The organism is Pseudomonas sp. TWP3-2 (assembly GCF_049897765.1).
Lineage (GTDB): Bacteria > Pseudomonadota > Gammaproteobacteria > Pseudomonadales > Pseudomonadaceae > Aquipseudomonas.
On sequence record NZ_JAFCWW010000004.1, the window covers coordinates 57672 to 113870 of the forward strand.

The following is a 56199-nucleotide window of genomic DNA, read 5'->3' on the forward strand; positions in this document are numbered from 1 at the left end:
CCATCATGGATCGCCTCGATCGGCGTGATGCGGGTGATGCCTGCCGCAATCAGCGTGCGCGACAATTCGGCAGATTCTTGCTCGGCGCAGATCAGTGCACAGCTTTGCAGGACATTGCGCCAGGGCAGCAGAGTGCCGCAGATGAGTGCCCGCGGCAGCGGTTTGAGCAGCAAGGTGCGAAACAGCGGCGAGGGCTCTAGTTGCCGGTCGTGCGCCCAGATCACCCGCCATCCCGCTGCGTGCCAGACCTGGCCGGCGGTCCCGGCGAAACTCCGGGCAAGGTTGGCCAGGGCAGTGCGGGTGGTGATTTCCGAGGCTTCCTGAAGCGTAGGCAGCAGGGCCGGCCATTGCGCGGCGCGGCGCTCGAAAGCAGCGGCCAGGCCCGCGCCGATTGCGCGCAATACAGCCTCGTCGTCGCTGTCCACCAACAGCCACTGCGGGCTGGAACAGGCTTGCTGATCGAGGCGGCAAACTTCATCCACCACGCCATCCAACACCTGTGGCGCGACTGCGTCCGGCGTCAGATACGCGCAACTGATGCGGTGCCCCCAGTCAATCCAGCGACAGCCCGCCGGAATTTGCTGGCGTATCGCTTGCAGCGCCGACTCGCCACCCCATGCCGATACGCCGTTGGCCATTTTGCACAGTTCGGCGATTTGGTTCGTGGTGGTCGGCAGCACGGCGATGTGGCCGGCCAATTGGCCGCTGGGGTCGCACTGCAGCAGGGCGTGGAGCAGTTGCGCGGTCAGACCCCGATCACTGCTGCTGGGCCGCAGCCAGTTGATATTGCCCGCCAGCAGACCCTCGACCACCGCGCAGAATGCCAGCAGCGGGGCATTGCCCGGTGTGATATGCACCACCAGTCCCAAAGGACTCCAGCGTTCGAAGCGCGACTGCCGATAGTCGATTCGCCGCAATGACTCGGGATGCTCTCCCAGCTCGCGTCGAAGCTTGCGCAGCAGTGCTTGCGGCTGGCAGAACTCGATCAGTGCCAGACGTTGTTCCGGATCCAGGGGCAGTGCGGTTTCTGCTGTCTGTAGTCGCGCAGCGAAGGCGGTGACTGCCGTGATCACGGTCGTACTGTTTAGCTCGCTACTCAAATGCTGCGGCAGTTCAAGGTGCAGCTGCTCGAGTACAGACTCGAGGTTGCAATCGTCGTGCAGTTGGCCGTTGATAAGGTACATATCAGTGTCTCCCCAGCAGTTCGGATGCCGCCATCGCGCAACTTCTGCCCGCCGTGGTCGCGGCGCGGCCATGCAGTTCGAACCAGTCGCCAGTCAGGCCGCAACCGCAACTTTCGCCCGGGTACAGAGTGGCGAGATCGCTCATGACTACTGCATGTGCGGGACTGGATGAAATGTACGGTGAAACAAAACTCAGCAAACCCGGCTGGCCGTAGGGCAGGACAGCCGCGTCGTATGGACTGCGCACAAACACCTTTGCATACACCGGCACATGAAAATGATGGTTGGCACATTCGACATAAGGCACCGGGTGCTCGACCGCGCCGTAACCGTCACGGCAGCGGGCCAGATCCATGCCCAGTTGTTGGTGCATCCGCTGGTACAACTGCTGACGGGGAATCTCTTGCGCGGCACGGTCTTTCCAGCCGCCGCCAAACAACGCCAGTGAATCAGGCGCCAGTTGCAGGTCCGCCACCCCGGTGGCGCGCATGCGTTGCAGCACCTGCCAGAGGAACGCCGGGAAGCCGATGATCCGCACCGGCAAGCCTTGAGCAGCGAATGCCTGCAACGCTGCGATCACCCCGAAACCATCGAATTCATGCCCGCTGGCGGTGCGCCGCAGTGCATAAACCACCTGATTGACCGGCGCGAATCGACATAGAAACTGGTCCGTGTAAGAGGTGCCCAAAGTGATGTCGCCTTCCGGTTCATAGCTCAGCAGCAAGTAGTTGCACGGTGTCTGCGGGGTATCCCAGCCGTAATGATCGAAGATCCGCTGCACCATGTACTGCGCCGCCCGCAGACTGCGCTCGTCGTAGCGCATTCTGCTCTGCTGGCCGCTGGTGCCGGACGAGGTAAGCTCCAGCGCGTCGCGGCCGGCGGTGCTGAGCACTTGTTGTTGCTTGAAAAAGTTGGCATAGATCGGCGGTAATCGCGACCAGTCATCGAGGCCGTCGAGATCCTGCACGGCGAGCCCATTGGCCTTCAGCCAGTGCACATAACCCGGTGTGTGCTGGCTGTGAAACCGGCAGATTTCGGCCATCGCCTGGTCAAACAAACCTTCCGGCACGGAATCCGGGCAATAGGGATGCGGCAACGCACACAGCGCGTCGCTATGGGGGAGTTGAGTCATGGGAGTCCTTATTGTTATTCGGTAGATGCGATGGGCGGGGAAGTTTTCTGTAGAAAACGGTAAAGCAGCGGCAGGCTCGACAGGCCGCTGAATGCGGCGTACAGCGCAAAGGATTCGAGGCCGGTTGCGCCGCCAATGACTGCAATCAGCGAACCGCCAAGCCCCATCACGGCAATCGAAATCATGCCGACTGCGGCGGAGACCAAACCCTTGCTGTCATCACTGGAAAACAACGCCAGGCGGTACAGTGCGGCGTTGCTCATTCCCAGCCCCACGGCATACACCGCAAGACCGCTGATCAGCAGTCCGAGGGATGTGCCGAACAGTGCGCTGCCGAGCAAGAGCAACAAGCCAAGGCAGAACGGCCACAAGGCCAGGCGAATCAAATGCGCCAGTTCGCGTGAAGCCAGTAAACGGTCAAGGATCAGATTGCCGCAGATAACTGCCGAGAAAATCGGGATTTGCCACAGGCCATATTCCAGCGTGGACAAGCCCAGCAGTTGCACCAGCAACAGCGGCGCAAGTCCGATCCAGGCTATCAGCGGCAAACTCATCAGACCGAGGGCAAGGCACGCGCCGAGGAATTGGCGGTTGCGCAACAGCGCCAGGTACCGTCGACGCAACGCCTGCCCGGAAAACCGCATCGGTGCCTGCTGCCCGCCATCGCGGCGCATGACGCCGATGGTTTCCGGCATGCAGGCGTAGAGGCACAGCCAGACTGTCGCTGCGGCAAGGCCCAAGCCGAGAAACAGTCCACGCCAGCTCAGCCATTGGAGTAACAGAGTGCCGAGCAGAGGGCCGAGCAGTGGCGACAGTAGGGTGACGTTGCCGAGCAGGGCCATCAGGCGCACGGCATCTGCCTCGCTGAACACTTCCTGAAGCGCCGGATAGCTGACCGCCACGACGAATCCGATGCCCATGCCCTGCACCAGTCGTAGTGTGTTGAACACTGCGATGCCGGGTGCAGCGATCGCGGCTGCACAGGACACCGCGAAGAGTGCGCAGCCGATCAACAGCAGCGGACGCCGGCCGAAATGATCGGACAGTGGACCGATCAGCCATTGCAGGCACACGCCGCCGATCAGGTAAAGGTTGAAGGCGTTGGGGATATGCGCGGGGTCGGCCGCAAATTCTGCAGTGACCGTGAGCATGGCAGGCATGATCACGTCGCTGGCCATATAAGTCAGCAACTCGAACAAGGTGATGGCCAGGCAAAAGCCGAGCGTTTGTAACGGCGGGATAGTGATCAGTGTCCTTTGCATACGCTTCCATGTCGTTTGATTGGGAGCACAAAGGGTAGGGGCGCAGGTGCGGATTTTCCTACGCTGCAGGTACGACAAAAAATGTCTTCAGTTTGCCTGGTGTTGCAATGTACATAAGTCGCACGCAGGTGGGCGAATGGGACTACAGGCCGGGGATGATGGAGCCACAAACCCTGCCCACATTCATGCAGGCAGAGCTTGAGGTGCTAAACATTTTTTTGCAGTTGCTGCCGGATTTAACCCCGCATGAAGCCAAAGCTCTTCGTCGGCTGTAACATGAGACCCGTTTGCGGCGGCGCATCCCCGTAACACGGTAAGCGCATGGCGTGCATGCCGATACAAACCGGATACATTTCCAAGCTTCAGGAGCCTGTAATGACCAACTCGCAACGCTTGAAATATTCGATTCTGATTGCCCTGACGGTACTGGCGATCATGCTCGGCCTGTCCTGGCTGCAAAACGCCGGCAAAATCACTGAGCAGATGTTTCAGTACGTCGCCATCGGCGTGGCGGTAATCGTGGTAGTAATCAATGGCGTGATGCGCCGCAAGGTCAAGCCTTGACGGCGCCTGTCGCAGGCATCAATCGCTGTTGAGTACCGCGGCAGCCTGCGGGTGCAGGCTGTAGCTCTTGTCGGCATTGAAGGTGATCACGCCTTCGGCGCACAGGCGCTTGAGTACTTCGCGCACGCTGAGAAACGACAGCGGAATGTCCAGCTCGAGCAACTGGGTATGCACCCCGCGCACGCCCAGACGACGCTCGTCCTCGGCGGCGACCAGCAAGGCATCGAGGACTTTCAGCCGGATCAGGCTGGTGCGCAGGCCGAAACTCTTGAGCAGCACACGAATGCGCTCATTACCATGACGTTCGACCCGATGTTTGAAAACGCTGGCGCTGGAACCCATTGAAGCCCCTTGCGGCGCCTGGCTACCGTCCGTTGGTAGGTGTGGGGTGTACATGCGATTACTCCTTTCAGAGCCTGCTCAGGAAAAGTTTTTTGGTTGCTCTCTGGGTATAAGACGAATCAGCTCGCAAAATCATGAACGGCAACATGTAGAAAATTTGTCGCCGATTCGTCGTTTCTCCGTAATCACGGCGCAAAACCCCGGGCCTGGGGGCTAAATTTTTTTTTCCGGCTTCGTTTCTTGGGAAGGCTCATGGCGCGTGGACGCGTGGGTGTTTTCAGAACGGATCCGGCGTGCCCTCGTACTTGAGCACAACACGCCCTTCGGCATTCTTCATCAGGAGCGAGCGTGATCAATACCAGACAGTTAACCGGCGTGGCCGTAGCCGGCATGTTTCTAGGACTGAGTCTGTCCGCACAGGCGTTCAGCCCGTCCACCGAGACCGGCGCGGATATCCGCCGGACAGCGTTCGGCGTCCCGCATATCCGCGCTGAAAACGAACGCGGCCTCGGCTTTGGCATCGGCTATGCCTACGCGCAGGACAACCTTTGCCTGCTGGCCAACGAGATCGTCACCGTCAACGGCGAACGTTCACGCTACTTCGGGCCAGAGCAGTTGACCGTTGAAGAACGCGAAAACCGTGTCAGCGACGTTTTTTTCACCTGGCTCAACACCCCGCAAGCGGTGCAGGCCTTCTGGCAGGCGCAGCCTGTCGAGGTGCGTGATCTGGTGGAAGGTTATGCCGCCGGTTACAACCGCTATCTCGCCGAACGCCGTCAGCAGGGACTGCCGCAGCAATGTCAGGGCGAGTGGGTACGCGACATCGCCGCCGAAGATCTGGTCAAGCTGACCCGGCGGCTGCTGGTCGAAGGCGGTGTCGGCCAGTTCGCCGAAGCACTGGCAGGTGCAACGCCACCGCAGGCGACCGCTCAGGTTCAAAACCACACTCGTTCCTATGAACTGGCTGATGCGCGCATGCAACGCTTTGCACTGGACCGGGGCAGCAACGCGGTGGCTGTGGGCAGCGAGCGCTCGTTCAACGGCCGCGGCATGTTGCTGGCCAACCCGCACTTTCCCTGGGTCGGTGGCATGCGCTTCTATCAGATGCACCTGACCATTCCCGGCAAGCTCGATGTGATGGGTGCGGCGTTGCCGGGGTTGCCGATGATCAACATCGGGTTCAACCAGCATGTTGCCTGGACGCATACGGTTGACTCGTCCAAGCATTTCACCTTGTATCGTTTGCAACTTGATCCGAAGGATCCAACGCATTATCTGCTCGACGGCAAATCCCTGCCGTTGACCAAGCAAACCGTGACGGTGCAGGTCAAACAGCCCGACGGCCAGCTCGTGCCGGTGGCGCGTGATATCTACAGCTCACAGTTCGGCCCGATCGTGCAGTGGCCGGGCAAACTCGACTGGGACAAGCAATACGCCTACAGCCTGCGCGACGCCAACCTCGACAACGACCGCGTGCTCAAACAGTGGTACTCGATGAACCGCGCCGCCAATCTCAAGGATTTGCAGGATTCGGTACACAAGATTCAGGGCATTCCGTGGGTCAACACCCTGGCAGTGGATGATCAGGGCCAGACGTTGTACATGAACCTGTCGGTGGTGCCGAACGTCAGCGCCGACAAACTGGCCAAGTGCAGCGATCCGCGTATTGGCCTGGAGATGATCGTGCTCGACGGCTCCAATAGCGCCTGTGCCTGGGACATCGATCCGCAAGCGGCGCAGAAAGGCATCTACGCCTCCAGCCAGTTGCCGCAGCTGCTGCGTAAAGATTTCGTGCAGCACTCCAACGACTCGGCCTGGCTGGCCAACCCGGCGCAGCCGTTGACCGGATTTTCGCCGCTGATCAGCCAGGAAGGCCAGCCGCTGGGCTTGCGTTCACGTTTTGCACTGGATCGACTGGGTGTCTTGAGCAAACACGGCGCTGTGTCGGTTAAAGACCTGCAACACATGGTCATGGACGATCAGGTGTACCTCGCGACTCAGGTGGTGCCGGATCTGCTCAAGTTCTGCGCCGGTGATCTGGGCGCGGATGCGCCTGCGGTAAAACCGGTGTGTGTGAGCCTCAAGAATTGGGACGGTCGGGCCAACCTGGATTCGGGAATCGGGCTGATGCACTTCCACAGCATCATGCAGACGTTGCAGCAATCCCCTGATGTCTGGCGCGTGGCGTTTGATCCGAAGGATGCGCAACACACCCCGCGCGGGCTGGCGGTCGAAAAACCTGAAGTGGCCAAAGCCGTGCGCGAAGCGATGCTGGCGTCAGTCGCTTCGAGCGAAAAAACGGGCTTGAAACCTACGACCCGTTGGGGGGATGTGCAAGTGGTCAGCAGCGGCGGCCAGCAAACGCCGATTCATGGCGGTCCGGGTACGCTGGGGATCTACAACGCGATCCAGAGCGTGCCGCGCGAAGATGGCAAACTCGAAGTGGTCAGTGGCACCAGTTATCTGCAAGTGGTGACGTTCGACAAGGATGGGCCGCACGCTCAGGGCCTGTTGGCGTTTTCGCTGTCGAGCGATCCGGCATCAAAATACTCGCGCGATCAGACCGAAGCGTTCTCGAACAAGCAGTGGAGCGTACTGCCCTTCACTGAACAGCAGATCAAGGCTGATCCGCAGTATCAGGTGCAGTCCGTGCGCGAAGCGTCAGACGTAGCGGGGAAGGTGGTCAGTCAGTAACGGTTAGACCAGCTGCGCAAGAAGGCCGCCTCCCTCTCGGGACGCGGCCTTCAGCTTTTTGGCGGTTGTTGCGGCATTGAATTGATCACCGGGTTGCCTTCCTTGTTGCGCGTCAGATAGACCGGCAACACGCGTGGCAAAGAGCTCACCAGGCTGTTGAGTTCCTTGACGTTGTAGATCCCACCCACGCGGATATTGCCCACGCTGCTTTCGCCAAGCATCAGCGGCTTGTCCAGATAGCGGTTGATCAGCGGCAGCGCCTCGCTCAGCGCCAGGTTATCCAGTACCAGCTTGCCGTTACGCCAGGCCAATGAGCTGTCATTGGCGTAGGTCTGGCTGATTTGCGGCATGTAGTCGCCAGGCTTGTAGCGAGCCTGCATCGATGGCCCGAGGCGCAGACCATCGCCGGACAACTGCGAATTGCTGGCCACCAGCACCGAACCTTCGACCAGGTTGACCTTGACCTGATCTTCGTACAGCCAGACGTTGAAACGTGTGCCGGTGACCCGAATCCGGCCTTCGCCGGCCTTGACGATGAACGGATGGCTCATGTCGTGGCTGACTTCGAAGAACGCTTCACCCTTTTTCAGGGTGACCCGGCGCTCATCCTTGTAGTTGCTGAAGGTCAGCTCGGTATTAAGGTTAAGCTCGACCTGGCTGCCGTCGCCGAGCGTTACGTGACGGACATTATCAGTGGCGGCGAAATGCTCGAAGCTGTTGGGCAGCCAGCCAAGATTCCATCCCGCGAATGCGCCGAGCGGCAATGCCAGCGCACAGACCGAAGCTGCCAACGCGTAATGGCGCCAGGATTTCAGCGGTTTGCCGATTGGCGCGACCAGCGCAGACTCCGGGCGCGGCAAGTGCTCGGCGACTTGCCAGATTTCCAGCATGGCTTCGTACTCGAATGCGTGCAGCGGATGCGCAGCAAACCACTGTTCGAAGGCGTGGCGCTCTTGAGCACTGCAATCGACGGCATGCATACGCATACACCAATGCGCGGCGGCATCGGTAATGGCATCGTATTCGGCTTCCGAGAGGGTGTCTTGGGTCATTGACTCATCCTGATTTCGCGCATTCTACCCTTCAGCGGAGTCTGCCGAGAACATCACTCATGGCAATTACCCATCAAAGTGGAACTTATTTTTCACTCAGGCGCCCAAAAACCAGGACGTCCTGTTACCACTATCCACAAATGGAGTGAAAAAATGATCAAAAGAACTTTGGCTGCCGTGGTTGCTACTGCCAGTCTGTTGAGTGCCGGTGTCGCGCTGGCCGACCGCCCGGGCGCCGGCTGGATCACCATCGAAAAAGCCATCGAAATCGTCAAGACCAAGGCCGGTTATGTTGAGGTCTACGAGATTGAAGCCGACAACAACGGCTATTGGAAAGGCGAGGGGCGCAAAGCTGACGGCGTGGTCTACGAGTTCCGCATCGACGGCGCCTCCGGCAATGTACTGCGCGATCAGAAAGACTGATTCAGCGCATCACCAGCAAAATGCGCAGGTATTGCACCTGCGCATTTTTTTTGCCTGTATCAAGGTGTCGGCACTGTATCCAGTTGCCGGCCGACTTCGCAGATCAACCGCGCGATGGAATCGGCATTGCGCAAGATGACGTCGATGCGCACGTCCGGTGACTGTCGATCGAGGAAGGCATTGCGCGCCTCGTTCATGGTCTTGCTGTTGGTCAGTTTCAGTATGTCGCTGCTCATGTGTTTTACATCCGGAACGCTTTCGAAGCTGATCCAGTCCTTGACCTTGGTGTTCCACTGCGCAAACAACTGTGCACGCGGCGTTGCCAGAGACAAGGCCATTTTCTGCGCGTCCTGCAAATCGATCTTCATATTCGAGCCGTTGCGGGTTGCGCTCGAAATGAGGTCAGCAAAGGGCTCGCGTGCCCTGACCGTGGCAATGTCCCAGGCTTTGCTGAACTGATGGGCAAACTCGTGGATCAAGGTTGCAGCTTGTGCATGGCCGTCTATATCGAACCAGCGCGCAGTGACATTTGCGTAGTCATGCAATTGCTGGTCAAAAAAATGTTGGGTGAAATGCACTTTTTTCTGTTGGTCGCCATCCAGCACGAAGGCAATCACGTCATGCATATATCGGGTCGAGCCGACGATAAAGCGCTTGGTGTTGAGCAGTTCATCATTGGGGTCCACCAACGCGTTGCAAAGCGGCTCGATGGTGTTTTTGATCTTGACCAGAATCGGTGCGGTGATTTGCGGCACGTCAAACAGATCCATGAGAAAACGGTTGACTCGCCCTTCAGAGACAGCGATGTCGAGGATGGCCAGGTTGTGCAGGCAGTTGAACGCATAGTACCGCGCGAGATCGACCGCATGCCCCAGCACTCTGGCCTTTTCCGGAAAGCGTTGGTTGATTTCTTCCATTCCCTCGGCTTCGATATTCAACATGGTCCGGCGCACGGTTGAGTAGGTGCTGCGGTTGACCATTTTCGAGATGGCTTTGCCGTAATGCACGGTTTGCCCCGCCGTGACCTGCACCATGCGCGAGCCGCTCTTGACCAGCATCGGGCCGCGTTTGTCATCGTGCGCCAGTTGCCAGCCCTCGCTACTGCTGACCACCCCATAGACCTTGCCATCAACCTCCGCGTAATTGCGGTTGTTCGAGGTCTGGCGGTAAACCGCATCGGTGGCACTGTGCTTCAGATCCTTGAGTGCGACGTCGGTGACTTCGAAAGATTGCAGCGCAGTGCGTTGCGGCGCGGTTGATTCAATCTGCGCCAGGTTCGGGGCAAGGGGTGTCTGGGTCTCGTCAACGGTTGCTTCAGCCAGCCCGGAATCGGCAGACAATTCCGGCAGCAGGCCCACCAGCACCATTTGCGCCGCGCCTTCGATGAACGACTTCAGTGCGCGTTTCCAGTGATGGTTCTGCAGCGCCTCGGCGGAGTCTTTGAATTCGTCGTAGGCCTGCCAGAGAAAACGGAAATACGCGAGTTTGCCCTGGAGCATCTCCGAGGATTGTCTGATTTCATCGCTGAACAGGACTTTGGCGGTCTCCCAGTCAAATTGCCCGTCGCTGTGCTTCTGCGCCCCGAGCATCTGCGTCAACAACCCGAGATTGTCCTGATACAGCTGCTCGAGCAGATTGCCACCGATCGCAACATTGGCCAGTTTGATCTCGCTGGTCTGACCGAGTGTGGCGGTGAGCAAGTTGCGAAACACTGCTTGCTGCGCTTCGGGCAAGCGCCGCAGCAGCAGGTTTTGCAGAAATCCGCTGGTGTTGAGCGCGCTGATCAATGTCTGTTCATCGGCGAATTCATGGAAAGCCTGCTCGGTATAGGGCGCATAAAGTATCAATGGACCCTTGTGCCCGGCACCGGGAGCAAACACATACAAACCCAGTGCGCTGACCGCCTGCGCACCGACGGTTTTCACCAGCGCCAGCGGACAGGCAATCGCGTGGGCACCCGCCACGGCGGCACGGGCGATGGCGTCGGGCATGTCGAGTACCTGACGGATGAAACTGAACGCGGTATCAGACAAATGTTGCTGCAGTTTCAGGGCATGCGCATGTTGCAGCAGTTGCCACGGCAACTGACGGAAGAAGCGCTGTTTGCGCGCAAGGCCGTCGACAGTGCCGACCGACAACGCATCGGTGACTTTTTTGCCAAAGGTTGCGGGTATTGCCAGCGACAACAGCAGCTGCGTAACCGCACTCTGATCCAGCCCGGCCGGCAAGGCGTCGGTGGTTTTGGAGGCCACTTTGAACCCCGTCCCTTGGGCGATGTTAATGTGATTGAGCGCGAACTCCACCAGCGTGCGGGCCGGCCCGGCCAATGCCAGGTTGGGGGTGATTTCGATGTGGTGCGGGTTCAGTTGACTGCCGGGGAAGCGGTTGTCGAGCAGCGTTTGCAACGCTTGTTCGACATGCCCGACCAGCGACGGAACGCCGCTCAGGTAATCCTTGGCGTCGACGACACTTTGTTGCCACTGCTCAAGAAGCTCGACGTGCAGCTTTTGCTCGGCGACTGGCGCCATGCCCAGCCATGCGGGATAAGTCTGCTGCGTGGCGATGGCCCGGGCATGTTCGGTGGAGCGCTTGAGGTTAGTGTGCAACGGCACGTCGCGCAGTAAGGCCAGGGCTGCGTTGCGCTTGACTGTATCGGTGACGCGCTTGCGCAATTGTTCGCAGCGACCGAGAAAGTGCTCGATGGTCGATTGCATGCGGTTGTGCAGTACGTTGTGTTCGATGAATTGAAATTCGCCCAAGGTGTAGCGCTGATGGGGCAGATGCTGCGCGGGCATAAGGTTTTCCAGCAGTGACAAACGTTGCACGCTGTGCAGCAAGCGCCGGTCAAGCATGCGCTGGGCGACCGCCACGGTGGCAAACACCTCCAGACCCAGCGCGGGCGTCCATAGCACCGCGCGCCCGGAGTGTTGCACGTCGAGGCCGCCGCGCTCGGTCATCAGCAGGCAATGAGCGAGTGGCAGCAAGCTCTGTTGGCCGACGGATTTGAGCGTGAGCGCATAGGCATCCGGGCGAAAGCCATCCAGCGCCGGGCGCAATGCGCGGCTCGGCTGATCGGCATTGATGACCGTGTTGACGATCGCCTGCACTGAGGCCGCAAGAGTGCCGCTCAGCGCGCGAAGCCGGGCTTCAGCGTTTACCCCGACAGACCAGGCATGCGCCAGATCCGCGCGCATCTGTTCGAGAAATGGCCGCTGGACATCCATGGTCGCCATGGGTTGCGTCTTGAGCATTTCCTCCAGCGGGCCTTCAAGGCTGGCGAAGGTCTTGATCGCGGCGAGGGCCTTGTCCGCCAGCACCAACGACGGCTGCTGATTGCCGGACAACACCGGATGGGTGCTCCAGCGTCCTGCGCTGTCGAGTCCGAGCAAGCGCTGATGAATCATCGAGCGAATGTCCAGACTCTTGTCGAACAGCGCCTGCAGGTTGACGTGGCCATCGCTGTGGCGAAATACCTGCAAGGCGTAGTCGATGTTCTGGCGTTGCTTGGTGATGATCAATTCAAAAAGCATTTTGAAGGTTGCGCCGGCCATGCGCTCGCCGGATACCTGCGGCTCGTGGAAACCGATAAAACGCTTACGCTCCTCCAGACCGAGCAGGCCATATAGCTCCTCTTCGTGCCCCTTGGCCATGAACTTGCTCTGCAGCGTCTGTTTCAGATCCTGGTAATCGTTGAGCAGTTGCAGGCCCTGCGCCGGCGTGTACAGATAGGCATTGGCGCCGCTGATCAACAATGAACCGGCGAGTTCGACGTAGTTGGCCGGGTGCTCCCACAGCCGCACGGTTTCCGTCAGGGGCCGATGCGGGCCATCGGCCATCGGTCTGATCAGTTGATGCAGCGCATCGAACTGCGCCGGCTCAAGAATGCCGGTCTCGCGTTTGCCCATCCATTCGGCGCAGGCCTGATCCTGCAGCACCTGGGCGAAGAAATCCCGTCGCGGCGAACCGTCGGCAGACGGGGCGTCCCAGTAACGCTCCAACTGCCGAAACAACAGTGCCGGCAATTTGCTTGACGCACTTTTGACGGCGTCCTCCCATTGCTCCTGATCTTTTTCCGCCGCTTGCCGGGCGGGATTGGCGAACTCGCGCAGCGCGGCGCCCGGCCAGCGTTGGTGGCGATAATGCAGCAACACCGCGTCGCTCAGGCTCATTGATTCGAGCCAATGTTTGTCCGTCGCCCCGGCGGCGTCGCCGACCGTGTAAAAACTGACGCGCGTTCGGCTCTGCTGCAAGGCCCCGAAGTGCGCTTTAAGCAGTTCATCCAATACGCTGTCCAACAGCGCAGTGAGGGCAGGCAGTTGCTTGAGTTCCTCGCGCATCGCTTGTGCATTCAGCAGTTGGCCTTGGCGGATGGCCGAGGTCTGATCTTCGAATACATCACCCTCTATGGTACTGAACGTCAGTGAAAGGCTGTCTGCGTCCAGCAGGCGTTTGCGCTGGGCCATGGCCAGAAACGCGAGCAGATTGTCCTGATCGTCGGCGTCGTTCAGGCGTTGTTCGAGCTGCAGTTTGAGGCTCGCACGGTCGGCGTATTTCTTGATGCCGTCGTACGGTGTGTAGAGGATCAGGCCTTTGTCGCCTGGTGTTTCGCCGAGGACAAACGCGCCAGGCAGGGGCAGGGGAATCTGGTCGCCGAAGTTGAGCATGATGCGCTCGGCGTGCATCGCCGGAGTCTGTTCGCTGCGCAGGGTGGCGGAGCTGAGTTTGGCGTGAGCCAGCCACTTGAAATCCTGTTCCGACAGGTCGTGGGTTAGCCCCAGTTCGCGCCACAGGCCGGGGGAGTTGAAGGCTTCGGGGAATAACAACGGTTTGCTCGGTGCTGACATGGTCGAGTCTCGCAGGGGGCACGTTCGCACGCACCGTGGGTCGAGGCTCAAGGCTAGAACCGGCGATGACCGCGCAGGTGGTAGATAGATATTGCGGGGTTGACAGGCCACGGGCCGCACGTGATTAATCCCCTCGCGGCTTGCTCGTTCGCTGTTGTTCCCTCCAATAATTATTCTGGAGCTTCAGATGTCTGCGCCACACGATCATGCGAATTCGTCGACGCTTTCCCTCGACGAGCTGACCCGATTGCTCGAAAAAATCTTCACCCGGCACGGCACCTCTGCCGAAGTCGCGCGTACTTTGGCCGCGAACTGCGCCAATGCTGAGCGCGACGGTGCCCACAGCCACGGGGTGTTCCGGATTCCCGGTTATGTCTCGACCCTCGACAGCGGCTGGGTCAATGGCCAGGCAGTGCCCAAGGTCGAGGACGTTGCCTCGGGATTTGTCAGCGTCGACGCCGATAACGGTTTTGCCCAGCCGGCATTGGCGGCGGCGCGTGGGTTGCTGGTGGAGAAGGCGCGCAGTGCCGGGATCGCGGTGCTGGCGATCCGCAACTCCCACCACTTTGCCGCGCTGTGGCCGGACATCGAGCCGTTCGCCGATGAAGGGCTGGTGGCGCTGAGCGTGGTCAACAGCATGACCTGCGTGGTGCCGCATGGCGCCGACCGGCCGCTGTTCGGCACCAACCCGATTGCCTTTGCTGCACCGCGTGCCGTTGGCGCACCGATTGTCTTCGATCTGGCCACCAGCGCCATCGCCCACGGTGACGTGCAGATCGCTGCGCGCAAAGGCGAGAAGCTGCCGGCCGGCATGGGCGTCGACAGTCTCGGCCAGCCGACCTGCGATCCGAAAGCCATTCTCGAGGGCGGCGCGCTGCTGCCGTTTGGCGGGCACAAGGGCTCGGCGTTATCGATGATGGTCGAGTTGTTGGCAGCGGCACTGACCGGTGGCAATTTCTCGTTCGAATTTGACTGGTCGCAGCATCCAGGCGCCAAGACGCCGTGGACCGGACAATTGCTGATCGTCATCGATCCGGACAAAACCGCCGGACAAAGTTTTGCCGAACGCAGTCAGGAACTGGTCAGGCAGATGCATGGGGTAGGGCTCAAGCGCTTGCCGGGTGATCGGCGGCATTTGCAGCGGGCGAAATCGTTGGCCGAAGGAATCGTGCTGGATGCGCAGACATTGGCGCAACTGCGTGGACTGGCCGGGATATAAGGGATCGCGGATATGAAAAAGGCGAGCCAACCGGCTCGCCTTTTTTATTCGTGCGTTACTCAGCGACGGCCAAGCAACAAACCGACCACCAGACCAAAACCGGCCGAGATCGCCACGGTTTGCCATGGATGCCCGCCGATATAGCTTTCTGTGGCTTCCACCACCGGTTTGGTGCGTTCGCGCACGCTGGACACCGAATCCAGCGCCTGCTGCAATTTCAGGGCAACTTGCCCACGCAGCGACTCCGCTTCTTCGCCAACCAGTGAGGCGCTGCTCTTGAGCAGTTTTTCCGACTCTTCGATCAGAGCCTGAAGTTCGCTGAAGGCCTGATCCTTGATTTGGTCTTGAGCGGCTTGCGTGGCGGTTTTCCGGGCCATTGGGTGACTCCTTGCAGTTGAATGGACAGTGAACAATGGAGTGTTTGGCGGTGCAAAAAGTTGCAGCGATTTTGTGCCTGAAAGAAAAACCAGCGCGGGAGATTTCCGTTCAGCGTGTAAGATGTCGCCATTTTACGCAGCAGGTATTTCCCCATGAGTTTCAATCTGGCCGACAAATCCCTCGCCGAGCGCGCCGCGCTGGAAGACGAGAAATCCCGTCTGTTCGAACTCTGGCAGAACAATCTGGGCAAAGCCAAAGGCGAAGCTGCTCGCTTGTTCGGTGAGCGCGCCAAGCGCAAGGGCAAGTGGTCGGAGTGGGTGCGGGCCGAACTGGACGGCATGTCGCCGCCGGAATTCGCCAACATGGTGCGCAGTGAAGTCAATCGCCTGATGGCTGCGAGCAAGTAACGCGCTGTCAGTCTCTGACGAAACAGGCGGCAATCGCCTCGCGTACTTTCAGTAGCACCGGGTCGATCTGCGTGCTGGTGCGCCAACCCAGTTCGATCGGGTAACGCGGCAGGGCCAGCGGGCAGGGCAGTAAGGCCAGCCCGCTCATCGACGCAATGGCCTGTGCCGCGTGTGCCGGGATGGTGGCGACGGCCGCGCTGCCCTTGAGCAGATGCGGCAACGCCGCGAAGTGCGTGGTCGAGGCGCACACCCGGCGGCTCAGACCCAGCGTCGCCAGGCCTTCGTCGGTGATGCCAATGAAGCCGCCGGACGACACCAGAATGTGCTCGCGAGCCACGAACTCTTGCAGACTGATCTGCTGCTGGCCAGGCGCAAGGCTCGCCGGATCCATCAGACACGCGTAACCCCCTTCACCCAGCACCTGACGACTGAGCAGGCGTTCAGCGAACCCGCCGGCGGTGATCGCCAGATCGATGCTGCGCTCCATCAAAGCCTCGGCGACGATCTGACTGTGAGTCTGACGAAAGATCAGTCGCAGCTTCGGTGCGCGAACTGCGATTTCCTCAATCAGGTGCCGCCCGTAGGCAATCTCGAAATCATCCGACAATCCCACGCTGACCGAGCGCCCCTCGAAATGATCGGCCGCTGGATCAACCATCGCCAGGCTCTGCCGACATTTGTTCAGCGCCTCGCTGACCACCGGTTTCAACTGATTGGCCTTGAGCGTCGGCGCCAGGCCGCGCCCGGTGCGCACAAACAATTGATCGCCATACACCTCGCGCAAGCGGCGCAACGCCGCGCTGACGGCCGATTGCGTAACACCGAGCCTGAGCGCGGCGCGACTGGCGCTGGATTCTTCGTGCAGGGCTTCAAAGACTTTCAGCAGGTTGAGATCGATATTGGCGATATTCATTTGGTTCATATCATTCAGCAGTGAATCGGGCTTTCTCGATGATCGCGTGCGGCCGGAGAATGGGCAACCCTGAAGCTTACGGAGTAAGAGTAATGCCCAAATCTATCGTTGCAGCCCTGCAAATCGGCGCCTTGCCCGGTGGCAAGGGGGAAACCCTGGAACAGATTCTCAGTTGGGAGGCGGCGATCAGCGAATCCGGGGCGGCGTTGGTAGTGATGCCAGAAGCGTTGCTCGGCGGTTACCCGAAAGGTGAGACATTCGGCACGCAACTCGGCTACCGCTTGCCTGAAGGACGCGAGGCTTATGCGCGCTACTTCGCCAACGCCATCGATGTGCCCGGCGCCGAAACCGAAGCGCTGGCCGGACTGTCCGCACGGACTGGCGCCAATCTGGTGATCGGCGTGATCGAACGCGCCGGCAGCACCTTGCATTGCACCGCGCTATATTTCGATGCGCAACATGGATTGATTGGCAAGCACCGCAAATTGATGCCAACCGGCACCGAGCGGCTGATCTGGGGCAAGGGCGACGGCTCGACGCTGCCGGTGTTCGACTCTCAGGTCGGTAAGCTCGGCGCAGTGATCTGCTGGGAAAACATGATGCCGCTGCTGCGCACGGCGATGTACGCCAAGGGCATCGAGGTCTGGTGTGCGCCTACGGTTGATGAGCGCGAAATGTGGCAGGTGAGCATGCGCCACATTGCCCATGAAGGACGCTGCTTTGTGGTCAGCGCCTGTCAGGTGCAGGCTTCGCCTGAGGAATTGGGGGTGCAGATTGCCAACTGGCCACAGGATCGCCCGCTGATTGCCGGCGGCAGCGTGATCGTCGGGCCGATGGGCGACATTCTCGCAGGGCCATTACGCGGTGAGGCCGGGTTACTGACTGCTGAAATCGACACCGACGAACTGATCCGCGCCCGCTACGACTACGACGTGGTCGGCCACTATGCGCGGCCGGACGTGTTCGAACTCAGCGTCGACGAGCGCGCGAAACCGGGCGTGCGTTTCAACATTTAACTCTGGGAAAACTGTGTAGGAGCTGTCGAGTGCAACGAGGCTGCGATCTTTTGATCTTTTTTTTACAAGCAAAATCAAAAGATCGCAGCCTTCGGCAGCTCCTACAGGGGGCGGTGATCACATTCGGGAAACAGTCACTGCCGTTGCAACCATTCATCCCGAGTGATTTCCCAGATTTCATTCGGCAATCGCCCGCTGACGAAGTCGCCGTCATCACTGCGAACCATGCGCATGCCGGCACGCTCGGACAGTTTGCGCGAGCCGATGTTTGGCGCAGCTTTGGGCACGCGCATTAGCGGCCGTTCGAGCGTTTCGAACCAGTAGCGCGTCACCGCCGCAGCGGCTTCGGTCATCAAACCCTGACCTTGCCACGCAGGCGCCAGCCAGAACCCACGGTTGTTATCCGGCGCGTCCATCAGGCTGACATTGCCGATCATTTGCCCGGGGGCGGATTTCAGGCGAATCGACCAGTGCCACTCCGTGCCGGCAGCAATTGCCGGCAGCGCGATATCGCGCAGGTAGGTGAGGGCGCCGTTTTCCGGATACGGCCAAGGCACGAAGGCGTTCAGATAACGCACCACTTCCCAGTGTGGAAATTGCTGCTGGACAGCGTCGGCATCCGCCAACACGAGTGGACGCAGAATCAGCCGTTCGGTGTACAACGTGGGTGTCTCGTCCATAAGCCTGCGGCCTCCATTCCTTTGCGTATTAAACGACGCAGGCTAACGCATTTTTACCAAGTGGCCGCAGTGGCTTTGGGCAAACTCAGCTTGCCGGTATCGACAAAACGCATGGTGCCGAACAACCCGCCCGCGAGTTTGCCGCGCAGCACGTAGGGCAGGTTGTCGAGGGTTTGTGTCTGGCTCAGGCCGAGGGTCTGGCGCAGGACCGAGAATGCCGAGATGCTCACCGGCACGCTGACCACGGTTTCCGAGAAACGCGGGATGGAACCGCTCTGATCGCTCACACCCGATGCCAGCGAATGACCGTTGACGTCCAGGTCCAGAGCGATGCCGTTGTAATCAATGGCGGTGTCGTTGGGGTTCTGCACCCGCAGCTTGATCGCGAAGCGCACTTCCAGCTCCTGACTCGGCAGCGGTTCGAGGCCGACCACGTTGATGTTCACCGGGTCGCGGTTGGGGAACAGCGCACAGGCGCTGAGGGACAGCATGAGCAGGGACAGGATGACGGCGTGCAAGCGGCGCATAAACAGTCTCTCGACAAAAAAGGGCTGAACCGTTGCCGGCTCAGCCCTTTGTGTCAGGGGCGGAGAGTCAGCGGCTCAACTGTGCGACCGCTTCAGCGTTCGCGGGTTCAGCCTGGGCGGGGTTTTCCATCACTTGCAGGATAGAAGCTTCCGGGTCGAAGTCGTCTTCTTCCAGCTCGATAAATTCTTCCGGCAGGAAAATATTCAGCAGGATGGCGCACAACGCACCGACGGTGATCGGCGATTCGAAGATGTTGCGCAGCGCTTGCGGCAGATCGCGCAGCACTTCCGGCACCGCGGCGATGCCCAGGCCCATGCCCAGCGAGATCGCCACGATCAGCATGTTACGCCGATGCAGGCCAGCCTCGGCGAGGATCTTGATGCCGGCCACGGCGACGGTGCCGAACATCACCAGCTCTGCGCCACCGAGCACCGGTTTTGGCATCAGTTGCAGCACCGCGCCGATCATCGGGAACAGCCCGAGCAGCACCAGCAGACCGGCAATGAAAAACGCCACGTAACGACTGGCCACACCGGTCAGTTGAATCACGCCGTTGTTCTGCGCGAAGGTCACCATCGGCATGCTGTTGAACACAGCGGCCATTGCCGAATTCAGGCCATCGGCGAGCAGCCCGGATTTGATCCGGCGGATGTACAGCGGACCTTTGACCGGCTGACGCGAGATCATCGAGTTGGCGGTCAGGTCGCCTGCGGCTTCCAGCGGCGACACGAGGAAAATCACCGCCACCGGGATGAACGCCACCCAGTCGAAATTGAAGCCGTACTTGAACGGCACCGGCACGCTGAACAGCGGCACCTCGGGCATGTTGGCGAAATCGACCACGCCCATCAGCCACGCGACCACATAGCCGAAAGTCAGGCCGATAACGATGGCGCCGAGACGCAGGAATGGCACATCAACCCGGTTCAACACCACGATGGTGCCAAGCACCAGTGCCGCCAGAAACAGATGGCTGGAGGCACCCAGATCCGCCACGCCGAAACCGCCGGCAATGTCGGTCATCGCCACTTTGATCAGCGACAGGCCCATCAGCGTGATGATGGTGCCGGTGACCACCGGGGTGATGAGCATGCGCAGTTTGCCGATGAACTGGCTGAGCACCACTTCGATGAACGCGGCGAAAAAGCACACGCCGAAGATCGTCGAGAGGATTTCATCGGTGCCGCCACCACGCGCCTTGACCATGAAACCGGCGCTGAGAATCACGCTGATAAACGAGAAACTGGTGCCTTGCAGACACAGCAAACCTGAGCCTACCGGCCCGAAACGCCGAGCCTGGACGAAGGTGCCGAGGCCGGAGACGAACAGCGCCATGCTGATCAGGTAGGGGATTTCGCTTTGCAGGCCGAGGGCGCCGCCCATGATCAGGGTCGGGGTGATGATGCCGACGAAGCTCGCCAACACGTGCTGCAGCGCGGCAAACACGGTCGCGGTGAGGTGCGGACGGTCGTCGAGGCCGTAGATCAAATCGTTGTTGCGCAAGGCTTTTTCAGAGACGGTCATGGTGGTTTGCGTGCCGCGAAGCGGGGCCGGGTCAGAAAATGGAGGCGCAGGATGCCGGAACAGGACGGCGAGGGCAACGCATTAAAACTGCCTGAAAGGTCAGCTTTTGCGGGCTGGAACGGGTTAATCAAACATTGCGGGCTTACCGCAGACCTGTGGCGAGGGAGCTTGCTCCCGCTCGGCTGCGCAGCAGTCGCCTTGGCTTGTCAGTCAAATTAGAGGGCCGCTTCGCAGCCCAGCGGGAGCAAGCTCCCTCGCCACAGGGGTTGTGTTGAATCAGGTAAATGCGTTGAGCAAATCTTCTTCGAATGCCTTCTGCGCATCCCCCGGCACTTGCGTCCGGTGCCGGGCCAGGTGAAACGCCACTTCAAAGCTCAATTCCCCCTCGCGCACCGAGCGCAACAAACCCTTGTCCTGCCAACTGCGCGCAAAGTGGCTCGGCAGATAACCCACATGCTTGCCCGATAAAATGAACGCCAGTGTGCCTTCAACCTGTTCCGAACGCGCCGAACTGGCCTTGCCTTGAAACGGCTCGTCACTGCGTAAAAACCGGTACGGATGATCAACCGGGTCACAGGCCTGCAACGCCGCGTCATCCGGTGCGTCGTCGGTAAACAGCGGATGTCCGGCGGCGCAGTACAAATGCTGGGTTTCGCTGAACAATTGGTGATAGTCGAACGCATTTTGCACTTGGGAAAAATAACCGATCGCCAAGTCCAGCCGCCGCTGCAGCAGCAACCGCTCCATCTCACCGGGCATCGCACTGATCAACTCGATGCGCACTGACTCATCGCGCTCACGAAAGCGCCGGATCGCCTCGGCCACTCGTTGCAGCACCGATTGATCAAGCGCTTCCGACAGCCCCAGCCGTACCTCACCAATCAAACGCCCGGCGACGCCGTTGGATTGATGGCGAAAAGTCTCGATCGATTCGAACAACGCCCGCGCCGCGATCAGCAGTTGCTCGCCTTTGGCGGTCAGGCTAAACCCGCCCTTGCCCCGGTTGCACACCCGATAACCGAGGCGGGTTTCCAGTTTGGCCATCTGCTGGCTGATGCTCGACTGGCTCAGGCCCAGCTCTCCTTGCGCAGCGCTGAACCCCTTGGATTCGACCACGCCGATAAACAGGCGCAGCAATTGCAGATCGACATCGTGGAGTTGGCCGAGCATCACATTACCTATCGATAAAGTCAGGTTAACAAACTTGATATTTCGAGAATGTATCCGACGGCGCACTGTGCATCCACTTCCTCCGGTCAGGTGCTGGTCATGGCTCCCGTGCCGCTCAACAGTCTGGACTTGCTGTTTAAGCCCGACGTACGCGAGCGGCTGTACGCCGACCGCAGCATGAGCCTCAAGGATCTGCGTCAGCGCACCCGCCTGTGGACCACTTTCCGTAGCCGCCAATAACACAGGAGCACACCGATGGACGTGCCAATGCAAAACGATCAGGCCATGACCCGCGACAGTCTCTACGGCACCGCCGCCGAAAGCACCTACGCTGGCATCACCAGTTTCATGCGCCGCCGTTACAGTCGCGATTTGCGCGGCGTGGATGTGGCGGTCAGCGGCGTACCGTTCGACACCGCCACCAGCAACCGTCCCGGCGCACGTTTCGGGCCGCGCGGGATTCGCGCGGCATCCACCGGGATCGCCTGGGAACGCCACTGGCCGTGGACGTTCGATCCGTTCGATCATCTGGCGGTGATCGATTTCGGCGACTGCGATTTCGATTACGGCTCGCCGCACAGCATCCCCGAAAGCATCGAGGCGCACGCCGAGCATATTCTGAGTTCCGGCAGCGCCATGCTCACGTTCGGCGGCGATCACTTCATCAGCTATCCGCTGCTCAAGGCGCATGCGCGCAAACATGGCAAGTTGTCGCTGATCCACTTCGACGCGCACAGCGACACTTGGCCGGACGAGGCGGGCAAGCGGGTCGATCACGGCACCATGTTCTGGCACGCGGCGCGTGAAGGTCTGGTGGATCCGGCGCGCTCGGTGCAGATCGGTTTGCGCACCACCAATGACGATCATCAGGGCTTTCAGGTGCTGGATGCGCGGCAAGTGCATCGCCAGGGTTGCGCGGCGATTGTCGAAGCGATTCGTGCGCGAGTCGGCGATAACCCGGTGTACCTGACGTTCGATATCGATTGTCTTGATCCAGCTTTTGCGCCCGGCACCGGAACGCCGGTATGCGGCGGCTTGAGCACGGTGCAGGCGCTGGAAATCCTCGGCGGCTTGCGCGGGATCAATCTGGTGGGCATGGACGTGGTGGAAGTCGCACCGGCTTACGACCATGCGGATATCACCTCATTGGCGGCAGCGACCTTGGCCATGGAAATGCTCTGCCTGTACGCCGCCAGACACAAAGTCGACGTCTGAGGCATACTCTGGCGCATGACTTTTGACTCCCCCCTAAGCGCCTGGCAACACGCCATCGACCAGAAAGGCTTCGTCCAGGACGAAGCTCAGGAACATGCAGTCTGGGCGCTGCAAAAATGCCATGAAGCCTTGCACGCCGGTGCCCGTTCGGTCACCGGCGTTTACTTGTGGGGCCCGGTCGGGCGCGGCAAGACCTGGCTGATGGATCAGTTCTATCAGAGCCTGCGTGTGCCGGCGCGGCGTCAGCACTTTCATCACTTCATGGGCTGGGTGCATCAGCGCTCGTTCCAGTTGACCGGGATTGCCGATCCGCTGCGCGCGCTCGCCCGCGAGCTGGCGGCAGAAGTGCGCGTGCTGTGCTTCGATGAGTTGTTCGTCAATGACATCGGCGACGCGATCATCCTCGGCCGACTGTTTCAGGTGATGTTCGACCAAGGCGTGGTGGTGGTCTGCACTTCCAATCTGCCGCCGGATCAGCTGTATGCCGACGGCTTCAACCGTGACCGCTTCGTCCCGGCGATTGCCGCGATTGAAAAGCACATGCAAGTGGTCGCGGTGAACGGCGCCGAGGATCATCGGCTGCATCCGGGTGTGATCGAACAGCGCTACTGGGTGGCGACACCGGGCGCGGGCAGTGCGCTGGAGCCGATATTCCAGACGCTCACGGCGGGGCAAACCTCGAGTGCCGAACCGGTGCCGGTCGGCTACCGTTCCCTGAACGTGGTGCGCGCCAGTGACGCGGTGCTGTGGTGCCGTTACGCCGACCTGTGCGAGCAACCGTTCGCCGCCATGGACTTCATCGCGCTGTGCGACCGTTACCGGACTATTCTGTTGAGCGAGTTGCCCAACCTGAGTGCGCAGAAACGCGAAGGGCGCATCGCTCGGGGCACCGAGGATGGCGCTGAACGGGTAGTGGCTGGCGACCGCGAACTGCCGCAATTGTCGGTTCACGATGACGGCGTACGCCGGTTTATCGCGCTGGTCGACGAGTGTTACGACCGCAAGGTGCCGCTGTACATCGAAGCCCAGGTGCCGATGGACGCGTTGTACACCGAGGGTTATCTGGAATTCCCGTTCCGCCGCACCCTCAGCCGTTTGCAGGAGATGCAGCTGCAACGTTTCGCCGAAGACTGAAAGCAAGGAGGGCGCCACATGCCGCAGCCACTGTCGCATCATCTGCTGACCATGGCCTACCAGAACGCCTGGGCCAATCATCGACTGGCCAAGGCGTGGAATCAGCTCAGTGACGTGGAACTGGCAGCGCCCAGAGTCAGCTTCTTCCCGAGCATCCGCCTGACGCTCAATCACATCCTCACCTGCGACTGGTTCTACGTCGACGCGCTGGAACGCGAGTTGCGCGGCGACGAACCACATCCCGATTGCTATGTGTTTTTCAACATTGACGAGCCGTTTACCGAAGCCGCGGCGCTACAAAGTGAACAGGCCCACGTCGACCGCCGATTGATCGCCTATTGCGAACAGATGCGCGACAGCGAGCTGCCACGCCTGGTCACCATCGCGCGCGACACGCCGCAACACGACAGCCGTTTGCGCATGCTCTCGCATCTGTTCGAGCATCAGCTGCACCATCGCGGCCAGGTGCACGCGATGCTTAGCGGCACCTCGGTCAAACCGCCGCAACTGGATGAGTTTTTCTGTGTCGGCGAGGCTGCACTGCGTGCCGAGGATTTCGCTGAATTGGGCTGGACTGAAGAATTGGTCTGGGGCCACTGACAAACGGTCGTCAGGCGCGGTAAGGTCTGTCGGCCTATCAGCGCGTATCGAGCGCGCCGGGGCCCATGCGTTAGAGGTTGGAAATGGATTCCGCTGAGATACTCGTGTTGCAAGCCAGTTACACCAATCCAGTGCATGCCGAAGCCATCGGCGTGGTGCTCAATCATTACGCTGAAGACCCGTTTGGCGGCGGTCATTCGCTGGCGCCTGAGCTGCTGCAACGGCTGCCGGAGGAGCTGGCCAAGCGGCCGCATGCCTTCAGTGTTCTGGCATTCGTCGGTGGTGAGCCGGCGGGGCTGGTGAACTGTTTCGAAGGGTTTTCGACGTTTGCCTGCAAGCCGCTGGTCAACGTGCATGACCTGGCCGTAGTGAGCAAGTTTCGCGGCTTGGGACTGAGTCAGAAGATGCTGGAAAAAGTCGAAGAGATCGCCCGCCAACGCGGCTGCTGCAAGATCACTCTGGAAGTGCTCGAAGGTAACGCCGTGGCTCAGGGTTCTTATGCCAAGTTCGGCTTTGCGGCGGGCATGTTCGACCCGGAGCACGGGCGCATGCTGTTCTGGATCAAGAATCTGCAGGCATAAAAAAGGCGCCCCAGAAGGGCGCCAAACTGTCATCTCCGAGGCCAGAGCGGAGCCATCGAAGGTTCATCGGTAAAGCGTTTCAATCAGGTCGGTAGGACTCGGTCACTTGGGCGGTCTGGTCGTCCGGAACCCGTAGCTCACTGGCTCTGCTGTCAGTCTGGGTTTGCGCGGAATGGACCGGGAAGTTTTCCCAGTGATGTCGCATGCGCTCGGCGCCGCCTTCAGCGAAAGCGCTGGCCGATGCGAGGGTGAGTAGACCGGCAAGGATTGCAGTCGTGGTTTTCATGGTGCCTCCTACGAAAAAATGTCGGAGCCTTTCGTCCATGAATCAAGGTCTCGGGGCGCAGTGTCCGCCGAGGGCATTAACTCGGGGTTAATGCCCGTTCAGTGTAGGTTTTACTGATTGTTTCCTACGGAAACCGGACGAACGCCGCGCGCGCAGGGCGAGGCGAGGCGAGGCTTAGAGCTTCCAGTCGAGACTCAGCGTGACGGTGCGCGGATCGCCCCAGAACACGCCGTTGTAGAAGCCGACGTTGTCGTAGTACTTCTTGTCGAACAGGTTGTCGACGTTCAGCGAAGCCGACAGGTGTTTGTCGAATTCATACCGCGACATCAGCTTGACCACGGTGTAGGCGTCCTGACTGATGCGCGCGCGTTCGGTGATGATCCGCCCGTTGGCGCCACGCCCGACCGGGCGGCTGGAATTGCCGTAGACGTCACTTTGCCAATTCACCGCGCCGCCTACCGTCAGTGCGCGCCAGTTGCCCGGCAGGCGATAAGCCGTGGACAGACGCAGCATGTTCAGCGGCTGATTGGTGTTGCTGCGCTGTTTCTCGCCGTTGGCCGAGTGGGTGTAGGTGTACCCGGCAGTCATGTTCCAGCCGTCGAGCACTTCGCCGGAGACTTCGGCTTCGAAGCCGTTGACCTTGTTGCCCTTGCCACCGGATTTGTAGAACTCCTCGCCCGTCACCGGGTCCGGCGCCACCGAGTCGTCGACTTCGGCGACGTTGTCCTGCTTGCTCCAGAACACCGCTGTTGACAGATTCAGACGCTCCTCCAGCAGGCTGCCCTTGAGACCCACTTCATAGTTGCTGCCGACAATGGGATCGAGGTATTTGCGACTGGCGTCTCGCTGCTCCTGAGGATTGAAAATGTCGGTGTAGCTGACATACGCGGTGTACTCGGGCGTCAGGTCATAAAGCAGACCGGCGTAAGGCGTCCACATGTCGTTGTGTTGCTGGCGGGTGGTTTCGACGCCGCTCAGTTGCAGGTTGGCGTTGTAGCTGTTGTCGGTTTTCGAGCCTTCCCAGCTGCCGTAACGGCTGCCGAGCACCGCGTGCAGGTCATCGGTGAAACTCAGGCGCGTCGCCAGATAGCCGGCCTTCTGCCGCGTGCTGGCTTTGGAGCCGGTCAGGCCCGTGACCGTATCCGGAAATTTGGCGATGTCGCCCATGTATTTCCAGTCGCGAATCTGACCGTAACCCGCCGGCACCGGCCCATCGACGGTGTACGGAGAGTTCTCGCGGCGCTCGGCTTCACCGTAGCCGAACATCAATTCGTGCTCACGACCGAACAGCGAGTAGGGACCGGCCAGATTGAAGTCGTAAGCCTTCATGCTTTGATCGCCGATCATGTGGCCCATGTAGGCGCTCATGCCGCTGCGGTCAGCTTCGGGGAAACCGCCACCGCCGTAGTAGGTCTTGCCGTCGCTGTCGCTTTTGCGATGGGTGTACGCGGCTTTCAGATGCCAGCCAGCGGCCAGTTGCTGATCCAGCGTGGCGAATGCGGTTTTGTCGCGCAGCGGCCAGGAACTCCAGGACGTGGCCATGTTGGTCGAGCGGCCCAGGCCAGCCTTGCCACCCTCGGCATTCCAGTACGGAATCGTGCCCCACGCGGTGCCCTGCACCTGTTTGTCCTGATAGTCGTAACCCACCGCCAACACTGTGCTGTCGGTCAAATCGGCTTCGAGAATCCCGTAACCGACCTCGCGCTGCTGCGCATAGTGGTCGCGAATCGACTTGCTGTCGCGATAGGCCAGCACACTGCGCCCGCGCAACCGACCGTCGAACGCCAGTGGCCCGCCGACGTCCACGTAGCTGTAGTAATCGTCGTAACTGCCGCCGCTGGCTCCGGCCAGCGCCTGCAACTGGGCAGTGGGGCGCTTGCGCACCATGTTGATGGTGGCCGACGGATCACCCGCGCCAGTGGTCAGGCCGGTCGCGCCGCGGACCACTTCGATGCGGTCGTAGATGATCGTGTCGGAGTCAGATTTCATGCGGCTGAAGGTATTGAGCATGCCATCGATCTGGAAGTTGTCGATCTCGTAACCCCGTGATGAATAGCTCACGCGATCCGAATCCAGATGCTGGACGACGATGCCGGTGGTCTGGCTCATGGCCTCGGACAATGTCCCGAGTTTGAAATCGTCCATCTGCTGGCGCGTGACCACAGACACCGACTGCGGGGTTTCCTTGATCGACAGGTTCAGCCGCGTTGCGCTGTTCATGGCGCCGGTGGTGTAGGCGTCGGTGTTTTCGGTGGTGGTGCCAAGCCCTTGGGCGGTGACGCTGGTGGACGCCAGTTCCAGCGCCGGGGCCGCTGGCTCCTGGCGTTTTTCGGCGTCGGTTTCAGCCAGCAACTCAGGGCTCAGCGCAGCGCTGCACAGGCCGAGGGTCAGGGTCATGGAACGGGTGATGGGCGCGAACATCGCAGCCGACTCCTTGTCTTCGAGGGAAAAATTCCGTTTGTTCAAAGACGAAGCGTATGGATGCGATTTAGTATCAAACGAGAAATATTGTTATTTCTGTGTGTCGCGCAAGCGTAAAAAAAGGCCGTTTCCGGCCTCTTTTTGAGTTACTGCTGAACCACCGAAGTGGTCGCTTCAGCAGGCGGTTTAGGCTTCATCAAGCTGAAGTCGATCAACGGCCGCTGCTGACGCTCATAGGGGTTGCCGATCATCAACGGACGTGGCTTGAAGCTGTCGCTGACCAGGCTTTTGCTGTGGTCCAGTTCATCGAAACTCAAACCGGCCATGTCCGCCCAGGTGTGAATCAGATGCGAGCTGCTGTACGGTCGGCTCAGGTCGCCAGCGAAGCTCCAGTCATGGTTTTCGCGCCATTTCGGCGAGGCCCAGGCCATGAACGGAATGGTGTACATCGGCGCGGTCGGTTTGTTTTCGTTACGGCCCAGCGTGTTATGGCCGACCGAATCGAACACGTCTTCACCGTGATCGGAGAGGTACAACAGGAAACCGTTCGGATCGGACTTGGCGTAATCCTTGATCAGGCTCGACACCACGAAGTCGTTGTACAACACGGCATTGTCGTAGCTGTTGTAAGTCGGCACTTGATCGTCACGCACACCGGCCGGCACACCCTGGCGATCCTTGAACTTGTCGAAGCTCGGCGGATAGCGGTACTGGTAGCTCATGTGCGTACCGAGCAAATGCACGACGATCAGTTTGCGCTCGGCCGGATCGGTCAGGGCCTTGTTGAACGGCTCGATCACATCGCCGTCGTACTGCGCGGCGTTCTGATTGCGGTTGTTGTTCAGATACACCTGCTCGTCGGCCTGTTCGGAGAAGGTCGTGAGCATGGTGTTGCGCTTGGTCATGGTCTGCTGGTTGGTGATCCAGAAGGTCTTGTAACCCGCCTGTTTCATCATGCTCACCAGCGACGGCGTCGACAGGTACAGATCGGGATTTTCTTCGTCAGCGAAGGTCAGCACCTGTTGCAGCGCTTCGATCGTATACGGGCGCGGGGTGATGACGTTATCGAACACCGACAACTGATCCTTGAGCTTGTCCAGCTCAGGAGTGGTGTTACGCGGATAGCCATAAAGGCTCATGCGCTGACGGTTGGTCGATTCGCCGATCACCAGCACCAGCGTCGCAGGCTGATTGGCGCCGGCGTCCTTGAGGTTGTGCAGCGGCGGGATCTTGCTCGCGCTGTGCAACATGCCCTGCATGTCGGCCAGCGTGTCGAGGTAGCGGTGGTAGGCCACGGCCATCTGCCACGGCACGGCGGGCTCGATGCGGGTTTCGAACTTCTCGAAACCGCCGGCGAGGCTGCCGGTGCGCATGGTTTGCTTGATCAGCGGATAACCGACCACAGCCAGCAGAATTGCCATCGCGGCGACAAACGCTTGACCACGGGGCAGGTACACCGGGCGCAGGCGGGTCCACAGGAAATACGCGAATGCAGTGTGCGCGAGGAACGCCGGAATCATCCACCAGGCGAAGTACTGAGTCATGTATTCGCCAGCTTCGGAGATGTTCGACTCGAACATGATGAAGATGACGCTTTGCGAAAATTCCTGCTGATAGATAAAGAAGTAGCCGAGGCTGGCCATGGAGCAGGCCCACAACACCACACCGATCACTGCCGCCATCAGGCGCGTGCGTTTCGGGAACAGCAGCATCGGCGCGAGCCAGACGGCGCTCATCACGAACGCCTGACGGAAACCGGTGAACCCTGAGGTGCCGGTCAACTGGATCAGTAGCTGGGTGATGCCGGAGAAGTACCAGAAGAACACGAACAGCCAGAGAAACCCGGCCCAGTCGAAACCCGTCGCAGTCGTTTTGCTGCGTTTGAACAATGCCATTCAGCACTCCAGCTCAATCGTCACACCTACCGCCGGACGCGTCCGGAAAACCAGAGCATGAAGCCGACGAACGAAGGCCGAGCGCATACGCCCGGCCAGAATGCGCCAGAGTATCGAAAAGCGAGTGTGAAAACTTTGTTAGTTGTCGAAAATTGCCAAGCGTGCAGCATGTCGGGAACAGCGTCGGCGGTTCCCGAAGCGGGCGGGGAGATCAGGCGTGTGGCGCGCGCTGTACGCGCGGCAAGGGCTGCGGTTGCGCGCCTTGGGTCAGCTGGCGCAGTTGCGCAAGTTCGTGCTTGAGTTGATCGCGTTCATCTTTCAACTGACGCAATTCATCGCGACGGATGGTGACGTACAGAGTTTGTGGCTGGATTGCTGTGTGTACTGTGCCCATTGCTCACCTCGCAAATGGATTGTCTCAACTGTAGATCAGCCCCGATTTCGGGTGCTGACATACTATCGGCCACGATTTTGATTTCTTTTGCCCATGAATGGAACTTTTTTATTTCTCATGGTCGGTGTGTCTTCGGCACGATTCCCGACGTTATCTGTCTGGATCGGGCACAATGCCCGGAAACTTCACCCCAGTGCTCTGGACTAACCTCCATTAGTCGCGTTGGGCTATAACCTTTGACACACTTTTATTTGTAGTAAGGAGCATCAGCACATGCAACTCGGGATTATTGGACTGGGCCGCATGGGCGGCAATATTGCACGGCGTCTGATGCTCAACGGTCATTCCACCGTTGTGTTCGACCGCAATACCGCCTTTGTCGAGACCCTGGCCGCCGAGGGCGCCACCGGCGTCGCTGATCTACCCGGCCTGATCGCCGGCCTGGCCAAACCGCGTGCGGTGTGGGTCATGCTGCCGGCCGGCGCGCCGACCGAAGACACCATCGAAACCCTGAGCAATCTGCTTGAAGCCGGCGACACCATCATCGACGGCGGCAACACCAACTATAAGGACGACATCCGTCGCGCGAAAACCCTGGCCGAGAAGGGCCTGCACTACATCGACGTCGGCACCTCCGGCGGTGTCTGGGGCCTCGAGCGCGGTTACTGCATGATGATCGGCGGCGATGCCGAGACCGTGCAGCGTCTGGATCCGCTGTTCGCCGCGCTGGCTCCGGGCATGGGCGACATTCCGCGCACCAAGGACCGCAAGTCCGATGACCAGCGCGCCGAGCACGGCTACATCCACGCCGGCCCGGCCGGTGCCGGGCACTTCGTCAAGATGATCCACAACGGCATCGAGTACGGCATGATGGCCGCCTTCGCCGAAGGCTTCGACATCCTCAAGACCAAGTCCAGCGAGCGCTTGCCGGAAGATCAGCGTTTCGACCTGAACGTGGCCGACATCGCCGAAGTCTGGCGTCGTGGCAGCGTGGTTTCGTCGTGGTTGCTCGACCTGACCGCTGACGCGCTGGCCAGCGATCCGAAACTCGACGGTTTCTCAGGTTCGGTAGCCGACAGCGGCGAAGGTCAATGGACTATTGAAGCGGCGATGGAGCAAGCGGTGCCGGTTCCGGTGCTGTCGAACTCGCTGTTCTCCCGCTACCGCTCGCGTGGCCAAGGCACCTTTGGCGACAAGATTCTCTCGGCCCAGCGCTTTGGCTTCGGCGGCCATGTGGAGACACCAAAAAAATGACCCACACGATCCGCAGGAAATCCAAGGCAGACCCCGCGCCACCGACCACGCTGTTTCTGTTCGGCGCCCACGGTGATCTGGTCAAGCGCTTGCTCATGCCGGCGCTGTACAACCTGAGTCGCGACGGCCTGCTCGACGATGGCCTGCGGATCATCGGCGTTGACCACAACGCTATTACCGATGAAGCGTTCGCGCAAAAGCTCGAAGACTTCATCCGTACCGAAGCGGCGGCGAAGGTCGGCAAGGGCGATCAGATTCTTGATCCGGCCTTGTGGGCCAAGCTCGCCAAAGGCATCAGCTACGTTCAGGGCGACTTTCTGGACGACAGCACTTATTCAGCGCTGGCGGCGAAAATCGCCGACAGCGGCACCGGCAATGCGGTGTTCTACCTGGCCACCGCGCCACGGTTCTTCAGCGAAGTGGTGCGCCGTCTCGGCAGCGCCGGTCTGCTCGAAGAAACCCCCGAAGCGTTCCGCAGGGTAGTGATCGAAAAACCGTTCGGCTCCGACTTGCAGACGGCGGAAGCGTTGAACGCCTGCCTGCTCAAAGTCATGTCGGAGAAGCAGATCTACCGGATCGATCACTATCTGGGCAAGGAAACCGTGCAGAACATTCTGGTCAGCCGGTTCTCCAACAGCCTGTTCGAAGCGTTCTGGAACAATCACTACATCGACCACGTACAAATCACCGCCGCCGAAACCGTCGGCGTCGAAACCCGTGGCAGTTTTTACGAACACACCGGTGCTCTGCGTGACATGGTGCCCAATCACCTGTTCCAGTTGCTGGCGATGGTCGCGATGGAACCGCCGGCCGCATTCGGCGCCGATGCAGTACGCGGCGAGAAGGCCAAAGTGGTCGGCGCGATCCGCCCATGGACCACCGAAGAAGCGCGCGCCAACTCGGTGCGCGGTCAGTACAGCGCCGGTGAAGTCGGCGGCAAATCTCTGCCCGGTTATCGCGAAGAAACCAACGTGTCTCCCGACAGCACCACGGAAACCTACGTCGCACTGAAAGTCATGATCGACAACTGGCGCTGGGTCGGCGTGCCGTTCTACCTGCGCACCGGCAAGCGCATGAGCGTGCGTGATACCGAGATCGTCATCTGCTTCAAACCGGCGCCGTATGCGCAGTTCCGCGATACCGAGGTCGATGAGCTGCAACCGACCTACCTGCGCATTCAGATCCAGCCCAACGAAGGCATGTGGTTCGACCTGTTGGCCAAACGGCCGGGGCCGGCACTGAACATGGCCAACATCGAACTGGGTTTCGCCTACAAGGATTTCTTCGAAATGCAGCCGTCGACCGGCTACGAAACCTTGATCTACGACTGCCTGACCGGTGATCAGACGCTGTTCCAGCGCGCCGACAACATTGAGAACGGCTGGCGCGCAGTGCAGCCGTTCCTCGATGCCTGGCAGCAGGATGCGAGCGTGCAGACCTACGCCGCCGGTGACGATGGCCCGCAAGCCGCCGATGAACTGCTGACTCGCGATGGTCGCGTCTGGCATGGTCTCGGATGAGCGAACCGATCCGTTTTCTGCTCAGCGACATGGACGGCACGCTGTTGCTGCCCGATCACAGCCTCAGCCAGCGCACGATTGATGCGGTGCGTTCGTTGCGTGAGGCGGGCGTGTTGTTCAGCCTCGCCACCGGGCGTCCACCGAAAGCCATGCTGCAGCAGATCGAAGCCTTGGGCGTTGATCTGCCGACGGCGGCGTTCAACGGCGGGACCATCGTCAATCCGGATGGCAGTCTGTTAGCCGCTCATTATTTGCCGGCGACCGCAGCGCTGACCGCATTGGCGCTGTTCGCCGATAAACCTGAGGTGGAAATCTGGGTATTCAGCGGCGGCGACTGGCTGCTGAAAGATCCGCACGGGCCGATGGTGCCGCGCGAGCAGCACGGTCTCGGTTATCCGCCGGTGGTGGTCGACAGCTTCGAGCCGTACCTTGAGCGCATCGACAAGATCGTTGCGACCAGCAACAACACCGATCTGCTGATCGAACTAGAGGCGCAGCTATTGCCCAAAGTCGAAGGCCAGGCGCAGGTGTCGCGTTCGCAACCGGTTTATCTGGATGTGACGGCACTGGAAGCGAACAAGGGCAGCGCACTGGCGACCATTGCCAGACATCTCGGCATCCCGCTGGCGCAGACTGCAGCGATTGGTGATGGCGGCAACGACCCGGCAATGTTCCATTGCGCCGGGCTGTCGATTGCCATGGGCCAGGCAGAGGACACGGTCAAGCGTCAGGCCGATGTGGTCACTGGCTCCAATACCGAAGACGGCGTGGCGCAAGCGATCGAGAAATACATCCTCCCGCGCTGACACCACACAAAACCATTGTGGGAGCCGGGTATATCTGCAAGAGATTGGTCGGCTCGGAGGCCGCCATCGCTGGCAAGCCAGCTCCCACAGGGTTGAGGTCCACCCGAAAACCGCACTTCGCTTCTAACCACTCAACACAATGAGCGTTAGCTCGAGTACCGCTCTTGATCTCGAGCGCCCGTCGGCAGGCTGAGTGGAGGGAGTGATCCGGGGTGGGAGCGCAGCGACCGTTCGACGAAGTCGAACACATCGAGAGGAGGTGCAGCGCAGCAAACCGGAGGCGATGCCCCCGGATCGGTCCCGGAGCGAAGGAACCCGAGCCACAGCGAGGGCCGAACGTCAGGGTAAAGCCTTTTGGGTTACCTTTTCGGCGTTTGGAAAAGGTGACCCGCCGTCAGGGCGGAACCCTAAGCAGCCATCACAGCTAGCTCCCAAAGCTGTATCGGGTGTATCTACAGCCAGTAACTCACGCCATACCAGCCCAGCAACCCCATCACCACGGTGTACGGCAACGCCATCCACACCATGCGCCCGTAAGACAAGCGCACCAGCGGCGCAATCGCCGACGTCAGCAGAAACAGAAACGCCGCCTGACCATTCGGTGTGGCCACGCTCGGCAAGTTGGTGCCGGTGTTGATCGCAATCGCCAGCGTTTCGAAGTGCTCGCGGCTCATGTGGCCAGACACAAATGCCTGTTTGACTTCGGTGATGTAAATCGTCGCAACGAAGACGTTGTCGCTGATCGCCGATAGCAACCCGTTGGCAATGAACAGCATCCCCGGTTGCTGATCCGCCGGCAGCGCCAACACCCACTGGATCAACGGCACGAACAGTTGTTGATCGTGGATCACTGCCACCACCGCAAAAAACACCACCAGCAGCGAGGTAAACGGCATGGCGTCCTTGAACGCATTGCCGAGGCGATGCTCGTCGGTGATCCCGGTAAACGCCGTGATCAACACAATCACCATCAGCCCGATCAATCCGACTTCAGCGACGTGAAGCGCAAGCCCGACAATCAGGATCAGCGCCGCCAGACCCTGCACCACCAGAGCAGCACGTTGGCGTGGGGTGCGTTCGGCGTTGTCTTCAGCGGCGTAGTTGGCCAGCACGCTGCGCACGTTGTCCGGCAGCAAGGTGCCGTAACCGAACCAGCGCAGTTTCTCCAGCAGCACGCAGGTGATCAGACCGGCGACGAGCACCGGCAGCGAGACCGGCGCAACTTTCAGAAAAAATTCGGCGAAGTGCCAACCCATTTCATGGCCGATCAGCAGGTTTTGCGGCTCACCGACCAGGGTGCACACACCGCCGAGCGCTGTGCCGACCGCGCCGTGCATCAACAGGCTGCGCAGGAAGGCGCGGAATTGCTCAAGGTCTGCATGATGCAACTTCGGCAGGTGCTGATCGTCGCTGAATTCGCTGTCCTGACGCGGGTCGTTGCCGGACGCCACGCGGTGGTACACCGAGTAGAAGCCGACCGCTGCGCTGATGATCACGGCGGTGACGGTCAGTGCATCGAGAAATGCCGAGAGAAACGCCGATAGAAAGCAGAACATCAGCGCCAGCAGCGCTTTCGAGCGCACGCCGAGCAACAAGCGCGAGAACAGAAACAGCAGCAGGTCCTTCATGAAGTAAATGCCGGCGACCATGAACATCAGCAGCAGGATCACCGGGAAGTTGTGCTGCAACTCTTCGTACAGGGCTTGCGGCGTGGTCATTTTCAGCAGCAGCGCTTCGATCAGCAGCAGGCCGCCGGGCATCAGCGGGTAGCACTTGAGCGCCATCGCCAGGGTGAAAATGAACTCGATCACCAGCAGCCAGCCGGCGGCGACCGGGCCGGCGGTCCACATCACCAGCGCATTGAGGATCAGAAACCCGACGATGCACGCCTTGTACCAGCGCGGCGAGTGCCCGAGAAAGTTGTGCGCGAAGGCCTGGGCCATTGAACCGGACATCGGCTGCTCCTTGTTTTAAGAAGCGCGCAAGTTGCCGTAAGCGCCGCGGAAGATCAAGTGTGGGAAGTTTCTGATTATTGATTCAGATATCGCGCTACGACGGCCCGGTACTTTCCATCAAGCGAGTAACCGCCAACCAGAATCCCGCCTGATGCCTGCACAGCCAGCGAAGTGGCGGTATCCAGACTGCGGCCCAGGCGCGTGCGTAACCAGCCACGGGCCTCGGCGAACTGCGGATCCAGCCGGCCATTGGGCAAATATCGCGCGACAACAAAATCAGCCTCGACACCGCCGATAGTTGCGCCCACAGTGACGATGCGACCATCACCCATGCGTTGCGCGGCGGTCCATTGGCAGCCGCTGGGGCCGATGTCCAGCAGGTGCGGCTGACCATTGTTATGGTGCAAATCGGGGCGGCCGTTAGTGTGAACGGCCAGCGCCATACAGCGAATCGGATCCCGGCTGCTGCCAAAGCACTGCAGATGCCCGGCAGATTCCACTACTTGACTGACTTGAGCACTTTGACCGTTGGCTTTAAACGCCATGAAGCCGTCCACGGCAAAACGTTGATCAAGTTGCCCATCAGGCAGATAGCGCGCTAACAGACCTTGTTGCGGAAAGTCGATAGAACCTGCCACCACAATCCGCCCGTCGTTTTGCAGGGTCAGGCTGCCGAGCCAGGTATTGAGCAATAGATGGCGAATCATCACGAAGCCGCGGCCGTTGAAGGCTGGATCAAGTTGGCCATCCGCTGTCAGGCGAATCAGCATGCCGACCTGGTCGGAAAAATCGTAATGATGGTTGGCGATCAATAAAACCCGACCGTCATTCTGAACCGCGCAATCGCACGCTTCGGCACCGGGAACGCCCGGTGGCAACCACGGATCGCGAGACCCCATGGACAGGTCGCCGGGCAGGCGGACGATTTGCACGCCATTGTCGCCAAAACTTGTATCCGGCCGGCCGCAAGCGTCGAACATGGCGAGGGCGGGCAGGGTGCGCCGGTCGTTTTGGTAGTGCAGGCCCACCAACAGAATGCGTCCGTCGGGCAGCACCTGGACTTTGCCACCGGTGGCTTCGAAGCCTGGGGCAAACTGGTCGATCACACTGCCGTGCACGCCGAAGCTCAAGTCCGCCGAACCATCCTCTAACAGGCGCGCCAGACCAAAATGGCTGCCGTCAGCCATTGCGACTTTGGCGGCTACCAGCACTCGCCCTTGTGCATCCAGGGCCAGGCCTTGCGTCATGCTCGATGTGCTGTCGGCAAAATACACCTGAGCCAGGCCATGGTTGGCAAAGTCCGGGTCAAGTTGTCCGCTGTCGGTGGCGAGTGTCGGTAGCGCAAAGGCGTTCCGGGATGGCATGCATGCTTCTCCTTGCAAGTTGACCTGCGCCCGGGGCCGGGCGGGTAACTGCATGAGCGAAACATTCAACCTCTGAATCAGCGCCAGTACAACTGACAGAAATAACAGGTGGAGGGTCGCACTGTGCCAGAACAGTGTCTTTTGGAACCAGTTGCAAGCCTGCCAAGTACTTCGTCGATAAAAGCACTGGCGCAAGTTGTACAACGTGCGGCGGGGTATAGGTTTTTTCTAACGGGCAATAAAAAAGCGGATGACTCGAAAGTCATCCGCTTTGGTTTGAATCAATGTGGCATCGACCACGATTGCAGCAAGTAACCGTCTTCGCTCAGTTCGGCGCGAGCCTGTTGCAACAGCAGTTCAAGCTGAGCCGGATCGGAGTAAGCGCTGCTCGGGATTTGCGTACGGCCGATGTGCGAGTTAGTCCGGTCGATAACGGTCAGGCTTAGTTCGCCGTTGCCGTCTTGTGGCGCCCAAGCCACGCATTGGTAGGGTTTGAACGCGTGGTTGGCAATCAAAAGAGCTTCGTTGATACGGAGCGGGGCGGTCATGGGATCTTCTCTCTAATAGTGCCCAATCAAGTGATGTGCCGTCGGTTGGGCTTACCGTTCGGCTGGTTACTTGTACTGATGCACGCAACCCGGTGATGGGTCACACAAGATTCGAAGAAATTTGTTTTTTCTTTCACGCCCTCAGCTTTAAGACAGCTATTGAAAGGCTGGTGAAAGATTCAAGTCGATAGCTAACTAATAAACCCGCTGCTTATAACTGCTTGAGTTGTACGCCTATAAGCAATCGATACAAGGCGCCGTCAAATTCTTGCTAATGTTACAGCCAGGTCTGCCAAATGACTGTTTTTACAATCATTTCTTTTAATTTGGCGCCAAGGAACAGTCATGAGCGAAGCGCCTGCGTTACGACGTTTATTGGTGGTCGATCCGTGTGACGACTGTCATCGACTATTGCCCGGATTGCGCGCGGCAGGCTGGGATGTCGACAGTTGTACGCTGGAACATGCCGGCGACCGAAGTTGCGACGTCGGCCTGCTGCGTTTGCAGCCTTTTCACCTTGAACGGCCCGAAGCTGTCAAAGAACTCATCAGTCGCAGCGGCACCGAGTGGATAGCCGTGCTCAATCAGGAAGTGCTGCGGCTGCAAAATGTCGGCGATTTCGTCTGCGAGTGGTTTTTCGATTTTCATACCTTGCCGTTTGACGTGTCGCGGGTACAGGTCACCCTCGGCCGCGCATTCGGCATGGCGCGCCTGCGCGGGCAGGGCACGATTCATATTGATCAGCCAGAACACGAGTTGCTCGGTGACAGCAAACCGATCCGCGAGCTGCGCAAACTGCTGAGCAAACTGGCGCCGACCGAGTCGCCGGTGTTGATCCGTGGCGAAAGCGGCACCGGTAAAGAACTGGTGGCGCGCACGCTGCATCGGCAGTCGCAGCGCCACAGCAAGCCGTTCGTGGCGATCAACTGCGGGGCAATTCCGGAACATCTGATCCAGTCCGAGCTGTTTGGCCATGAAAAAGGCGCCTTCACCGGTGCGCATCAGCGCAAGGTCGGGCGAATAGAAGCGGCCAACGGTGGCACGCTGTTTCTCGATGAAATTGGTGATCTACCGTTGGAACTGCAAGCCAATCTGCTGCGCTTCCTCCAGGAAAAACATATTGAGCGCGTGGGCGGCAGTCAGCCGATTCCGGTGGATGTACGGGTGTTGGCCGCGACTCACGTCGACCTCGAAGCGGCAATCGAGAAGAAACGCTTTCGCGAAGACTTGTACTACCGCCTCAACGTCCTGCAAGTGGTCACCGCGCCATTGCGCGAACGGCATGGCGATTTGTCGATGCTGGCCAACCATTTTTCCCACTTCTACAGCCACGAAACCGGTCGCCGGCCGCGCAGCTTCAGTGAAGATGCGTTGATCGCCATGGGTAAACATGACTGGCCGGGCAACGTGCGAGAGTTGGCTAACCGCGTGCGGCGTGGCCTGGTGCTGGCCGAAGGTCGGCAGATCGAGGCGCGCGATCTTGGGTTGATCAGTCAGCATTCGATCGCTGCGCCGATGGGCACGCTAGAGGATTACAAAACCCGTGCGGAACGTCAGGCGCTGTGTGATGTGTTGAATCGGCACAGTGACAATCTGAGTGTGGCGGCGAAAGTGCTCGGGGTTTCACGGCCGACGTTTTATCGGTTGTTGCATAAGCATCAGATTCGTTAATTACCCTAAGCAAAAAAGACAGCCCCGCAAACGCGGGGCTTTTGCTTTACGTCAGAAGTAATACGGGAATTTCAAACTGAAGGAAAAGTCCGGCGCATCGTCGGTCATGCCAATCGACAAGTTCGGCACGATGGTCAGGTTGTCGGTGGCAGCAACGGTCATGCCGATGTTGAAATAACCGGCGTTGGCATCACTGGAGACCACAGACTCCCAATCCCCGCCATCCTGTTTCAGCTTGCTTTTGCGTTGCACCAGATCAGACACCGAGAACGACATACTCATTTTCTCGTTCAGTGCGAAGGCTACGCCAGCGCCGATCTGGAAGCTGTCGCCAATGCGCACCTTGCCAGGGTTTTTCTGGTTGACGGTCGAGCTGATGTCGTCGAACGATTCCTCGAGGTTGTGGGTGTAGGACAAACTGCCAAACAGCACAGCCGGGTCGAACGTCTTGACCAGCGAGATGCCCGGTGTGATCGACCAGACACCGTTGCCGGTTGGCAGTGTGTCAGGCACGAACAGGTTGGAGTTGGCATCGGTCTGGCGCAGCTTGATTCCGAACGGGTCCTTGCCGGTAGGGGCTTTGACCCGCAATGTGACTACCGCATCCGGAGTGTTGACCGACTCGTCGAGGAACTTGTAAGCCACCCCGAAGTTGACGTCGCCAATGGTTGGATCCTTGGTGACGGTTTCTTCCGTGGTCACACCTGCCGCGCCCTGATTGCCACCGCCCGACTGGTAAGTCGATTCGCGATACACGACCGGCACGTTCAGATCGAACTGCCAGCGGTTATCGAAGTTGTAGCGGCCCGTGAGATCGAGGGTCCAGGTGTCGGCCTTGATCCGGTCGAGGTTGATGTTGCCGAGAAAGATCGAGTCCAGCGCGAGGAAGCCGTTGAGGATCAGTTGGCGAGTGTCGTAGCGCGAGTAAGTCACGCCGGTTTCGACACTGAACTTGCCGCCACCGAAGAAGCCGCTGGCCTCGTCGTACAGGTTGGACACGCTCTGCGCCGGCTGCGAATCATCGGCCAGGGACTGACCGTAAGATGCGCCACTGCCTCCCGCCGCGCCCCCCGACGCTGCGGCAGCCCCCGTCCCGGTGGCTACGCGATTGCCTTTCATGTCGGATGGCGACTTGGCCAGACGTTTTGGTGGCGGGGAAGCGGGCTGATCTTCGACCTGACGGACCCGTTGTTCGAGTACCGCCAGGGCTTTCTGTTGTGATTCGTATCGTTGCTTAAGCTCCAGAAGCTCCTGTTTCAAAGCCTCTACATCGGCATTAGGTGCCGCTTGCAGCATGGCGGCCGGCAGTAGAGTGCTCAAACATACAGCGGCGCGCAGTGATACTGATCGATACATGAATAAGCCGTCCCTTTAAGCCCAATGATCGAGACTCAGCGTAGTTCAATATCCAATACTGCGTAGTGCTCTGAGTTGGGTCAGGTTGCAGTCCAGTGCACCGGCACTCATGCCGTTGTTATTCAACACGACGTTGAGTTGAGTCAGGTTGTTGACCACGTTGGCACTACCGAGCAGACGGGTATTTTGCAGCAAACCGCCCTGAGCGACCTGTTGCAGCGCTGTACCCTGATTGCCCGAGGCTTGAATGGCCATTTGTACACCACCGTTGGTGGCCGACACCGCCACATTGCCGGCGGCGTTGCTGCCGGTGATGGTCTGCCCGGCCATCAAGGCCTGGCCCTGGGTTGGCATCAAAGCGGGCGCCTGCGCGGCTTCCTTGACGTTGATCGCGACGTTGTTGGCGGCCGTGTTGCCATCACCCGCGGCGCGTACGCTTTGCGTTATGCCCTGGGAACTGTTGAGCCCGGCACCACCAATGACTTCGCCAGTCCCCAGTTGCGGGGTGCTGCCGTTGCCGTGTTCTTTGATGGTCTGGACGTAGAATTCAGGTTTGACTGATGCTGCCTGTAGTTGCATCGAGGTGGCTGCCCCGATCAGATCGCCACTGGCGTTGCGCCAGGTACTGCTCATGACAATGCCGAAGCTGATGATCCGCCCCGGCATGACATATCGACCACGCAGCTCGGCCAGCTCCTGGTCCTTGATTTCGATGGGCTTGAATCCTGCATTGGCATAGCCTGACGCACTCGCTGCCAGGCAGGCGGCGGCCAGCCAGTATGAGGTTTTCATTTGCTGCTCCCGGGACATCCAGTCCCACTCTTTATAATCGGCGATTAAAAGAAGTCGCTCTGTATGAACCCGAAATCCATCAATTCAGCATCTTTGACAGGGTTGAAGCCATCCAGCTTGTTTTTCGCGGTCAGCGGTAGCGGAGGGCTGCGCAAGGCATTCGCCTTGTCATATCCGGGGCCGACGATGGCGAACACAATACCGTTCCAACCTTTGACAAAATCATCGTGCTTGTAGCGTTTATGGCCCAGAACCGGGTCTCCGATGTAAACCCAATCCTTGTCAGCACGCTGCAAAACCACGAAATGCTTGTAGCCGCGAATTTCCATCAGTACCACCACCGGAATCGTTACTGAATCGAGCTTCTCCGGCGGAATCCTGTAGCCCCTGGCGCGCATGCCGATGCTTTCTATATAGCGCTTCATGTCGAGCATGGAAAAACCCTGAGTACGAACAAGGTCCTGGTCAGCGTTGACCAGCATGCCTTTGATGATGTGCTCCTCATCGACGTCGAGCCAATAAGCCTGGCGTAATACCGTAGCCAGTGCAGCGGCGCCGCAACTGAAATCGGTTTTTTGTTGGACTATGTCGGCAAACTTGCGCTCACGCAGGCTTTGCACATCCTTGTAGACCAGCACACCACCCGGCAGGGCAGCGACCGGCATCTGTGCAGCCTGACTCAGGCCAGACAGACAAAGCAGGGCGATAAGGGCAGTTTTACGCATGATCGATACGCCTTTGCGGACTGAGGAAAAGCCCCGTTTCCGGGGCTTTCGTTTCGATCGCGATTACATGCAGGCTTTGCAACCTGCGGCGATGGACAGCGAGTTGCTTTGTTGGTTGCCCACACCCGCCGAGACGTTGGCTCCGCCGTTGCCGGAGAAGTTGTTCTGCGAGTTGGTCATGTTGGCGTTGTTGACGACAGGTGCTTTCCAGCCATCTTTGGTCAGCACTTGCTGAGTGGTCACGCCAGCGAGGCCAAAGGTACCCACGGCTTCGAACTTGGCTTTCTGGTCATCGTTGCCGCCGTGGCCGCCGCCACGGTTGCCATAACCGCCGTGATGGTCATCGTCTTCGATGGTTGCAGTGCCTTTGGCTTTGAACACGCCAGCCGCTGCATAAGTGCCGGTGAGGGTATCGGTTTTGTAGGTACGTACGCCTTTGTTGTCGACAACCAGGCCAGTGGAGGACTGGTTGGCAGCAGCAGCGGCAGACGCGACGCGACCACCCGATACAGCGATTGCCAGGTTGTTTTTCTGTTGGTTGAAGTTGCCGGCAGACACGTTGATCCCGATGTTGCCGGAACCGTTATTGCCAGCGTTGTTGAGTGTTGCAGTATTGGTAGTCGACGAGTTTTTCACATAGTTGTTGTTGTTGACTTGAGTCGCACTCGAGACAGCAACAGCAGTGCCGAAGATGAAGCTTTCGTCGGCGGTAGCCAGGGCTGCAGCGTTGTCTTGCTGGATGCCGTCGCCGGCTGCCACGTTGGCGCCCATGTTGCCGTTGGAGCTGTTGAGCGAGTCACTGGCATTGGCGGTGTTTTTGGTGCCTTGGTTGTTCACCTCGTTGCCGTCGCTGTTTTGCTCGTCGAGCACAGCGGCGCCAGCACCCGCGGTAATTTGCAGAAGTTGTTCCAGGGTAGGGCCTTTCGGACCATGCCCATTACCATGACCGTGATCATCATCACGACCGCCTGCCTGTGCTGCGATTGCCATCACTGCTGCAAGTGCGAAAACCAGTGGTTTGAGAGCCATTGTAGGTTTCATGGTGTTTCTCCGTGCTTATTAGTTGGTTAAGTGTTGGTACTTTCTAATTGCACTGCTTTTTATATGGGTCAGTCTGCGACCCGGATGCTCAGGGTGTTAGCCATACGGTTCCCCACCCCGGCACTCTGGTTCACCTGAATCACCCCTCGGCTGCCGGTGAAGGCCTGATCACTTGTCGTGACCTGGCGACTGCCGGTTGGGGTGCCAGTTGCTCCTGAGCTCGGTAACAACGCCACGTTCTGTTGCGACAGGGCGCTATCGTCAATGCTCTGCGGGCCGGCACTGATGCTGACGCGCGTTACATTGGCCATCTGGTTGTTGGCACCGGCGCCCTGGTTCACGCCCAGGATCCCGTTGCCATTACTGAAAGAGGTGCCACCGATGGTTGAACTGGCGTTCATCGAGCGGTCGGCGGGTGTGTCGATCTTCTGAATCACGCGGGTGCTGGCGTTTGACTCAGTGCCAATGGCGATCGCCTTGACGTTGGCCTGCTGCATCTGGTCGCCAGCGGCCTGGTTGACGTTGAAATTGCCTTTGTACTGGACGCCGGAATTCTGGATGTCTGCCTGGTTGATCGAGGATGGATCGGCCATTGCGCTGGTGCAGCCGAGCAAGGCAAGCAGGAGCAGAGAACGAGTCATCTTATTGGCCTCCAGCCATGCGGGTCAGCGGGGCCAGGCCAGTGCTCATGGCCCGGTTCACGGTATTCGAGATCGAACCCCCGGCACCGCCGCCAGTGCCGGTTCTCATGCCGGGCAAACCGTTGGTGTTGGTCAGGGTGTTCATGCCGGGCAGATTGGAACTTGGCGTATTGATGTTGCCGCGGATGGAGGACCCGCTGGCGACGCCGGCAAAATCACCGTCATTGAGTTCGGTACTGTTCAACGTCGAGTTGATGCGCGCCGAAGGGTTGGCATTGACGGTGGTGGGATAGGGATCTTTGCCGCCATTGCGGCCAATCGGGATCGGTTGCACGTCACGATTGAGTACGATCACGCCATTGCCTTCGGCCTGAACGTTGAAACTGATAAAAGGGCTGGCGGCTGATCCGATCAGCACGAGGCAAGTAAAGGCTTTTTGAATATTCCCCACGGCGGCAATTCCTTCTTCAGTGGGCTGGGCCTGTTCAGCGTTGTGAAGGAGAGAGCGAAAGCTGTGCCGCTTTTTGAAATTGCTGTGAATTCAAAGGCTTGAGTTGCGTTGCCGCGCTGCTGATACAGAAACTGTTTCAACCGTGAAACACGCACCCGGCGCGGCAACCGCCGATTGGCATTGCAAAGCTCTGGCACAAGGGTTTACGCGCAGGTGTTTCATCTGCGTAACAAGTCCCGTGACAAACTGATGAAGGGCGTTGAGACGGGCACTTTGCACCCGCAGATGTGTTTCAGGAATGGACACTTGTGCCCCAAAGCAGGGGAAAACAGGGGCATAGACACCCCCGCAGAATGGGTCAGCCTCCCAGCAGCTCGGCCACGGCAGCGCAAGCCTGGCGGCGACGCTCGAGCCAATCTCCCTGAATTATCAGCAGGGGTTGCTGATGCAATTGCAGCCAGGAGCGGGTGGCGTCAAAGAATGCCCTGCGCTCGCTCAGTTGCGGCTGGCAGCGCTGACCATCATCGGTCCAGTCGATCTGCTCCGGCGAGAGCAACAGATGCAGATCGTAATGACGACTGAGCAACTCTGGCTCCAGCCATGCCGGGCAGTCGCCGAAGAGTGTCTGGCTCCACAGAATATTGCTCAGTAGATGCGTGTCGAGGATCAGCAGCGGCGGTTGTTGCGCGCGCGCCTGATCTTCCCACTGCAACTGGCCACGGGCGATCTCCGGAATATCCCCTAAACAAGTGTCACGCGGATTCTGCTCGATGAACCAGCGCACGTACTCGTCCACCCGCAGGCCGCCGAATTGTTCTTGCAGCGCCGCTGCCAGCCAGCTCTTGCCGGTGGATTCCGGGCCGGTGAGGACAACGACTTTCATGCGCGCAACGCCGGATCGGCACGCCATTCGCGCCAGCCTTGCACCGCGATCAGGGTGAACAGTGCATACAGCGCAGCAGTCAGGTACAGCCCTTTATAGAGGAACAGCCCGACGAAAATCACATCGAGCACGAACCACAGCGCCCAGCATTGCAGGCGTTTGTGTGCCATCCAGAATTGCGCAACCAGGCTGAAACCGGTCAGCGCCGCATCCAGCCACGGCTGCGCAGCGTCGGTCCAGTGGGCCATGCTTGCGCCCAGCGCCAGACTGCCGACGGCACCGATAGCCAGGCCTTTGACAATCGACTGGGGGGCGAGTCGGCTCACCTGGCGCCCGTCATGCATCGAGCCGGCGCGGGTCCATTGCCACCAGCCGTAGACCTGCAGGGCGGCGTAGATGACCTGCAACAACATGTCCGAATACAGCTTCACCTCAAAGAACACCCAGCTGTAAAGCAGCACCATGACCAGCCCGATCGGCCAGCACCAAGGATTCTGTTTGACCGTCAGCCAGACCGCGATCACCCCGAGGGCGGCAGCAAACAGTTCAAGCCCGGACATGCGAGATCCTTGGAGGAAATAGAGGAGGGCGCGGATTGTACCGAAAAACCTGCGGAGGTCAGCATTCCACGCCATAACTGTGGTTTGCCACAAATCCTGTGGGAGCTGCGGTGCGACGATTCGACTTGCCAGCGATTGCTTCGGCATAGCCAGCATTTTTGGTGAATGACACACCGCAATCGCTGGCAAGCCAGCTCCCACAGGGGAGAGAAATTACACGCGGAACTGGCGCAGGAGGCTGTTCAACTGTTCGCTCAACTGGCCCAACCGCGCACTGGCCACGCTCGACTGCTCCGCCGCCAGCGCCGTGCTGTGTGACAGTCCGGCAGCCTGAGTAACGTTCTGGTTGATGTCCTCCACCACATGCGCCTGTTGCAGCGTGGCACTGGCAATCGAAGCATTCAGGCCGTTGAGGTTACGCAGTGCCTGACCAATTGCATTCAGGCTCGCACCGGCCAGCCCCGCCTGTTCGATGGTCAGTTGCGAGGCTTTGCTGCTGTCGCCGATCACCTTCACAGCCGCTTCCGAGTGATTCTGCAAACGTTCGATCATCGTCTGGATTTCAGCCGTCGATTTCTGCGTACGCTGCGCCAGCAAACGCACCTCGTCAGCCACCACCGCAAAACCGCGACCTTGTTCACCGGCCCGCGCGGCTTCGATCGCCGCGTTGAGCGCCAGAAGGTTGGTCTGTTCGGCAATCGAGCGGATCACTTCCAGCACGCTGCCGATCTGCGTGCTTTCAGCCGCCAGGGTGCGAATCACTTCAACCGCTTGGTCGATAGTCCCCGAAAGCTTGTCGATCTGTTGCAGGCTGCCGTCGATATTGATCTGGCCCTGCTGCGCCTGTGCCTCGGCGTCGCGCATTTCGCTGGCGGCGTGTTCGGCGTTTTTCGCCACGTCCTGCACGCCGTAGGTGACTTCGTTGATGGCGGTGGCCACCAGTTCCATCTGCTGTGACTGTTGCTGGCTGCGCTGTTGCGCTTGAGTCGCATCGTTGCCCAGTTCGCTGGACGACTGGCCGAGTGCGCTGGCGGATTTCTGCAAGTCGCCGATGACCCCGCGCAACTTGGCGGTGAAGGCATTGAAGTGATGCGCCAGTTGCGTGACTTCGTCCTGGCCGTGGGTGTCGAGACTGCGCGTCAGGTCGCTTTCACCACTGGCGATGTTGGCCATGGCGTTTACGGTTTCCTGCAACGGGCGCACGATACTGCGCGCAATCAGGACCACCAGCAGCACCATGATCAGCGCAATCACCAGGCCCGCGACTGACGCTTTGATCACCTGGCCCTGGAACTCGGCCTGTACGTCATCGACATACACTCCGGAGCCGAGCACCCAACCCCACGGCTCGAACAGTTTCACGTAAGAAGTCTTGGCTACAGGCTCACTGGCGCCGGGCTTCGGCCAACGGTAGTCAACCATGCCAGCGCCTTTGGCCTTGGCGATCGCGACCATTTCGTTGAACACCGCAAAGCCGTCCGGATCGCGGATCGCCGAAAGGTTCTGGCCTTCAAGTTTCGGATTGGTCGGGTGCATGACCATCACGGGCGTGAGGTCGTTGATCCAGAAATAGTCGTTCTGGTCATAGCGCAAGCCGCGAATGGCGGTCAGCGCCTGTTTCTGCGCGGCTTCACGGGTCAGGCTGCCGGCGGTTTCCAGGCCTTGGTAATAGTTCAGCAAACCGCTGACCGTCTGCACCACATGCTGGGTTTTCTGGGCTTTGGCGTGATAGAGGTCGTCGTGAATCTGCTTGAGCATCAACACGCCCAAGGTCAACAACATCACCACGGCCACTATCAAGATGAGCCACAAGCGTCGGCTGATCGACACACTGCGCAAGCTGTTCATAACGCTGTCACTCCGATTTCTTTTTCTTGTAATAACTCACCGCCAGCATCCAACCACGTTTTGTGTGACCGGGCATACGCGACTCAAGTCGTACAGCGCACCAGCGCTGATACGGCGTGTCTGTTAGGATTTCGGCCCCGCGCGGAAAAACCTGAGTCGAGATTGATTTTTCACGCAATTTTGACTGTTTTGCAGCGATCCTCTGCGCCGGGAAAACGCTACAGAAACAGCCAGCTACGCTGGACGCAGTGAACAGTTGGAAAAATATTATCGGGGCATGCCAGCGGGTATCGCTTCTTGGGGGATTGATGGATCTTTGGACGGCCTTGCAGGCACTGATTCTTGGAGTTGTAGAGGGGCTGACGGAGTTTTTGCCCATTTCCAGTACCGGACACCAGATCATCGTTGCCGACTTGCTCAACTTCGGTGGCGAGCGGGCCATGGCGTTCAACATCATTATTCAGCTCGGCGCGATCCTCGCGGTGGTCTGGGAGTTTCGTCGCAAGATTCTTGATGTGGTCGTCGGTTTACCGACTCAGCCGAGTGCGCGCAAATTCACCGCCAACCTGCTGATCGCGTTTCTACCGGCGGTGGTGTTGGGGGTGATCTTTGCCGACCTGATCCACGAATACCTGTTCAACCCGATCACCGTGGCTGCAGCGCTGGTGATCGGCGGCATCATCATGTTGTGGGCCGAACAGCGCCAGCACGAGGTGCACGCTGAAACTGTCGACGAAATTCACTGGACCGACGCCTTGAAGATCGGCTTCGCCCAATGCCTGGCGATGATTCCCGGCACCTCGCGCTCCGGCTCGACGATTATTGGCGGTCTGTTGTTTGGCTTGTCACGCAAGACCGCCACCGAGTTTTCGTTCTTCCTGGCCATGCCGACCATGGTTGGCGCGGCGGTGTACTCGGGATATAAGTATCGCGACCTGTTCGTGCCGGCGGATTTTCCGGTGTTCGCGATTGGCTTCGTCACAGCGTTTATCTTCGCGATGATCGCGGTACGCGGTTTGCTCAAGTTCATCGCCAGCCACAGTTATGCGGCGTTTGCCTGGTATCGGATCGTGTTTGGACTGGTGATTCTGGCGACCTGGCAGTTTGGCTGGGTTGACTGGTCGGCAGCCAAGCCATGAATGATGCCCGCTCACGCCGCCCGGATCAGCGTTCATCGGGGAGCAACATTCAGTACCTGAAGTTGAAACTGCTGGTGTTGCTGATCGTCTGCGCGTTGCCACTGTTTGGCGCCGCGTCGATGTGGCTGGACGGGATCTCGCGGGTAGCGCTGACGGCCTATGCGGTGGTCAGCGTGCTGGCGTTTTTCCTGTATTGGGCGGACAAACACAAGGCCCGTACTGGCGCTTGGCGCATCCCGGAAAATGTCCTGCACGCAGTGGAACTGGCCGGCGGCTGGCCCGGCGCATTGATCGCCCAGCAAGTGTTCCGGCACAAGACGCGCAAGGTGTCGTTTCAAGTGCTGTTCTGGCTGATCGTGGTGTTGCATCAGGTGTTCTGGATTGATCAGTTGTTCATCGGTTCGACGCTTTCGGCGATATTCTAAAGCAGCAGTCCGACCTGAGTTTTCTTCGGCAGTTTGCCCACCACCAGTTGATGCGAGCGCTGCAACAGCCCTTGCAATTCCTCGGCGCCCAGCGGGTAGGGCGGGTGCATGATGATCCACTGCGCCCGCGCCAGATACGGCGCCGGGTGAATGCCCGGACGGTCGCAATGGCCGAGAAACAAATCCTTGTCGACCTTGAATGCCAGTGAATCGCCGCGCAGCCCCTGCAAGGCGAACATCTTGTTGCCGGCAATCGAAAACACCCGCACGCCGCCCCATTTGTAATCCTCGCGTGCGCCGGGCAATGCCAGGCAGAATTCGGCAACATCCGTTTCGCTCATCTTTGCTTTTTTCATAGCAGCCGCTCCCCGCAGGCATTGAACGATTCGACCAAGTGGTCGATCCACGCGCGCACCGCTGGCATCACCCCGCGCCGATGCGGATACACCGCTTGCAGCCAGCCACCGGGCAATGACCACTCGGGCAACAAGCGCACCAGCGTGCCGCTTTCCAGTTCGGCTTCGCAATACATCATCGGCAATAACGTGAAACCCTGACCCGCCAGCACGCAAGCCTTGCGCACCACAAAATCGTCAATGCCCAACCGGGCTTCCAGCGCCAGATCGCAGCTTTTGTCGTTCTGATCGATCAGGCGCACATGCACCAGGCGATCAGGTTCCAGCGCGCCGAGCACCGGCAGACTTTTCAGATCCTGCGGATGATGGATTTGTGCATCCTGAATAAACGAGGGGCTGGCGACCACCACCATTTGTGCCTGACGCAACCGCCGGGTGACCAGCATCGGGTCTTCATCGCCGTGTTCGCGCACGCGCAGCGCGACGTCGATACCTTCGTTGATCAGGTCCACCCGGCGATTGAGCAGGATGACCTCAAGCTGCACCTGCGGGAATTTGTCGAGGAAACTGCTGATCACCAACGGCAACATCTCATGCGCCAGCCCGGTCGGGCACGACACGCGCAAGCGCCCACGCGGTTCGCTGGACATACTCGCCACCGCTTCATCGGCCATTTCCGCTTCCAGCAACATCGCCTGGCAATGGCGCAGATAACGTTCGCCGACCGCCGTCAGTTTCAATTGTCGGGTCGTGCGTTGCAGCAAACGGGCGCCGAGGCGCTCTTCGAGTTCGGCAATTCGCCGTGACAGCCGCGACTTGGGGATGCCGAGCAAGCGGCCGGCGGCAGCGAATCCACCGGCCTCGACCACTTTGGCGAAATAGTAGAGATCATTGAGGTCTTGCATGGGGAAATCCAACTGTTCTATCAGTGGGACAAACTATCGCATTGTCGGCGGCTAATCGAGTATTGGTTTCGTCTGTAGGATTGTCTCCATTGCGTCGACCACGACGATCCTTACAGGAGATTCCTCATGAAACTGTTGCATATCGATTCGAGCATTCTGGGCGACAACTCGGCTTCCCGTCAGTTGAGCAGCGAAGTGGTCAAAGCCTGGCAGGTTGCTGAACCAAGCGCTGTGGTTACCTACCGTGACCTGGCCGCCGACGCCATCAGTCACTTCTCGTCGACCACCCTGGTAGCTGCCGGCACCACCGCCGAACTGCGCAACGCCGCACAACAGCACGAAGCCGAGCTGAGCACTTCGACGCTGGCCGAATTCATCGCTGCCGACTCCATCGTCGTCGCCGCGCCAATGTACAACTTCACCGTGCCAACCCAGCTCAAAGCCTGGATTGACCGCATCGCCGTTGCCGGCCAGACGTTCCGTTACACCGACGCTGGCCCGGAAGGCCTGTGCGGTGGCAAGAAAGTGGTGATCGTGTCGACCGCCGGCGGCATCCACGCCGGTCAGGCTTCGGGCGTTGCTCACGAGGAGTATCTGAAACTGCTGTTCGGCTTCCTCGGCATCACCGACATCGAAATCGTGCGTGCCGAAGGCTTGGCGTATGGTGATGAAGTGCGTAACAACGCACTGACCGCTGCCCACACGCAGATCAGCGAACAACTGTTCGCCGCGGCGTAAGGCCTGCGTAAAGAACAGCCTCCGTTCAGGCAATTCCCAAAAAACTCTGTATTCTGGTTCCGCAAGGGCCGAATACGGAGTTTTTTGTTTCTGGCTGTTACATAATCTGGCCCGGGTTATGCAATTAATGTTCTGACGATCTTCGGAACCAACAGGGTGGGCCATCCCATGATGCGTCTTTGTGCAACGTTACTGATTTGCCTGCTTGGCAGCCTGAATTCAGTGCACGCTGCGCCAGGCGTACACCCGCGCTGGAGCGTCGGTTATCACGAGATGACTTTCCTCGATCCGCTGGATCTGCAACCGATGCGCGCCATCGCGTTTTATCCTTCCAGCGACCGCGAACACCAGAGCCTGCTTGAGGGCTATTCGGTCGAGGCTGGTGAAGACACCAGGATCGCCATCGGGCGCTTTCCAATGCTCATGCTCTCGCACGGCAACACCGGCACACCGCTGGCGCTGCATGACCTCGCCACCTCGCTGGCGCGTAAAGGCTTTGTCGTAGTGGCAGTAATTCATCCCGGCGACAACTCCAAAGATCACAGCCGACTTGGCACTCTGAGCAATCTGTACGGGCGGCCAATTCAGATTTCCGAAGCGATTACCGCCACGTTGGGTGACCGCATGCTCGCGCCGTTTGTGAACGCCGATCAGGTCGGTGTAATTGGCTACTCGGCCGGCGGCGAAACCGCGTTGATTCTCTCGGGCGCGCAGCCGGATCTGGATCGCCTGCGCCGCTACTGCGAAGAACGTCCGGACGACCGCGATGCCTGCAACACCAAGGGCGAGTTGATTGTCGACCGCGATGACCTGCAACCGGTGGCCGATCCACGCGTGCATGCGTTGCTGCTGATGGCGCCACTGAGCCTGAAATTCGGCCGGCATACCCTGGCCGATGTGCATGTGCCGGTGCTGCTCTATAGCGGCGACGGCGACAAACTGGTGGCCTTCGACAAAAACGCTGCAGCTCTTGCGCGCAAATTGCCGACCGCGCCGGACTTCAAGCTGTTGGCCGGGGCAGGGCACTTTGTGTTCATGGCGCCGTGCAATGAAGCGCAAATCCTCGCCATGCCGGCGCTGTGTACCGATGCCGACGGAGTCGACCGCGAGGACATCCATCGCAATCTGATTTCCGAAGCCGGGCGCTTCTTCTCGCATGCGCTGGGCGCGCCAACCCGCGCCGGCATGCAGACCGCGGATCAATAAAAGCGGCAGATCAATCCCTTGAATGCAAAAAGCCCGGTCACATGGACCGGGCTTTCAACTTGCAGCTAAAGGCTTGTACCGCCCTTAGAACACTACGCCCTGGCTACGCAGGTAGTCATCGTAGGTGCCGCTGAAGTCGGTCACGCCGGTCGGGCTCAGCTCGATGATTCGAGTGGCCAGGGACGACACGAACTCACGGTCGTGGCTGACGAAGATCAGCGTGCCCGGGTAGTTTTCCAGCGCCAGGTTCAGCGCTTCGATGGATTCCATGTCCAAGTGGTTGGTCGGTTCGTCCATGATCAGCACGTTCGGCCGTTGCAGGATCAGCTTGCCAAACAGCATGCGACCTTGCTCACCACCGGAAATCACTTTGACCGACTTGAGGATCTCGTCGTTGGAGAACAGCATCCGGCCCAAAGTACCGCGAATCATCTGTTCGCCCTGAGTCCACTGACCCATCCAGTCGAACAGCGTCATGTCGTCTTCGAAGTCGTGGGCGTGATCCTGGGCGTAGTAGCCCAGTTCGGCGGCGTCGGTCCACTTGATGCTGCCGGCGTCCGGGGTCAGTTCGTTGACCAGGGTACGCAGCAGAGTGGTCTTGCCGATACCGTTCGGGCCGATGATCGCCACGCGCTCGCCAGCTTCAACCTGGAAGCTGAAATCTTTGAACAACGGCTTGCCGTCGAAGCCTTTGGCCATTTTTTCGACCATGACGGCCTGGCGGTGCAGCTTCTTGTTCTGATCGAAGCGGATGAACGGGCTGACACGACTCGAAGGCTTGACCTCGGCCAGCTGGATCTTGTCGATCGCCTTGGCGCGGGAGGTTGCCTGCTTGGCTTTCGAGGCGTTGGCCGAGAAGCGGCTGACGAACGATTGCAGCTCGGAGATCTGCGCTTTCTTCTTGGCGTTGTCCGACAGCAATTGCTCGCGGGACTGGGTCGCCACGGTCATGTACTCGTCGTAGTTGCCCGGGAACAGGCGCAGCTCGCCGTAGTCCAGGTCAGCCATGTGGGTGCACACGCTGTTCAGGAAGTGACGGTCGTGAGAGATGATGATCATCAGGCTGGAGCGCTGGGTCAGAATGTTTTCCAGCCAGCGGATAGTGTTGATGTCCAGGTGGTTGGTCGGTTCGTCGAGCAACAGCACTTCCGGATCGGAGAACAGCGCCTGCGCGAGCAATACGCGCAGTTTCCAGCCCGGCGACACTTCGCTCATCGGGCCGAAGTGTTGCTCGATGCCGATACCCAGGCCCAGCAACAGCTCGCCGGCACGGGATTCAGCGGTGTAGCCGTCCATTTCAGCGAATTCTGTTTCCAGCTCGGCGACGGCCATGCCGTCTGCTTCGCTCATTTCCGGCAGCGAGTAGATGCGGTCGCGCTCGGCTTTAACCTTCCACAGCTCTTCGTGACCCATGATCACGGTGTCGATAACGGTAAATTCTTCGTAGGCGAACTGGTCCTGGCGCAATTTACCCAGACGCACGTTCGGCTCGAGCATGACCTGACCGCCCGACGGATCGAGGTCGCCGCCGAGGATTTTCATGAACGTCGACTTGCCGCAACCGTTGGCGCCGATCAGACCGTAGCGGTTGCCCGCGCCGAACTTGACCGAAACGTTTTCGAATAGCGGCTTGGCGCCGAACTGCATCGTGATGTTAGCTGTAGAAATCAAAGGTTTTTCCTGTGGAGCATGCTTGGATAGCGAGGGTGCGGCCGGAGCGCTTGGCCCGAGTCGAAGTGCGCTGAGGCGGGAATTCCCGTCATCAACCAAGGGGGGCGCTAAAGTTTGGCGGCGATTGTACTGGTCTGGCTCTTTAAACGATAGGGCAGTGAGCAGCCGATCAGCGTTTGGGGTGATCGCGGGACAGTTTTTCACAGATGAGTGTTCACGGTTGGTTACAAACTGTGGCTAAAATGCCATCCATTCGCCTAACGCCTCTAAAAGGCGCGCAGTTTGTTCACTTCCGACGTGTGACGATTTCCGTGAAACTCATCATTGCCGCTGTTTATGTCATTTCCATTGCATACGTGCATTTACGTGGCCGTGTGCGGCACAAGCTCGGTCGCCAATTGAGCGACCATTCGACGTTTCTGGCGCCGATCAACTGCTTCCTTTTTCTGTTCTCGAAGATCCCCAACAAGCCGTACCTCGATCCGAAGGACTTCCCTGACCTGACTCCGTTGCAGACTCATTGGGAAGAAATCCGCGCCGAAGGCCAGCATCTGCTGCGCGCCGGTGAGATCAAGCGTTCGAATCAGTACGACGATGTCGGCTTCAATTCTTTTTTCAAGTCTGGCTGGAAACGTTTCTACCTGAAGTGGTACGGCGAAAGCCATCCGTCGGCGATGAAGCTGTGCCCGCGAACCACTGAACTGGTGCAGAGCATTGGCTCGATCAAGGCTGCGATGTTTGCCGAGCTGCCACCGGGGTCGAAACTGGTGCGTCATCGCGATCCGTATGCCGGTTCCTATCGTTACCACTTGGGTCTGGACACGCCGAACAGCGCCGGTTGCTACATCAACGTTGATGGCGAGAACTATCACTGGCGTGACGGTGAAGCGGTGATGTTTGACGAGACCTTCATTCACTACGCCGAGAACACCACGGATCAGAACCGCATCATCCTGTTCTGTGACGTTGAGCGGCCGATGAAGTATCGCTGGGCGGCAGCGCTCAACCGTTGGTTCAGCCGCACTGTAATGTCGGCGGCGGGTGCGCCGAATGATGCGGGCGACCGGACAGGTGGGATCAACCGCTTGTTTACCAAGATCTACAAAATTCGTTTGCGTGGTAAAGAGCTGAAAAAGCGCAATCGTGCACGGTATTACATGGAAAAGTGGGCGATCTTTGGTGGGTTGCTTGCGGTTTTCATTCTGATCTGAAATCAGTGTTGTTTGGGTGGACGCCATCGCTGGCAAGCCAGCTCCCACAGGTTTCCCGGTGATACATAAATATTATTCACACCGAAAAACCCTGTGGGAGCTGGCTTGCCAGCGATGAGGCCATCAAAACCACTGAAGATTTGCCTTCTGCCTGGTTTCAAGCCTTTTTAGCCCTCTTGGCCGGCGCAGCCTTGGCCTTCGCCTTGGCCGGCGCTTTCCCACCCAAGCTACGTTTAAGCAGTTCGGTCAAGTCGATCACATCCGCCGACTTACGCTGTTCCTCGCCAGTCGCCGTCTCGACATCCTCGATCTTGCCTTCATGGGCCTTCTTGTCGACCAGCGCCATGATCTTGTCTTCGAACTCGTCGTTGTAATCTTCGGGCGTCCAGTCCGCACTCATGTCCTCCACCAGCCGTTTGGCCATGTCCAGCTCACCCTTGGCCAGTTTTGGCTCGGTCACTTCGCTGCCCAGTTCCAGCTGATCAAGACTGCGCACTTCCTGCGGCCAACGCAGTTTTACCAGCACCAGCGCTGACTCCAATGGCATCAACGCTGCCAGATACTGGCGGGTGTGCAGCACAACCCGGGCGAGGGCGACTTTATTGGTCTTGGTCAGCGTCTCGCGCAGCAATGCGTAGACCTTGCCACCGCGTTTGTCCGGAGCCAGGTAATACGGCGTGTCGATGTTTTGCAGTGGGATCTGTTCGCTATCGACGAAGGCGAAAATGTCGATGGTCTGCGTCGAAACCGGGTGCGCCGAGCGAATTTCCTCTTCGCTGAGCACCACATAGCGGCCCTTCTCGAACTGCACGCCTTTGACGATGTTTTCCTTGGTCACTTCTTTGCCGGTGACCTTGTTTACGCGTTTATAGCCCACGGGATCCATGCTGCGGCTGTCCAGCCAGTCGAAATCCACGCCTTGCGATGAGGTCGCCGAAACCAGCGCCACAGGGATGTGCACCAGTCCGAAGCTGATTGCGCCTTTCCAGATTGCCCGAGCCATGGTGCGTCCTCCGAGTGATGTTCAGGTGACCTGCGGCGTGGCGCAAAAGTTTCGAGTGTTTAGATCTCGGCGGTCGGCCGGTCAAGTCGTGTTACATCTTGTTTAGCAGCGACGGGTTAACAAATCCGAACCCACGGCGTAGCGTGGACTCGAAGGCTCTAGTCCACGCGCATCGAGAGAGGCCGTTCATGAATCGTTTTCTGCTGGGTATCGTCTTACTGGCCCTGAGCGGCGGTATGGTTCAAGCCGAGGTCTCTGCGCCGGCGTCGTTG

53 protein-coding genes (2 of these 53 running past the window's edge) are annotated in these 56199 nt (G+C 59.4%); 21 read left to right on the forward strand and 32 right to left on the reverse strand.

Annotation, left to right across the window (positions count from 1 at the left end; genetic code table 11):
• The 3 genes in view from ACP7EE_RS07885 to ACP7EE_RS07895 are tightly spaced (at most 14 nt apart) and all read right to left on the reverse strand, a layout consistent with a single transcriptional unit that may run on beyond the window.
• Window positions 1-1184, reverse strand: partial view of an aldehyde dehydrogenase family protein gene (locus ACP7EE_RS07885; protein WP_426234122.1) — the beginning only. 1270 nt of this gene lie to the left of the window's left edge; only the first 1184 of its 2454 coding nucleotides appear in the window; it begins with the start codon at window positions 1182-1184; its stop codon lies off the left edge, out of view.
• Between the two features lies 1 nt (window position 1185).
• Window positions 1186-2316, reverse strand: coding sequence for an acyl-protein synthase (locus tag ACP7EE_RS07890; protein ID WP_426234123.1), 1131 nt, complete (start codon window positions 2314-2316; stop codon window positions 1186-1188).
• 14 nt (window positions 2317-2330) lie between these two features.
• Window positions 2331-3578, reverse strand: coding sequence for an MFS transporter (locus ACP7EE_RS07895; RefSeq protein WP_426234124.1), 1248 nt, complete (start codon window positions 3576-3578; stop codon window positions 2331-2333).
• Window positions 3579-3953: 375 nt separating this feature from the next.
• On the opposite strand from ACP7EE_RS07895, the gene ACP7EE_RS07900 reads away from it, so the two are divergent.
• Window positions 3954-4142 carry a hypothetical protein gene (locus tag ACP7EE_RS07900; protein ID WP_420649874.1) on the forward strand — a complete coding sequence of 63 codons (189 nt, stop codon included), beginning with the start codon at window positions 3954-3956 and terminating at the stop codon, window positions 4140-4142.
• 18 nt (window positions 4143-4160) lie between these two features.
• Here the strand turns inward: ACP7EE_RS07900 and ACP7EE_RS07905 are convergent, their stop codons facing one another.
• Window positions 4161-4538: a fe2+ zn2+ uptake regulation protein gene (locus ACP7EE_RS07905; RefSeq protein ID WP_420649873.1), complete on the reverse strand. Its 378-nt coding sequence runs from the start codon at window positions 4536-4538 to the stop codon at window positions 4161-4163.
• 336 nt (window positions 4539-4874) lie between these two features.
• Between ACP7EE_RS07905 and ACP7EE_RS07910 the strand changes: the two genes are divergently transcribed.
• A complete protein-coding gene (locus ACP7EE_RS07910; protein ID WP_426234320.1) occupies window positions 4875-7178 on the forward strand; it encodes an acylase in 2304 nt (767 codons plus the stop codon).
• Window positions 7179-7228: 50 nt separating this feature from the next.
• Here ACP7EE_RS07910 and ACP7EE_RS07915 read toward each other — a convergent pair whose 3' ends face one another.
• Window positions 7229-8230, reverse strand: coding sequence for a FecR family protein (locus ACP7EE_RS07915; protein ID WP_426234125.1), 1002 nt, complete (start codon window positions 8228-8230; stop codon window positions 7229-7231).
• 153 nt (window positions 8231-8383) lie between these two features.
• Between ACP7EE_RS07915 and ACP7EE_RS07920 the strand changes: the two genes are divergently transcribed.
• Window positions 8384-8653, forward strand: a complete 270-nt coding sequence (locus ACP7EE_RS07920) for a PepSY domain-containing protein (protein WP_426234126.1) — start codon at window positions 8384-8386, stop codon at window positions 8651-8653.
• Window positions 8654-8712: 59 nt separating this feature from the next.
• Here ACP7EE_RS07920 and ACP7EE_RS07925 read toward each other — a convergent pair whose 3' ends face one another.
• The gene (locus ACP7EE_RS07925; RefSeq protein ID WP_426234127.1) at window positions 8713-13497 is read right to left on the reverse strand and encodes a dermonecrotic toxin domain-containing protein; all 4785 of its coding nucleotides are present in this window, start codon (window positions 13495-13497) and stop codon (window positions 8713-8715) included.
• Between the two features lie 187 nt (window positions 13498-13684).
• Here ACP7EE_RS07925 and ACP7EE_RS07930 point away from each other — a divergent pair, with 187 nt between their 5' ends.
• Entirely contained in the window at window positions 13685-14716 is a 1032-nt protein-coding gene (locus ACP7EE_RS07930) for an Ldh family oxidoreductase (protein ID WP_426234128.1), read from the forward strand.
• Window positions 14717-14775: 59 nt separating this feature from the next.
• Here ACP7EE_RS07930 and ACP7EE_RS07935 read toward each other — a convergent pair whose 3' ends face one another.
• Complete coding sequence (locus ACP7EE_RS07935; protein WP_420649867.1) at window positions 14776-15093, reverse strand: DUF883 family protein; 318 nt, start codon at window positions 15091-15093, stop codon at window positions 14776-14778.
• Between the two features lie 153 nt (window positions 15094-15246).
• On the opposite strand from ACP7EE_RS07935, the gene ACP7EE_RS07940 reads away from it, so the two are divergent.
• A complete protein-coding gene (locus ACP7EE_RS07940) occupies window positions 15247-15501 on the forward strand; it encodes a hypothetical protein (RefSeq protein ID WP_426200916.1) in 255 nt (84 codons plus the stop codon).
• Between the two features lie 7 nt (window positions 15502-15508).
• Here the strand turns inward: ACP7EE_RS07940 and ACP7EE_RS07945 are convergent, their stop codons facing one another.
• Window positions 15509-16423, reverse strand: a complete 915-nt coding sequence (locus ACP7EE_RS07945) for a LysR family transcriptional regulator (RefSeq protein ID WP_426234129.1) — start codon at window positions 16421-16423, stop codon at window positions 15509-15511.
• Window positions 16424-16506: 83 nt separating this feature from the next.
• Here ACP7EE_RS07945 and ACP7EE_RS07950 point away from each other — a divergent pair, with 83 nt between their 5' ends.
• Window positions 16507-17430, forward strand: a complete 924-nt coding sequence (locus ACP7EE_RS07950) for a carbon-nitrogen hydrolase family protein (protein WP_426200912.1) — start codon at window positions 16507-16509, stop codon at window positions 17428-17430.
• Between the two features lie 134 nt (window positions 17431-17564).
• Here the strand turns inward: ACP7EE_RS07950 and ACP7EE_RS07955 are convergent, their stop codons facing one another.
• The 4 genes from ACP7EE_RS07955 to ACP7EE_RS07970 all read right to left on the reverse strand — a co-directional run bounded on the left by ACP7EE_RS07955 (window position 17565) and on the right by ACP7EE_RS07970 (window position 21332).
• On the reverse strand, window positions 17565-18110 hold the full coding sequence (locus ACP7EE_RS07955) for a GNAT family N-acetyltransferase (protein WP_426234130.1): 546 nt from the start codon (window positions 18108-18110) through the stop codon (window positions 17565-17567).
• A gap of 53 nt (window positions 18111-18163) precedes the next feature.
• On the reverse strand, window positions 18164-18637 hold the full coding sequence (locus ACP7EE_RS07960) for an LEA type 2 family protein (RefSeq protein WP_426200909.1): 474 nt from the start codon (window positions 18635-18637) through the stop codon (window positions 18164-18166).
• 67 nt (window positions 18638-18704) lie between these two features.
• The gene (locus tag ACP7EE_RS07965; RefSeq protein ID WP_426234131.1) at window positions 18705-20162 is read right to left on the reverse strand and encodes a nucleobase:cation symporter-2 family protein; all 1458 of its coding nucleotides are present in this window, start codon (window positions 20160-20162) and stop codon (window positions 18705-18707) included.
• A gap of 276 nt (window positions 20163-20438) precedes the next feature.
• Window positions 20439-21332 carry a LysR family transcriptional regulator gene (locus ACP7EE_RS07970; protein ID WP_426234132.1) on the reverse strand — a complete coding sequence of 298 codons (894 nt, stop codon included), beginning with the start codon at window positions 21330-21332 and terminating at the stop codon, window positions 20439-20441.
• Window positions 21333-21431: 99 nt separating this feature from the next.
• On the opposite strand from ACP7EE_RS07970, the gene ACP7EE_RS07975 reads away from it, so the two are divergent.
• The 5 genes from ACP7EE_RS07975 (at window position 21432) to ACP7EE_RS07995 (ending at window position 24862) form a co-directional block, all read left to right on the forward strand.
• A complete protein-coding gene (locus ACP7EE_RS07975) occupies window positions 21432-21572 on the forward strand; it encodes a hypothetical protein (RefSeq protein ID WP_426234327.1) in 141 nt (46 codons plus the stop codon).
• Window positions 21573-21587: 15 nt separating this feature from the next.
• On the forward strand, window positions 21588-22547 hold the full coding sequence (speB, locus tag ACP7EE_RS07980; protein WP_426234133.1) for an agmatinase: 960 nt from the start codon (window positions 21588-21590) through the stop codon (window positions 22545-22547).
• A gap of 15 nt (window positions 22548-22562) precedes the next feature.
• Entirely contained in the window at window positions 22563-23681 is a 1119-nt protein-coding gene (gene zapE, locus ACP7EE_RS07985) for a cell division protein ZapE (protein ID WP_426234134.1), read from the forward strand.
• An 18-nt stretch (window positions 23682-23699) separates the two neighbouring features.
• Window positions 23700-24281: a DinB family protein gene (locus ACP7EE_RS07990; protein ID WP_426200899.1), complete on the forward strand. Its 582-nt coding sequence runs from the start codon at window positions 23700-23702 to the stop codon at window positions 24279-24281.
• 83 nt (window positions 24282-24364) lie between these two features.
• Complete coding sequence (locus ACP7EE_RS07995; RefSeq protein ID WP_426234135.1) at window positions 24365-24862, forward strand: GNAT family N-acetyltransferase; 498 nt, start codon at window positions 24365-24367, stop codon at window positions 24860-24862.
• 79 nt (window positions 24863-24941) lie between these two features.
• On the opposite strand, the gene ACP7EE_RS08000 is transcribed toward ACP7EE_RS07995, so the two are convergent.
• The 4 genes from ACP7EE_RS08000 to ACP7EE_RS08015 all read right to left on the reverse strand — a co-directional run bounded on the left by ACP7EE_RS08000 (window position 24942) and on the right by ACP7EE_RS08015 (window position 29858).
• The gene (locus tag ACP7EE_RS08000) at window positions 24942-25148 is read right to left on the reverse strand and encodes a hypothetical protein (RefSeq protein WP_420649855.1); all 207 of its coding nucleotides are present in this window, start codon (window positions 25146-25148) and stop codon (window positions 24942-24944) included.
• Window positions 25149-25322: 174 nt separating this feature from the next.
• A complete protein-coding gene (locus ACP7EE_RS08005) occupies window positions 25323-27569 on the reverse strand; it encodes a TonB-dependent siderophore receptor (RefSeq protein WP_426234136.1) in 2247 nt (748 codons plus the stop codon).
• Window positions 27570-27715: 146 nt separating this feature from the next.
• Complete coding sequence (locus tag ACP7EE_RS08010) at window positions 27716-29464, reverse strand: phosphoethanolamine transferase CptA (RefSeq protein ID WP_420649853.1); 1749 nt, start codon at window positions 29462-29464, stop codon at window positions 27716-27718.
• 211 nt (window positions 29465-29675) lie between these two features.
• Window positions 29676-29858, reverse strand: a complete 183-nt coding sequence (locus ACP7EE_RS08015; protein WP_420649852.1) for a DUF6026 family protein — start codon at window positions 29856-29858, stop codon at window positions 29676-29678.
• Between the two features lie 273 nt (window positions 29859-30131).
• On the opposite strand from ACP7EE_RS08015, the gene gnd reads away from it, so the two are divergent.
• The 3 genes from gnd to ACP7EE_RS08030 are packed head-to-tail and all read left to right on the forward strand — an operon-like array spanning window position 30132 to window position 33438.
• On the forward strand, window positions 30132-31112 hold the full coding sequence (gene gnd / locus ACP7EE_RS08020) for a phosphogluconate dehydrogenase (NAD(+)-dependent, decarboxylating) (protein ID WP_426234137.1): 981 nt from the start codon (window positions 30132-30134) through the stop codon (window positions 31110-31112).
• Entirely contained in the window at window positions 31109-32632 is a 1524-nt protein-coding gene (gene zwf, locus ACP7EE_RS08025; RefSeq protein WP_426234138.1) for a glucose-6-phosphate dehydrogenase, read from the forward strand. The genes gnd and zwf overlap by 4 nt, the downstream gene beginning before the upstream one ends.
• Complete coding sequence (locus ACP7EE_RS08030) at window positions 32629-33438, forward strand: HAD family hydrolase (RefSeq protein ID WP_426234139.1); 810 nt, start codon at window positions 32629-32631, stop codon at window positions 33436-33438. Before zwf ends, ACP7EE_RS08030 begins: the two co-directional genes overlap by 4 nt.
• 452 nt (window positions 33439-33890) lie before the next feature.
• On the opposite strand, the gene nhaB is transcribed toward ACP7EE_RS08030, so the two are convergent.
• The 3 genes from nhaB to ACP7EE_RS08045 form a co-directional block, all read right to left on the reverse strand.
• On the reverse strand, window positions 33891-35393 hold the full coding sequence (nhaB, locus tag ACP7EE_RS08035) for a sodium/proton antiporter NhaB (RefSeq protein ID WP_426234140.1): 1503 nt from the start codon (window positions 35391-35393) through the stop codon (window positions 33891-33893).
• A 74-nt stretch (window positions 35394-35467) separates the two neighbouring features.
• A complete protein-coding gene (locus ACP7EE_RS08040) occupies window positions 35468-36757 on the reverse strand; it encodes a hypothetical protein (RefSeq protein WP_426234141.1) in 1290 nt (429 codons plus the stop codon).
• A 281-nt stretch (window positions 36758-37038) separates the two neighbouring features.
• Window positions 37039-37305, reverse strand: coding sequence for a hypothetical protein (locus ACP7EE_RS08045; RefSeq protein ID WP_420649846.1), 267 nt, complete (start codon window positions 37303-37305; stop codon window positions 37039-37041).
• 345 nt (window positions 37306-37650) lie between these two features.
• On the opposite strand from ACP7EE_RS08045, the gene ACP7EE_RS08050 reads away from it, so the two are divergent.
• Window positions 37651-38976 (forward strand): sigma 54-interacting transcriptional regulator, encoded by a 1326-nt coding sequence (locus ACP7EE_RS08050; protein ID WP_426234142.1) that lies wholly within the window; start codon window positions 37651-37653, stop codon window positions 38974-38976.
• Between the two features lie 51 nt (window positions 38977-39027).
• Here ACP7EE_RS08050 and ACP7EE_RS08055 read toward each other — a convergent pair whose 3' ends face one another.
• The 9 genes from ACP7EE_RS08055 to ACP7EE_RS08095 all read right to left on the reverse strand — a co-directional run bounded on the left by ACP7EE_RS08055 (window position 39028) and on the right by ACP7EE_RS08095 (window position 47273).
• Complete coding sequence (locus ACP7EE_RS08055) at window positions 39028-40332, reverse strand: hypothetical protein (RefSeq protein WP_420649844.1); 1305 nt, start codon at window positions 40330-40332, stop codon at window positions 39028-39030.
• A 45-nt stretch (window positions 40333-40377) separates the two neighbouring features.
• Window positions 40378-41124, reverse strand: a complete 747-nt coding sequence (locus ACP7EE_RS08060) for a hypothetical protein (protein WP_426234143.1) — start codon at window positions 41122-41124, stop codon at window positions 40378-40380.
• Between the two features lie 44 nt (window positions 41125-41168).
• Window positions 41169-41849: a C39 family peptidase gene (locus tag ACP7EE_RS08065; protein WP_426234144.1), complete on the reverse strand. Its 681-nt coding sequence runs from the start codon at window positions 41847-41849 to the stop codon at window positions 41169-41171.
• A gap of 63 nt (window positions 41850-41912) precedes the next feature.
• On the reverse strand, window positions 41913-42890 hold the full coding sequence (locus ACP7EE_RS08070) for a heme utilization protein (protein WP_426234145.1): 978 nt from the start codon (window positions 42888-42890) through the stop codon (window positions 41913-41915).
• 68 nt (window positions 42891-42958) lie between these two features.
• On the reverse strand, window positions 42959-43531 hold the full coding sequence (locus tag ACP7EE_RS08075; RefSeq protein ID WP_420649840.1) for an adhesin: 573 nt from the start codon (window positions 43529-43531) through the stop codon (window positions 42959-42961).
• A gap of 1 nt (window position 43532) precedes the next feature.
• Complete coding sequence (locus ACP7EE_RS08080) at window positions 43533-43982, reverse strand: hypothetical protein (RefSeq protein WP_426200879.1); 450 nt, start codon at window positions 43980-43982, stop codon at window positions 43533-43535.
• A 358-nt stretch (window positions 43983-44340) separates the two neighbouring features.
• Window positions 44341-44865 carry an AAA family ATPase gene (locus tag ACP7EE_RS08085; protein WP_426234146.1) on the reverse strand — a complete coding sequence of 175 codons (525 nt, stop codon included), beginning with the start codon at window positions 44863-44865 and terminating at the stop codon, window positions 44341-44343.
• Complete coding sequence (pnuC, locus tag ACP7EE_RS08090) at window positions 44862-45425, reverse strand: nicotinamide riboside transporter PnuC (RefSeq protein WP_426234147.1); 564 nt, start codon at window positions 45423-45425, stop codon at window positions 44862-44864. The genes ACP7EE_RS08085 and pnuC overlap by 4 nt, the downstream gene beginning before the upstream one ends.
• A gap of 213 nt (window positions 45426-45638) precedes the next feature.
• Window positions 45639-47273, reverse strand: coding sequence for a methyl-accepting chemotaxis protein (locus tag ACP7EE_RS08095; protein WP_426234148.1), 1635 nt, complete (start codon window positions 47271-47273; stop codon window positions 45639-45641).
• Between the two features lie 308 nt (window positions 47274-47581).
• Between ACP7EE_RS08095 and ACP7EE_RS08100 the strand changes: the two genes are divergently transcribed.
• Entirely contained in the window at window positions 47582-48412 is an 831-nt protein-coding gene (locus ACP7EE_RS08100) for an undecaprenyl-diphosphate phosphatase (protein ID WP_426200872.1), read from the forward strand.
• Window positions 48409-48837, forward strand: a complete 429-nt coding sequence (locus ACP7EE_RS08105) for a DUF1294 domain-containing protein (protein WP_426234149.1) — start codon at window positions 48409-48411, stop codon at window positions 48835-48837. Before ACP7EE_RS08100 ends, ACP7EE_RS08105 begins: the two co-directional genes overlap by 4 nt.
• Here the strand turns inward: ACP7EE_RS08105 and ACP7EE_RS08110 are convergent.
• Together ACP7EE_RS08110 and ACP7EE_RS08115 are read right to left on the reverse strand one after the other, a co-directional pair.
• Window positions 48834-49193: an MmcQ/YjbR family DNA-binding protein gene (locus tag ACP7EE_RS08110; protein ID WP_426234150.1), complete on the reverse strand. Its 360-nt coding sequence runs from the start codon at window positions 49191-49193 to the stop codon at window positions 48834-48836. The genes ACP7EE_RS08105 and ACP7EE_RS08110 overlap by 4 nt on opposite strands.
• Window positions 49190-50098 (reverse strand): LysR substrate-binding domain-containing protein, encoded by a 909-nt coding sequence (locus ACP7EE_RS08115; RefSeq protein WP_426234151.1) that lies wholly within the window; start codon window positions 50096-50098, stop codon window positions 49190-49192. Before ACP7EE_RS08115 ends, ACP7EE_RS08110 begins: the two co-directional genes overlap by 4 nt.
• A gap of 126 nt (window positions 50099-50224) precedes the next feature.
• On the opposite strand from ACP7EE_RS08115, the gene ACP7EE_RS08120 reads away from it, so the two are divergent.
• A complete protein-coding gene (locus ACP7EE_RS08120) occupies window positions 50225-50836 on the forward strand; it encodes an FMN-dependent NADH-azoreductase (protein WP_426234152.1) in 612 nt (203 codons plus the stop codon).
• 168 nt (window positions 50837-51004) lie between these two features.
• Window positions 51005-52042, forward strand: coding sequence for an alpha/beta hydrolase family protein (locus tag ACP7EE_RS08125; protein ID WP_420649831.1), 1038 nt, complete (start codon window positions 51005-51007; stop codon window positions 52040-52042).
• An 84-nt stretch (window positions 52043-52126) separates the two neighbouring features.
• Here ACP7EE_RS08125 and ACP7EE_RS08130 read toward each other — a convergent pair whose 3' ends face one another.
• On the reverse strand, window positions 52127-53713 hold the full coding sequence (locus ACP7EE_RS08130; RefSeq protein ID WP_426234153.1) for an ABC-F family ATPase: 1587 nt from the start codon (window positions 53711-53713) through the stop codon (window positions 52127-52129).
• 311 nt (window positions 53714-54024) lie between these two features.
• On the opposite strand from ACP7EE_RS08130, the gene lpxO reads away from it, so the two are divergent.
• Window positions 54025-54924, forward strand: coding sequence for a lipid A hydroxylase LpxO (gene lpxO / locus ACP7EE_RS08135; RefSeq protein WP_426234154.1), 900 nt, complete (start codon window positions 54025-54027; stop codon window positions 54922-54924).
• Between the two features lie 157 nt (window positions 54925-55081).
• Here lpxO and ACP7EE_RS08140 read toward each other — a convergent pair whose 3' ends face one another.
• A complete protein-coding gene (locus ACP7EE_RS08140; protein WP_426234155.1) occupies window positions 55082-55927 on the reverse strand; it encodes a Ku protein in 846 nt (281 codons plus the stop codon).
• Between the two features lie 188 nt (window positions 55928-56115).
• Here ACP7EE_RS08140 and ACP7EE_RS08145 point away from each other — a divergent pair, with 188 nt between their 5' ends.
• Window positions 56116-56199: the 5' end (the start) of a hypothetical protein gene (locus ACP7EE_RS08145; protein ID WP_426234156.1), read on the forward strand. Its footprint extends 255 nt past the window's final position; the window shows 84 of its 339 coding nt (coding positions 1-84); it begins with the start codon at window positions 56116-56118; the stop codon falls past the right edge of the window.

What these genes read in the sequence shown, in the direction of transcription:
- ACP7EE_RS07940 (WP_426200916.1), top strand. Translation starts at nt 15,247, where the DNA reads ATGAGTTTCAATCTGGCCGACAAATCCCTCGCCGAGCGCGCCGCGCTG.
- ACP7EE_RS08060 (WP_426234143.1), bottom strand. Translation starts at nt 41,124, where the DNA reads ATGAAAACCTCATACTGGCTGGCCGCCGCCTGCCTGGCAGCGAGTGCG.
- zapE (WP_426234134.1), top strand. Translation starts at nt 22,563, where the DNA reads ATGACTTTTGACTCCCCCCTAAGCGCCTGGCAACACGCCATCGACCAG.
- ACP7EE_RS08015 (WP_420649852.1), bottom strand. Translation starts at nt 29,858, where the DNA reads ATGGGCACAGTACACACAGCAATCCAGCCACAAACTCTGTACGTCACC.
- speB (WP_426234133.1), top strand. Translation starts at nt 21,588, where the DNA reads ATGGACGTGCCAATGCAAAACGATCAGGCCATGACCCGCGACAGTCTC.
- ACP7EE_RS07930 (WP_426234128.1), top strand. Translation starts at nt 13,685, where the DNA reads ATGTCTGCGCCACACGATCATGCGAATTCGTCGACGCTTTCCCTCGAC.
- pnuC (WP_426234147.1), bottom strand. Translation starts at nt 45,425, where the DNA reads ATGTCCGGGCTTGAACTGTTTGCTGCCGCCCTCGGGGTGATCGCGGTC.
- ACP7EE_RS07960 (WP_426200909.1), bottom strand. Translation starts at nt 18,637, where the DNA reads ATGCGCCGCTTGCACGCCGTCATCCTGTCCCTGCTCATGCTGTCCCTC.
- ACP7EE_RS07895 (WP_426234124.1), bottom strand. Translation starts at nt 3,578, where the DNA reads ATGCAAAGGACACTGATCACTATCCCGCCGTTACAAACGCTCGGCTTT.
- ACP7EE_RS07920 (WP_426234126.1), top strand. Translation starts at nt 8,384, where the DNA reads ATGATCAAAAGAACTTTGGCTGCCGTGGTTGCTACTGCCAGTCTGTTG.
- ACP7EE_RS07915 (WP_426234125.1), bottom strand. Translation starts at nt 8,230, where the DNA reads ATGACCCAAGACACCCTCTCGGAAGCCGAATACGATGCCATTACCGAT.
- ACP7EE_RS08100 (WP_426200872.1), top strand. Translation starts at nt 47,582, where the DNA reads ATGGATCTTTGGACGGCCTTGCAGGCACTGATTCTTGGAGTTGTAGAG.
- ACP7EE_RS07945 (WP_426234129.1), bottom strand. Translation starts at nt 16,423, where the DNA reads ATGAACCAAATGAATATCGCCAATATCGATCTCAACCTGCTGAAAGTC.
- ACP7EE_RS08055 (WP_420649844.1), bottom strand. Translation starts at nt 40,332, where the DNA reads ATGTATCGATCAGTATCACTGCGCGCCGCTGTATGTTTGAGCACTCTA.
- ACP7EE_RS08115 (WP_426234151.1), bottom strand. Translation starts at nt 50,098, where the DNA reads ATGCAAGACCTCAATGATCTCTACTATTTCGCCAAAGTGGTCGAGGCC.
- zwf (WP_426234138.1), top strand. Translation starts at nt 31,109, where the DNA reads ATGACCCACACGATCCGCAGGAAATCCAAGGCAGACCCCGCGCCACCG.
- ACP7EE_RS07950 (WP_426200912.1), top strand. Translation starts at nt 16,507, where the DNA reads ATGCCCAAATCTATCGTTGCAGCCCTGCAAATCGGCGCCTTGCCCGGT.
- ACP7EE_RS08105 (WP_426234149.1), top strand. Translation starts at nt 48,409, where the DNA reads ATGAATGATGCCCGCTCACGCCGCCCGGATCAGCGTTCATCGGGGAGC.
- ACP7EE_RS08050 (WP_426234142.1), top strand. Translation starts at nt 37,651, where the DNA reads ATGAGCGAAGCGCCTGCGTTACGACGTTTATTGGTGGTCGATCCGTGT.
- ACP7EE_RS08040 (WP_426234141.1), bottom strand. Translation starts at nt 36,757, where the DNA reads ATGCCATCCCGGAACGCCTTTGCGCTACCGACACTCGCCACCGACAGC.
- ACP7EE_RS08030 (WP_426234139.1), top strand. Translation starts at nt 32,629, where the DNA reads ATGAGCGAACCGATCCGTTTTCTGCTCAGCGACATGGACGGCACGCTG.
- ACP7EE_RS08125 (WP_420649831.1), top strand. Translation starts at nt 51,005, where the DNA reads ATGATGCGTCTTTGTGCAACGTTACTGATTTGCCTGCTTGGCAGCCTG.
- ACP7EE_RS07910 (WP_426234320.1), top strand. Translation starts at nt 4,875, where the DNA reads ATGTTTCTAGGACTGAGTCTGTCCGCACAGGCGTTCAGCCCGTCCACC.
- nhaB (WP_426234140.1), bottom strand. Translation starts at nt 35,393, where the DNA reads ATGTCCGGTTCAATGGCCCAGGCCTTCGCGCACAACTTTCTCGGGCAC.
- ACP7EE_RS08095 (WP_426234148.1), bottom strand. Translation starts at nt 47,273, where the DNA reads ATGAACAGCTTGCGCAGTGTGTCGATCAGCCGACGCTTGTGGCTCATC.
- ACP7EE_RS08075 (WP_420649840.1), bottom strand. Translation starts at nt 43,531, where the DNA reads ATGACTCGTTCTCTGCTCCTGCTTGCCTTGCTCGGCTGCACCAGCGCA.
- ACP7EE_RS08010 (WP_420649853.1), bottom strand. Translation starts at nt 29,464, where the DNA reads ATGGCATTGTTCAAACGCAGCAAAACGACTGCGACGGGTTTCGACTGG.
- ACP7EE_RS07905 (WP_420649873.1), bottom strand. Translation starts at nt 4,538, where the DNA reads ATGTACACCCCACACCTACCAACGGACGGTAGCCAGGCGCCGCAAGGG.
- ACP7EE_RS08085 (WP_426234146.1), bottom strand. Translation starts at nt 44,865, where the DNA reads ATGAAAGTCGTTGTCCTCACCGGCCCGGAATCCACCGGCAAGAGCTGG.
- ACP7EE_RS07900 (WP_420649874.1), top strand. Translation starts at nt 3,954, where the DNA reads ATGACCAACTCGCAACGCTTGAAATATTCGATTCTGATTGCCCTGACG.
- ACP7EE_RS08070 (WP_426234145.1), bottom strand. Translation starts at nt 42,890, where the DNA reads ATGAAACCTACAATGGCTCTCAAACCACTGGTTTTCGCACTTGCAGCA.
- ACP7EE_RS08065 (WP_426234144.1), bottom strand. Translation starts at nt 41,849, where the DNA reads ATGCGTAAAACTGCCCTTATCGCCCTGCTTTGTCTGTCTGGCCTGAGT.
- ACP7EE_RS07935 (WP_420649867.1), bottom strand. Translation starts at nt 15,093, where the DNA reads ATGGCCCGGAAAACCGCCACGCAAGCCGCTCAAGACCAAATCAAGGAT.
- ACP7EE_RS08120 (WP_426234152.1), top strand. Translation starts at nt 50,225, where the DNA reads ATGAAACTGTTGCATATCGATTCGAGCATTCTGGGCGACAACTCGGCT.
- ACP7EE_RS08005 (WP_426234136.1), bottom strand. Translation starts at nt 27,569, where the DNA reads ATGTTCGCGCCCATCACCCGTTCCATGACCCTGACCCTCGGCCTGTGC.
- ACP7EE_RS07970 (WP_426234132.1), bottom strand. Translation starts at nt 21,332, where the DNA reads ATGCTCGGCCAACTCCACGATGTCGATCTGCAATTGCTGCGCCTGTTT.
- ACP7EE_RS07890 (WP_426234123.1), bottom strand. Translation starts at nt 2,316, where the DNA reads ATGACTCAACTCCCCCATAGCGACGCGCTGTGTGCGTTGCCGCATCCC.
- ACP7EE_RS08110 (WP_426234150.1), bottom strand. Translation starts at nt 49,193, where the DNA reads ATGAAAAAAGCAAAGATGAGCGAAACGGATGTTGCCGAATTCTGCCTG.
- ACP7EE_RS08045 (WP_420649846.1), bottom strand. Translation starts at nt 37,305, where the DNA reads ATGACCGCCCCGCTCCGTATCAACGAAGCTCTTTTGATTGCCAACCAC.
- ACP7EE_RS07975 (WP_426234327.1), top strand. Translation starts at nt 21,432, where the DNA reads ATGGCTCCCGTGCCGCTCAACAGTCTGGACTTGCTGTTTAAGCCCGAC.
- ACP7EE_RS07925 (WP_426234127.1), bottom strand. Translation starts at nt 13,497, where the DNA reads ATGTCAGCACCGAGCAAACCGTTGTTATTCCCCGAAGCCTTCAACTCC.
- ACP7EE_RS08140 (WP_426234155.1), bottom strand. Translation starts at nt 55,927, where the DNA reads ATGGCTCGGGCAATCTGGAAAGGCGCAATCAGCTTCGGACTGGTGCAC.
- ACP7EE_RS07990 (WP_426200899.1), top strand. Translation starts at nt 23,700, where the DNA reads ATGCCGCAGCCACTGTCGCATCATCTGCTGACCATGGCCTACCAGAAC.
- ACP7EE_RS07995 (WP_426234135.1), top strand. Translation starts at nt 24,365, where the DNA reads ATGGATTCCGCTGAGATACTCGTGTTGCAAGCCAGTTACACCAATCCA.
- ACP7EE_RS08000 (WP_420649855.1), bottom strand. Translation starts at nt 25,148, where the DNA reads ATGAAAACCACGACTGCAATCCTTGCCGGTCTACTCACCCTCGCATCG.
- ACP7EE_RS07965 (WP_426234131.1), bottom strand. Translation starts at nt 20,162, where the DNA reads ATGACCGTCTCTGAAAAAGCCTTGCGCAACAACGATTTGATCTACGGC.
- gnd (WP_426234137.1), top strand. Translation starts at nt 30,132, where the DNA reads ATGCAACTCGGGATTATTGGACTGGGCCGCATGGGCGGCAATATTGCA.
- ACP7EE_RS07955 (WP_426234130.1), bottom strand. Translation starts at nt 18,110, where the DNA reads ATGGACGAGACACCCACGTTGTACACCGAACGGCTGATTCTGCGTCCA.